The organism is Actinokineospora sp. NBRC 105648 (assembly GCF_030269645.1).
In the GTDB taxonomy this organism is placed as follows: domain Bacteria; phylum Actinomycetota; class Actinomycetes; order Mycobacteriales; family Pseudonocardiaceae; genus Actinokineospora.
This window is the reverse complement of record NZ_BSTR01000001.1, coordinates 1-53,640: the sequence shown is the minus strand read 5'-3', so window position 1 is coordinate 53,640 and position 53,640 is coordinate 1. Positions and strand designations below refer to the sequence as shown.

49 protein-coding genes and 1 tRNA gene are annotated in these 53,640 nt (G+C 72.2%); 24 read left to right on the top strand and 26 right to left on the bottom strand.

Annotated elements, in window-relative coordinates; translation table 11 throughout:
- Positions 1–460: 460 nt before the first annotated feature.
- Positions 461–1,123, bottom strand: a complete 663-nt coding sequence (locus QSK30_RS00250) for a TetR/AcrR family transcriptional regulator (RefSeq protein WP_285498667.1) — start codon at positions 1,121–1,123, stop codon at positions 461–463.
- Between the two features lie 99 nt (positions 1,124–1,222).
- Between QSK30_RS00250 and QSK30_RS00245 the strand changes: the two genes are divergently transcribed.
- A complete protein-coding gene (locus QSK30_RS00245) occupies positions 1,223–1,417 on the top strand; it encodes an antitoxin (RefSeq protein ID WP_285498666.1) in 195 nt (64 codons plus the stop codon).
- A gap of 330 nt (positions 1,418–1,747) precedes the next feature.
- On the opposite strand, the gene QSK30_RS00240 is transcribed toward QSK30_RS00245, so the two are convergent.
- Genes QSK30_RS00240 through QSK30_RS00230 form a run of 3 tightly spaced genes read right to left on the bottom strand, consistent with a single transcriptional unit; the run spans position 1,748 to position 4,521 of the window.
- On the bottom strand, positions 1,748–3,385 hold the full coding sequence (locus tag QSK30_RS00240) for an ABC-F family ATP-binding cassette domain-containing protein (protein WP_285498665.1): 1,638 nt from the start codon (positions 3,383–3,385) through the stop codon (positions 1,748–1,750).
- Entirely contained in the window at positions 3,382–4,269 is an 888-nt protein-coding gene (locus tag QSK30_RS00235) for an alpha/beta hydrolase (RefSeq protein WP_285498664.1), read from the bottom strand. The genes QSK30_RS00240 and QSK30_RS00235 overlap by 4 nt, the downstream gene beginning before the upstream one ends.
- Positions 4,270–4,290: 21 nt before the next feature.
- Positions 4,291–4,521, bottom strand: a complete 231-nt coding sequence (locus tag QSK30_RS00230; protein ID WP_285498663.1) for a hypothetical protein — start codon at positions 4,519–4,521, stop codon at positions 4,291–4,293.
- Between the two features lie 296 nt (positions 4,522–4,817).
- On the opposite strand from QSK30_RS00230, the gene QSK30_RS00225 reads away from it, so the two are divergent.
- A complete protein-coding gene (locus tag QSK30_RS00225; protein WP_285498662.1) occupies positions 4,818–5,942 on the top strand; it encodes a S1 family peptidase in 1,125 nt (374 codons plus the stop codon).
- 58 nt (positions 5,943–6,000) lie between these two features.
- On the opposite strand, the gene QSK30_RS00220 is transcribed toward QSK30_RS00225, so the two are convergent.
- Positions 6,001–7,206: a cysteine desulfurase-like protein gene (locus tag QSK30_RS00220; RefSeq protein ID WP_285498661.1), complete on the bottom strand. Its 1,206-nt coding sequence runs from the start codon at positions 7,204–7,206 to the stop codon at positions 6,001–6,003.
- A gap of 109 nt (positions 7,207–7,315) precedes the next feature.
- Between QSK30_RS00220 and QSK30_RS00215 the strand changes: the two genes are divergently transcribed.
- The 3 genes from QSK30_RS00215 to QSK30_RS00205 all read left to right on the top strand — a co-directional run bounded on the left by QSK30_RS00215 (position 7,316) and on the right by QSK30_RS00205 (position 8,409).
- Positions 7,316–7,387, top strand: a tRNA-Cys gene (locus tag QSK30_RS00215).
- Between the two features lie 33 nt (positions 7,388–7,420).
- Positions 7,421–7,981 carry a YceI family protein gene (locus QSK30_RS00210; RefSeq protein WP_285498660.1) on the top strand — a complete coding sequence of 187 codons (561 nt, stop codon included), beginning with the start codon at positions 7,421–7,423 and terminating at the stop codon, positions 7,979–7,981.
- Between the two features lie 20 nt (positions 7,982–8,001).
- Positions 8,002–8,409 carry a DUF1707 SHOCT-like domain-containing protein gene (locus tag QSK30_RS00205; protein ID WP_285498659.1) on the top strand — a complete coding sequence of 136 codons (408 nt, stop codon included), beginning with the start codon at positions 8,002–8,004 and terminating at the stop codon, positions 8,407–8,409.
- Positions 8,410–8,438: 29 nt separating this feature from the next.
- On the opposite strand, the gene QSK30_RS00200 is transcribed toward QSK30_RS00205, so the two are convergent.
- Both QSK30_RS00200 and QSK30_RS00195 read right to left on the bottom strand, forming a co-directional pair.
- Positions 8,439–10,775 carry a LuxR C-terminal-related transcriptional regulator gene (locus tag QSK30_RS00200; protein ID WP_285498658.1) on the bottom strand — a complete coding sequence of 779 codons (2,337 nt, stop codon included), beginning with the start codon at positions 10,773–10,775 and terminating at the stop codon, positions 8,439–8,441.
- Positions 10,772–12,424 carry an Hsp70 family protein gene (locus tag QSK30_RS00195; protein ID WP_285498657.1) on the bottom strand — a complete coding sequence of 551 codons (1,653 nt, stop codon included), beginning with the start codon at positions 12,422–12,424 and terminating at the stop codon, positions 10,772–10,774. Before QSK30_RS00195 ends, QSK30_RS00200 begins: the two co-directional genes overlap by 4 nt.
- Before the next feature lie 266 nt (positions 12,425–12,690).
- Here QSK30_RS00195 and QSK30_RS00190 point away from each other — a divergent pair, with 266 nt between their 5' ends.
- The 3 genes from QSK30_RS00190 (at position 12,691) to QSK30_RS00180 (ending at position 17,917) form a co-directional block, all read left to right on the top strand.
- Positions 12,691–14,940 (top strand): IniB N-terminal domain-containing protein, encoded by a 2,250-nt coding sequence (locus QSK30_RS00190; RefSeq protein WP_285498656.1) that lies wholly within the window; start codon positions 12,691–12,693, stop codon positions 14,938–14,940.
- 86 nt (positions 14,941–15,026) lie between these two features.
- Positions 15,027–16,799 (top strand): dynamin family protein, encoded by a 1,773-nt coding sequence (locus QSK30_RS00185; protein WP_285498655.1) that lies wholly within the window; start codon positions 15,027–15,029, stop codon positions 16,797–16,799.
- Between the two features lie 155 nt (positions 16,800–16,954).
- Complete coding sequence (locus QSK30_RS00180; RefSeq protein WP_285498654.1) at positions 16,955–17,917, top strand: hypothetical protein; 963 nt, start codon at positions 16,955–16,957, stop codon at positions 17,915–17,917.
- A 48-nt stretch (positions 17,918–17,965) separates the two neighbouring features.
- On the opposite strand, the gene QSK30_RS00175 is transcribed toward QSK30_RS00180, so the two are convergent.
- Positions 17,966–19,165, bottom strand: coding sequence for an RNA polymerase sigma factor (locus QSK30_RS00175; RefSeq protein WP_285498653.1), 1,200 nt, complete (start codon positions 19,163–19,165; stop codon positions 17,966–17,968).
- The gene (locus tag QSK30_RS00170) at positions 19,162–19,521 is read right to left on the bottom strand and encodes a YciI family protein (protein WP_285498652.1); all 360 of its coding nucleotides are present in this window, start codon (positions 19,519–19,521) and stop codon (positions 19,162–19,164) included. The genes QSK30_RS00175 and QSK30_RS00170 overlap by 4 nt, the downstream gene beginning before the upstream one ends.
- A 550-nt stretch (positions 19,522–20,071) precedes the next feature.
- Between QSK30_RS00170 and QSK30_RS00165 the strand changes: the two genes are divergently transcribed.
- The 3 genes from QSK30_RS00165 to QSK30_RS00155 all read left to right on the top strand — a co-directional run bounded on the left by QSK30_RS00165 (position 20,072) and on the right by QSK30_RS00155 (position 22,203).
- Complete coding sequence (locus QSK30_RS00165; RefSeq protein ID WP_285498651.1) at positions 20,072–20,332, top strand: hypothetical protein; 261 nt, start codon at positions 20,072–20,074, stop codon at positions 20,330–20,332.
- A gap of 129 nt (positions 20,333–20,461) precedes the next feature.
- Positions 20,462–20,812 carry a hypothetical protein gene (locus QSK30_RS00160; RefSeq protein WP_285498650.1) on the top strand — a complete coding sequence of 117 codons (351 nt, stop codon included), beginning with the start codon at positions 20,462–20,464 and terminating at the stop codon, positions 20,810–20,812.
- Positions 20,809–22,203, top strand: coding sequence for a DUF2867 domain-containing protein (locus tag QSK30_RS00155; protein WP_285498649.1), 1,395 nt, complete (start codon positions 20,809–20,811; stop codon positions 22,201–22,203). Before QSK30_RS00160 ends, QSK30_RS00155 begins: the two co-directional genes overlap by 4 nt.
- 24 nt (positions 22,204–22,227) lie before the next feature.
- On the opposite strand, the gene QSK30_RS00150 is transcribed toward QSK30_RS00155, so the two are convergent.
- From QSK30_RS00150 to QSK30_RS00130, 5 genes are all read right to left on the bottom strand, one after another.
- Positions 22,228–22,974: a hypothetical protein gene (locus tag QSK30_RS00150; protein WP_285498648.1), complete on the bottom strand. Its 747-nt coding sequence runs from the start codon at positions 22,972–22,974 to the stop codon at positions 22,228–22,230.
- Positions 22,967–23,539, bottom strand: a complete 573-nt coding sequence (locus tag QSK30_RS00145; RefSeq protein WP_285498647.1) for an RNA polymerase sigma factor — start codon at positions 23,537–23,539, stop codon at positions 22,967–22,969. The genes QSK30_RS00150 and QSK30_RS00145 overlap by 8 nt, the downstream gene beginning before the upstream one ends.
- A gap of 192 nt (positions 23,540–23,731) precedes the next feature.
- Positions 23,732–24,616, bottom strand: coding sequence for a ferredoxin family protein (locus QSK30_RS00140; protein ID WP_285498646.1), 885 nt, complete (start codon positions 24,614–24,616; stop codon positions 23,732–23,734).
- A complete protein-coding gene (locus QSK30_RS00135; protein WP_285498645.1) occupies positions 24,613–25,833 on the bottom strand; it encodes a cupin domain-containing protein in 1,221 nt (406 codons plus the stop codon). The genes QSK30_RS00140 and QSK30_RS00135 overlap by 4 nt, the downstream gene beginning before the upstream one ends.
- A 35-nt stretch (positions 25,834–25,868) precedes the next feature.
- Complete coding sequence (locus QSK30_RS00130; RefSeq protein ID WP_285498644.1) at positions 25,869–26,285, bottom strand: hypothetical protein; 417 nt, start codon at positions 26,283–26,285, stop codon at positions 25,869–25,871.
- A 174-nt stretch (positions 26,286–26,459) separates the two neighbouring features.
- On the opposite strand from QSK30_RS00130, the gene QSK30_RS00125 reads away from it, so the two are divergent.
- From QSK30_RS00125 to treZ, 4 genes are all read left to right on the top strand, one after another.
- The gene (locus QSK30_RS00125) at positions 26,460–27,656 is read left to right on the top strand and encodes a serine/threonine-protein kinase (RefSeq protein ID WP_285498643.1); all 1,197 of its coding nucleotides are present in this window, start codon (positions 26,460–26,462) and stop codon (positions 27,654–27,656) included.
- 141 nt (positions 27,657–27,797) lie between these two features.
- Entirely contained in the window at positions 27,798–29,918 is a 2,121-nt protein-coding gene (gene glgX, locus QSK30_RS00120; protein WP_285498642.1) for a glycogen debranching protein GlgX, read from the top strand.
- Positions 29,918–32,167 carry a malto-oligosyltrehalose synthase gene (treY, locus tag QSK30_RS00115; RefSeq protein WP_285498641.1) on the top strand — a complete coding sequence of 750 codons (2,250 nt, stop codon included), beginning with the start codon at positions 29,918–29,920 and terminating at the stop codon, positions 32,165–32,167. Before glgX ends, treY begins: the two co-directional genes overlap by 1 nt.
- Positions 32,167–33,888 (top strand): malto-oligosyltrehalose trehalohydrolase, encoded by a 1,722-nt coding sequence (gene treZ / locus QSK30_RS00110; RefSeq protein WP_285498640.1) that lies wholly within the window; start codon positions 32,167–32,169, stop codon positions 33,886–33,888. The genes treY and treZ overlap by 1 nt, the downstream gene beginning before the upstream one ends.
- Before the next feature lie 92 nt (positions 33,889–33,980).
- Here treZ and QSK30_RS00105 read toward each other — a convergent pair whose 3' ends face one another.
- The 5 genes from QSK30_RS00105 to QSK30_RS00085 all read right to left on the bottom strand — a co-directional run bounded on the left by QSK30_RS00105 (position 33,981) and on the right by QSK30_RS00085 (position 38,367).
- Entirely contained in the window at positions 33,981–34,448 is a 468-nt protein-coding gene (locus tag QSK30_RS00105) for a ZIP family transporter (protein ID WP_285498639.1), read from the bottom strand.
- 45 nt (positions 34,449–34,493) lie between these two features.
- On the bottom strand, positions 34,494–34,937 hold the full coding sequence (locus QSK30_RS00100) for an SRPBCC family protein (RefSeq protein ID WP_285498638.1): 444 nt from the start codon (positions 34,935–34,937) through the stop codon (positions 34,494–34,496).
- A 140-nt stretch (positions 34,938–35,077) separates the two neighbouring features.
- Positions 35,078–35,764, bottom strand: a complete 687-nt coding sequence (locus tag QSK30_RS00095) for a histidine phosphatase family protein (protein WP_285498637.1) — start codon at positions 35,762–35,764, stop codon at positions 35,078–35,080.
- Positions 35,765–36,625: 861 nt separating this feature from the next.
- Positions 36,626–37,267 carry a response regulator gene (locus QSK30_RS00090; RefSeq protein WP_285498636.1) on the bottom strand — a complete coding sequence of 214 codons (642 nt, stop codon included), beginning with the start codon at positions 37,265–37,267 and terminating at the stop codon, positions 36,626–36,628.
- Positions 37,264–38,367, bottom strand: a complete 1,104-nt coding sequence (locus QSK30_RS00085) for a sensor histidine kinase (RefSeq protein ID WP_285498635.1) — start codon at positions 38,365–38,367, stop codon at positions 37,264–37,266. The genes QSK30_RS00090 and QSK30_RS00085 overlap by 4 nt, the downstream gene beginning before the upstream one ends.
- A gap of 131 nt (positions 38,368–38,498) precedes the next feature.
- On the opposite strand from QSK30_RS00085, the gene QSK30_RS00080 reads away from it, so the two are divergent.
- Complete coding sequence (locus tag QSK30_RS00080) at positions 38,499–39,404, top strand: ATP-binding cassette domain-containing protein (RefSeq protein WP_285498634.1); 906 nt, start codon at positions 38,499–38,501, stop codon at positions 39,402–39,404.
- Positions 39,401–40,168 carry a DUF2705 family protein gene (locus QSK30_RS00075; RefSeq protein WP_285498633.1) on the top strand — a complete coding sequence of 256 codons (768 nt, stop codon included), beginning with the start codon at positions 39,401–39,403 and terminating at the stop codon, positions 40,166–40,168. Before QSK30_RS00080 ends, QSK30_RS00075 begins: the two co-directional genes overlap by 4 nt.
- Before the next feature lie 413 nt (positions 40,169–40,581).
- Here the strand turns inward: QSK30_RS00075 and QSK30_RS00070 are convergent, their stop codons facing one another.
- Both QSK30_RS00070 and QSK30_RS00065 read right to left on the bottom strand, forming a co-directional pair.
- The gene (locus tag QSK30_RS00070; protein ID WP_285498632.1) at positions 40,582–42,075 is read right to left on the bottom strand and encodes a hypothetical protein; all 1,494 of its coding nucleotides are present in this window, start codon (positions 42,073–42,075) and stop codon (positions 40,582–40,584) included.
- 46 nt (positions 42,076–42,121) lie between these two features.
- Positions 42,122–42,643, bottom strand: coding sequence for a GNAT family N-acetyltransferase (locus QSK30_RS00065; protein ID WP_285498631.1), 522 nt, complete (start codon positions 42,641–42,643; stop codon positions 42,122–42,124).
- Positions 42,644–42,687: 44 nt separating this feature from the next.
- Between QSK30_RS00065 and QSK30_RS00060 the strand changes: the two genes are divergently transcribed.
- Positions 42,688–43,707 (top strand): hypothetical protein, encoded by a 1,020-nt coding sequence (locus tag QSK30_RS00060; RefSeq protein ID WP_285498630.1) that lies wholly within the window; start codon positions 42,688–42,690, stop codon positions 43,705–43,707.
- A 99-nt stretch (positions 43,708–43,806) separates the two neighbouring features.
- On the opposite strand, the gene QSK30_RS00055 is transcribed toward QSK30_RS00060, so the two are convergent.
- Both QSK30_RS00055 and QSK30_RS00050 read right to left on the bottom strand, forming a co-directional pair.
- The gene (locus QSK30_RS00055; protein WP_285498629.1) at positions 43,807–44,895 is read right to left on the bottom strand and encodes an MBL fold metallo-hydrolase; all 1,089 of its coding nucleotides are present in this window, start codon (positions 44,893–44,895) and stop codon (positions 43,807–43,809) included.
- Positions 44,896–44,995: 100 nt separating this feature from the next.
- The gene (locus QSK30_RS00050) at positions 44,996–45,451 is read right to left on the bottom strand and encodes a hypothetical protein (protein ID WP_285498628.1); all 456 of its coding nucleotides are present in this window, start codon (positions 45,449–45,451) and stop codon (positions 44,996–44,998) included.
- A 323-nt stretch (positions 45,452–45,774) separates the two neighbouring features.
- Between QSK30_RS00050 and QSK30_RS00045 the strand changes: the two genes are divergently transcribed.
- Positions 45,775–46,407, top strand: coding sequence for an LPXTG cell wall anchor domain-containing protein (locus QSK30_RS00045; RefSeq protein WP_285498627.1), 633 nt, complete (start codon positions 45,775–45,777; stop codon positions 46,405–46,407).
- Between the two features lie 77 nt (positions 46,408–46,484).
- On the opposite strand, the gene QSK30_RS00040 is transcribed toward QSK30_RS00045, so the two are convergent.
- The 3 genes from QSK30_RS00040 to QSK30_RS00030 all read right to left on the bottom strand — a co-directional run bounded on the left by QSK30_RS00040 (position 46,485) and on the right by QSK30_RS00030 (position 48,937).
- A complete protein-coding gene (locus QSK30_RS00040) occupies positions 46,485–46,958 on the bottom strand; it encodes an Lrp/AsnC family transcriptional regulator (RefSeq protein WP_285498626.1) in 474 nt (157 codons plus the stop codon).
- A 47-nt stretch (positions 46,959–47,005) separates the two neighbouring features.
- A complete protein-coding gene (locus tag QSK30_RS00035; RefSeq protein ID WP_285498625.1) occupies positions 47,006–48,154 on the bottom strand; it encodes a trans-sulfuration enzyme family protein in 1,149 nt (382 codons plus the stop codon).
- A gap of 165 nt (positions 48,155–48,319) precedes the next feature.
- On the bottom strand, positions 48,320–48,937 hold the full coding sequence (locus tag QSK30_RS00030; protein ID WP_285498624.1) for a TetR/AcrR family transcriptional regulator: 618 nt from the start codon (positions 48,935–48,937) through the stop codon (positions 48,320–48,322).
- Between the two features lie 67 nt (positions 48,938–49,004).
- Here QSK30_RS00030 and QSK30_RS00025 point away from each other — a divergent pair, with 67 nt between their 5' ends.
- The 5 genes from QSK30_RS00025 (at position 49,005) to QSK30_RS00005 (ending at position 53,094) form a co-directional block, all read left to right on the top strand.
- Positions 49,005–49,412: an HIT family protein gene (locus QSK30_RS00025; RefSeq protein WP_285498623.1), complete on the top strand. Its 408-nt coding sequence runs from the start codon at positions 49,005–49,007 to the stop codon at positions 49,410–49,412.
- A gap of 31 nt (positions 49,413–49,443) precedes the next feature.
- Positions 49,444–50,082, top strand: a complete 639-nt coding sequence (locus QSK30_RS00020; RefSeq protein ID WP_285498622.1) for a hypothetical protein — start codon at positions 49,444–49,446, stop codon at positions 50,080–50,082.
- An 84-nt stretch (positions 50,083–50,166) separates the two neighbouring features.
- Positions 50,167–51,126, top strand: coding sequence for a helix-turn-helix domain-containing protein (locus QSK30_RS00015; RefSeq protein WP_285498621.1), 960 nt, complete (start codon positions 50,167–50,169; stop codon positions 51,124–51,126).
- 157 nt (positions 51,127–51,283) lie between these two features.
- Positions 51,284–52,042: an SMP-30/gluconolactonase/LRE family protein gene (locus tag QSK30_RS00010; protein ID WP_285498620.1), complete on the top strand. Its 759-nt coding sequence runs from the start codon at positions 51,284–51,286 to the stop codon at positions 52,040–52,042.
- 101 nt (positions 52,043–52,143) lie between these two features.
- Complete coding sequence (locus tag QSK30_RS00005; protein WP_285498619.1) at positions 52,144–53,094, top strand: hypothetical protein; 951 nt, start codon at positions 52,144–52,146, stop codon at positions 53,092–53,094.
- Positions 53,095–53,640 lie beyond the last annotated feature (546 nt).

Below are 53,640 nucleotides of genomic sequence, written 5' to 3'. Positions count from 1 at the left end.
GGCGAAGAACACCACACTCCCAGCAGGTCGACAACCCCGCCGCGCTTTCTCGACTGCTCAGTCCCAATCACCGCACCGAGCCACACAGCCGCCCGCTCACCCGCTGGACATTCCCGGCCCCCTACCACCCTTCAGACCCGCCGCCTGAGCACAAGTCACAAGTCACCAAGCACTAAGACACACGGCGGCGCACCGATCCCCCAACCGACATGCTGGATTGGGTGGATTGGCTTTGTTTGGGGAGAAAAGAGGCGCTAGCCTGACCCAGGCGGTAGGTATCCCTTTCCCACCCGCTCTACCCACGGCGCCTCTTTTCTTAGGGGCCCCAAACAAAGCCAATCCACCCAATCCAGCCCTGCCCCGAAACCCGACCACCCCAAGCTCCACCCGCGCCACCAGCGAACCCGCGCCACCCAGCACACCGCGCAAGCCACCCAGCAAAGCCAGCCAGCCAAGAGAATTAAGACTCCAGCCGAGCCGCCACCCCGTCCAACGTCCGAGCCAACCCATACCCGAAAAGATCCACATCCGGATTCTCGTCCAAGAACCGCCCCAGCGCCGCCAACCCCGGCACATCCGGTCGATCCCGCAATGACGCGTGCAGTTCCGCCGCCCGCTCCCGGATCCCCGGCCCGCGGTCGTCCTCGACCGCGATCGATTGCCACGCTTGGTTGAGCAGCAACGTGCAGGCGAGCACACTCTCATCGCCCAATCCCGCGCGGCGCAGCACGCCGACCGCGCAGTCGATCACCGTGTGCATCGCGGGCACCAGGGCCCCGTGCACCGCCAGCCTGCGCGCGACGCCGGGGTAGGTCAGCAGTACCGGTCGCCAGCCGGTGAGCAGGTCCTCGAACCAGTCCCGCCACGGTCGGTCGGACTCGGGCACCGGCAGTTCGGCGACCACCCGCTCCAGCACCGCCGAGACCACGGCCTCCCGGTCGCCGACGTGGTGGTAGATCACCGCCGGGTAGGCCCCGATCCCGGCCGCGAGCTGGCGCAAGGTCCAGTTCTCCAGACCGTGTTCCCGGGTGAGCGCCAGCGCGGCCCGCACCACCCGCTCCGGCGTCACCGCGGGCAACCCCGCCCGGGACCGCCTGCCGCCGACCGATGCATACGTGGCCATACGTGCACAGTAATGGGTTCGTCGGTGTGGACAGGAACCAATCGGGGTACTTGACCCGTTGAACGGATGAGGCCCACCAGCCTCGCGGAAGGAGCAGCCATGCCCATGCTGAAGAAGCTGACCGCCCTGGCCGGTGCCGCCGCGGCGGCGACGAAGTACGCGAAGAAGAACCCGGACAAGGTCAACCGGGCCGCCGCCAAGGCGGGCGCGTTCGTCGACCAGAAGACCAAGGGCAAGTACAGCCGCCAGATCAGTGGCGCGCTGCACAAGGTGCGGACCGCGACCTCGCGGTAGCCAGAGCGGTCACCAGACCACCCGCCGCCCGATCCGCCGGAGTCCCGGCGGGTCGGGCGGTCGGCTGTGTCGACCAGGTAGACCAGCCAGGTCAACCTGCCTGCTCGACAACGCAGGACCGACCCCCAGGCTCAGTCACGCAAGGCCGATCACCCAGGACCGACCACCCAGAGTCGGCCGCGCAGAGTCGATCAATCGGGCCGATCACCCAGGCTCGGCCGCGCAAGGCCGATCACGCAGGACCGATCACCCTGGGGCGGTCGCGCAAGGTCGATCACGCAGGGTCGATCACCCAGGGTCGGTCGCGCGAGACTCCCGCGAGTCCATCGCTCAGGTCGAGGTGACCACGCCCGCCGAGACCTCGAGCCGCCGGTTCACCGAGACCGCGTCGAGCATCCGGCGGTCGTGGGTCACCAGCAGCAACGTCCCCGGGTAGGTGGCCAACGCCGCCTCCAACTGCTCGATGGCGGGCAGGTCGAGGTGGTTGGTCGGCTCGTCGAGCACCAGTAGGTTCACCCCGCGCGCCTGCAGCAGCGCCAGCGCCGACCGCGTCCGCTCACCGGGCGACAGGGTCGCGGCGGGCCGGAGCACGTGGTCGGCGCGCAGCCCGAACTTCGCCAGCAGGGTGCGCACGTCGGCGGTCGGCCAGTCCGGCACCTGCTGGCCGAACGCGTCCAGCAGCGCCTCCCCACCCAGGAACAGCGCCCGCGCCTGGTCGACCTCGCCGACGACCACGCTCGGGCCGAGGTAGGTCTCGCCCGACTCCAGCGGCACCCGGCCGAGCAGCGCGGCGAGCAGCGTCGACTTGCCCGCGCCGTTGGCGCCGGTGATCGCCACCCGGTCGGCCCAGCCGATCTCCAGCGACACCGGGCCGAGCGCGAAGTCGCCGCGGCGCACCACGGCCTCGCGCAGCGCGGCGACGACCGCGCCAGGGCGCGGGGCGGTGGCGATCTCCATCTGGAGCTCCCACTCCTTGCGCGGCTCCTCGACCACCTCCAGCCGCTCGATCATCTTCGCGGTCTGCCTGGCCTTGGCGGCCTGCTTCTCCGAGGACTCCGCCCGCAGCTTGCGGCCGATCTTGTCGTTGTCCGGGGCCTTGCGGCGGGCGTTGCGCACGCCCTGCGCCATCCAGTTGCGCTGCATCTGCGCGCGCGCTTCCAGCCCCGCCTTCGTGTCGGCGTAGTCCTCGAACTGCTCGCGGGCGTGCCTGCGGGCGACCTCGCGCTCCTCCAGGTAAGCGGTGTACCCACCGCCGTATTCGCGGATCTGCTGCTGGGCGAGGTCGAGCTCGAGCACCCCGGTGACGGTGCGGGCGAGGAACTCGCGGTCGTGGCTGACCACCACCGCGCCCGCGCGCAGACCGGTGACGAACGCTTCCAGTCGGGCCAGACCGTCCAGGTCGAGGTCGTTGGTCGGCTCGTCGAGCAGGAACACGTCGTAGCGGCTCAGCAGCAGCGAGGCGATGCCGACCCGGGCGGCCTGGCCGCCGGAGAGCGAGACCATCTCCTGGTCCAGACCAAGGCCGAGACCGAGGTCGGCGACCGTCTCGGCGGCCCGCTCGTCGAGGTCGGCGCCGCCGAGCGCGAGCCAGCGCTCCAGGGCGATCGCGTAGGCGTCGTCGGCGCCCGCGGCACCGGCGCCGAGCCCCTCGGCGGCGGCGTCCATCTCCCGCTGGGCCTGCGCCACGCCGGTCCGGCGCGCCAGGAACCCGTGCACGGTCTCGCCCGGTCGCCGGTCGGGCTCCTGCGGCAGGTAGCCGACGGTGGCCGAGTTCGGGCTCAGCCGCACCTCGCCCTCCTCGGCGGGCAGCAGCCCGGCGAGGGTGCGCAGCAGCGTGGACTTGCCCGCGCCGTTCGCGCCGACCAGACCGATCACGTCGCCCGGGGCGACCACGAAGTCCAGTCCGGCGAACAGCGCGCGGTCACCGTGGCCCGCGGCGAGCGACTTCGCGACCAGGGTGGCGCTCACGCCAACTCCGCTCGGAGCGTGGCAGCGACCTGCGCGACCGCTTGGCGGGCGGCGTCGAACCGGGCCAGCTTGCGGAAGAAGCCGTGGATCTGACCCTGGTAGCGCACCGACACGGTCGGCACGCCCGCCTCGGCGAGCAGGTCCGCGTAGGCCTCACCTTGGCCGCGCAGGACGTCGTACTCAGCGGTGATCACCAGGGTGGGCGGCAGGCCCGCGAGCTCGGCGGTGATCGGCGACAGGTCGGGTTGGGCGCGGTCGGTCCCGGCCGGGGCGAAGGCGTCCCAGCAGAAGGCCAGGCTCGCCGGGTCCAGCCCCGGACTGTCCACATCGGTCAGTTCGGCGGCCGGGTCGGTCACCGGGTAGACCAGCACCTGGGCGGCGAACGGCTTGCCGCGGTCGCGCCAGCGGCGGGCGGTGACCGCGGCGAGGTGGCCGCCCGCGGAGTCGCCGACCACGGCCATCCGGCGCGGGTCGAGGTTGAGGTTGTGCGCGGTGTCGTGCAGGCAGTTCACCGCGCGGTCGATGTCGTCGAACGCGGCCGGGAACGGGTGCTCGGGGGCGAGCCGGTAGTCCACGGCGGCGATGGCCGCGCCGGAGAGCGCGGCGAGGTAGCGGCAGACCGCGTCGTGGGAGTTCAGCGAGCCGTTGACCCAGCCGCCGCCGTGCAGGTAGACCGCGATCGGCGAGACGGCGCTCTCGTTGGGCAGGTAGAGCCGGACGCGCACCCCGTCAGCGTCCACATCGGACACCTGGGCGATCTCGGTGCCCGGCCCGGCGTCGGCGAGCGTGCCCAGCGACAGCGCGGCGCGCGCGGCGGCCAGCGTGTCGGGGGTGAGCACCAGCGAACCCGAGCTCAACGCACGTACCTGCGGGTGCAGCGGCACGGCACACCTCCGAGGGATCGGTCACCGCCCGGGTGGCGGCACCGCCTCAATGATGTCCGACCGGGTCACCCAGTCGGGAACCGGCTCACCGTCCGGGCGCAGCGGGCGGATCGGCAGCCGGAACAGGTCCAGGTGCGGGTGCGGCTCCGGTTCGCCCGCCACCACCCCGATGCCGACGAACCGCGCGCGGCCCCGGGCGAAGTCGAACATGGTGAAGGTCACGACCCAGCCCGGCGGCGGCCAACCGTCCATCGCACACCTCCCAGCGCCGGCACATCGTCACACACCGACGTCCGTGCGTCACTCGTTCGCCGTAACGAATTGCGCCGTCCGGGAGGTCTACCGCGAGTAACCAATCTTCGGCTCATCGGGTGAAGAGTTTTCCCGACCGACTTTCGTAGGGTGTCCGACCTGCCGCTGCGCGTTCTAGCGTCAGCGAACACCACCGACACCCCCGCCCCGATCGGCGGTCACCGATCCGGGGGAACGTCGGTTCGCTCAACCGGGGGTCACCCCGGACCCTGCGAGCAAGGAAGAAGGCCATCCCCATGCGCAGCAGCTCCACCAGGAGAGTCCTCGCCGCCGCCGTCGGCGCCGCGGGCATCGTCGGTCTCGTCGCCGCCGTCGTGCCCTCGACCGCCACCGCGGCCGTCCCCGAGGCACTCATCCCCGCCCTGCAGAGAGACCTCGGGCTGACCGCCGAGCAGGTCCAGCAGCGGCTGACCCAGGAGAGCGACGCCCGCGGCGCGCTCCCGGCGGCCAAGAGCGCGGCAGGCACCGCGTTCGCCGGTTCCTGGCTCGACCAGGGCAGACTGGTCGTCGCGGTCACCGACGGGTCGCGCGCCGACGCGGTGCGCGCGGGCGGTGCGCAGACCACCGTGGTGGCGCACAGCGCCGACTCGCTCGACGCCACCAAGGCGGCCATCGACGAGCGCGCCGAAGCGGGTGCGCCGAGCGGCGTGACCGGCTGGTACGTCGACGTGCGGTCCAACTCGGTCGTGCTCAACGTCCGCCCGGGCGCCACCGATACTCAGTCCTTTGTAGACGCGGCGAAGGCCGCCGGGCCGGTGCGGGTCGTGGAGTCCAGTGAGGCACCGCGGCTGTTCGCGGGCTCGGTCGTGGGCGGGAACGCCTACTACATCAACGGTTCCAGCCGGTGCTCGGTCGGGTTCTCCGTCCAGGGCGGCTTCGTCAGCGCGGGCCACTGCGGCACCACCGGGTCCAGCGTGACCGGCGCCGACCGCAGCGCGATGGGCACCTTCGGCGGCTCGTCCTTCCCCGGCAACGACTACTCCTACGTCGAGACCAACTCGTCGTGGACGCCGACCCCGGCGGTCAACGGGTACGGCAACGGCGACGTCACCGTGGGCGGTTCCAGCGAGGCGGGCGTCGGCGCGAGCGTCTGCCGCTCCGGCTCGACCACCGGCTGGCACTGCGGCACCGTGCAGGCCACCAACTCGTCGGTGAACTACCCGCAGGGCACCGTGTCCGGCCTGACCAGGACCAACGCCTGCGCCGAGCCCGGCGACTCGGGCGGCTCCTGGGTCAGCGGCGACCAGGCCCAGGGCGTGACCTCGGGCGGCTCCGGCGACTGCACCTCCGGCGGGACCACGTACTTCCAGCCGGTCAACGAGATCCTCTCCGTGTACGGGCTGTCGCTCCTGACGGGCTGAACCGGGGACAGGTGGGAGACAGGGCCCGTCCGGGACACCCGGGCGGGCCCTGCCGCGCTCAGCCGGTCACCAGGTCGGCGACCTCGGTGAGCAGTCTGTCTACATCGGATTCGTTGGTGTACGGGGCGATCCCGGCGCGCACCGCGCCCGCGTCGCCGAGGCCGAGCCAGCGGGCGCACTCCAGGGCGTAGAAGTGGCTCGCGGGCGCGTTGACACCGGCCAGCGCCAGCCGCTCGTAGACCGCGCGCGGTGTCAGACCGTCCACAGTGAACAAGACCGTCGGCGTGCGGTGCCGGTCCGGCGCGCCGTGCACCAGCACCCCCGGCAGCGCCCGCAACCCCCCGTCGAGCCGGGCGAGCAGCGCCGCCTCGTGCCCGTCGAGCGCGGCCATCGACCGGGCCAGCCGGGTGCGGCGCGGCCCCTCGCCCGCCACCAGTGAGGCGAGGAAGTCGACCGCGGCGGTGGTCCCGGCCAGCGACTCGTACGGCAGCGTGCCCAACTCGAAGCGCTCGGGCACCGCGTCGGAGGAGGGCAGCAGCTTGTCCGGCCGCAGCGTCTCCAGCAGCGCCGGGGCGGCGGCCACCGCGCCCAGGTGCGGGCCGAGGAACTTGTACGGCGAGCACGCGTAGAAGTCCGCGCCCAGCGCGGCGACGTCGACGAACGCGTGCGGGGTCAGGTGCACGCCGTCGACGTAGGCGAGCGCTCCGACCTCGTGCGCCGCCGCGGTGATCGCCGAGACGTCCGGCCTGCTGCCGAGCAGGTTCGACGCCGCGGTCACCGCGACCAGCCGGGTGCGCGGCGAGAGCACGTCGGTGATCGCCGAGACCGGCAGCTCACCGGTCTCGCGGTCGAAGCCCGCCCAGCGCACGGTGGCGCCGACGGCCTCGGCGGCCTGCACCCACGGGCGGATGTTCGCGTCGTGGTCGAGCCGGGTGACCACCACCTCGTCGCCCGGGCCCCAGTGCTTGGCCAGCGCCCGCGACAGGTCGTAGGTCAGCGCCGTCATGCTGCGGCCGAACACCACGCCCGCCGGGTCGGCGCCGAGCAGGTCGGCCACCGCCTGCCGGGCGCCGGTGACGACCAGGTCGGCCCGCCGCTCGGCGGCGGTCACCTGCCCCCGGTTGGAGACCGCGGCCAGCATCGTGCGGGCCACCGCCTCGGCGACCGCGTCCGGGACCTGGGATCCGCCAGGTCCGTCGAAGTGGGCCGCACCCTCGGCCAGCGCGGGGAACCGCGCCCGGACCGCTGCCACGTCGTAATTCATCCCATGACTCACCGGTGCAGCCTAGAACGAATACCATCCCGCTGGGCGAGACGATCCCCTCCGTCTTTGACGGCGGGCCCACGCGGTGCCAGTGTCGGGTTCGTACCCCGGCGAAGTGACCGAGAGGCCCAGGTAGCGGCCTGCAAAGCCGTTCACGCGGGTTCGAATCCCGCCTTCGCCTCGGATCTCACCCTTCCCCGCTCGAGGAGCAACCGTGACCACCGCAATCCGGATCCCCGGCTACACCACCGGGACCTGGGACATCGACCCCCTTCACTCGGACGTGTCGTTCGTGGTGCGGCACCTGGGCCTGACCCGGTACCGCCGCGGCTTCGAGAGGTTCACCGGCACCCTGGTCACCGCCGAGAACCCGCTTGAGTCGACCGTCACCGCCGAGATCGACGTCACGTCCCTGGACACCGGCCTCGCGGTGTTCAACAAGCACCTGTTCGGCAGCGACTTCTTCGACGTGGAGAACCACCCGACCGCCACCCTGGTCTCCACCGGCCTGCGCCCCGACGGCGAGAACTTCCTGCTCGACGTCGACCTGACGCTGCGCGGGGTCACCCGGGCGGTGACCTTCAAGCTGGAGGCGCTCGGCTTCGGCGTGGGCATCGAGGGCGAGGCCAAGACCGCGTTCTCGGCCGAGACCACGATCAACCGCTCGGACTTCGGCTTCGCCTTCCAGAGCACCCTGGCCAACGGGAACCTCGCGGTGAGCGACGAGGTGCGCATCCTGGTGGAGGTTGAGGCAGTCCTGCGCCAGCAGGCCTAGTCTCGCCCTAAACTGGGGGCATGGGGACCGGCGACATCAGGGTCGGTACGTCCGACCGAGAGCGCGCCATCGGCGCGTTGGCCGACCACCTGGCCGCCGGGCGGCTCGAGGTGGCCGAGTACGAGCAGCGCGTCGGCACCGCGGCGGCCGCCCGGACCAGGGCCGACCTGCTGGCGCTGTTCGACGACCTGCCCGACCCGCACCCGGACTTCGACGGACCACCGCACCAGCGGCCCGCCGTCGTGGTCGCCGAGGAAGAGGACCGCTCCCTCTGGGAGCCGCAGCGCTCCCGCAACACCAAGACGGGGCTCTACGTCTTCCTCGGCGTCGCGACGGCGGGCGTGGTCGCGGTGGTCGCGATCACCGCGACGTGGTGGGCGCTGGCCCCGATCCTGATCGTCGGCCTGCTGCTGCTGGTCACCTCGTAAGTCCACTGTGGATCGATTCGGGACCGGCCTCAGGTCCGCTGCGGGCTGACCAGCGCGCGCAGCTGGGCCAGCAGGTCGGCCCGGCTGGTCGCGCCCAGGCGCGCCCGCATCCGGGCGACGTGGTGCTCCACAGTCTTCGCCGAGATGAACAACCGGTCGCCGACCTGCTTGTAGGTCAGGCCGTCCAGCACCAGTTCGGCCACCTGCAGCTCGCGTTCGCTGAGCCGGGTCATCCCCGAGTGGTCCGCCGCGGTGTCCTCGCGCACGGTCGAACCCCGCAGCGCGCGGGCGCAGTCGAGCAGGGTCACCATCCGCTTGCGGTCGGTGGTGCGGATGGCCGCCTGGCCCGCGAGCCGCGCGCCGTCCCAGCACAGGCCCGCCGCGTGCAGCCCGCGGGCGGCCGCCTCGACCCGGTCGGCGTCGACCTGACCGGTCAGCACCTCGCGCCAGACCGCGGCGGCCTCGGCCATGGTGGCGTGGAACGGGCCCGCGCTCGCGTTGCCCGCCAAGGCATCGGAGTGCGCGGCCGCGGCCTCCGGGTGCTCGGCGATGATCTCCGCGTGCAGGCAGCACCAGTGCAGCATCGTCGTCCAGGTGGGCGGGTTTCCCAGTGCGCGCACCAGGTCCCAGGCCTGCGCCAGGTGTGGTGCGAAGCGCTCGCGGTCGCCCAGTCGGGCGGCGGCCACGGCGAACTCGCCCAGCGGGAGCAGGGTGAACAGGTCCACCTCGTGCCGCACGACTGCCTCGTAGGCGTGTTCCCAGATCTTGCGCAACGCGACCAGGTCGCTGCCGCGGCGGGCGGCACCGACGGCCAAACCCACGGCGAAGAGCCAGTCCCGAGGTGCCTGGCCCGCGGGGTCGAAGACCGGGACCGCGTCGCCGCGCACCATCGCCGCCCACGCGGCGAGCAGCGCGTGCCGGGGCGCGAGCAGGTCGCCACCGGTGCCCGCCGCCTGGGCGCGGGCCAGCATCGGCTCGGCGATCCCGGCGGCGCCGCGGTGCAGGGCCAGGATGGCGCCGAGGGCGGCGGGGGTGTCGGGCAGCAGCACGTCGCGGCCGACCGGTTCCAGCACCTCGGCGGCGCGGACCACTGTGGACAGTGCGCTATCGTCCCCGTCGATGGAATCCAGGACACCCCGCGCGGCCAGCGAGATCGCCGCGGCGAACAGCGTGGGCGGGCCGTCGCCCGCGGGTGCCCGGAGCGCCTCGCGCGCCTCGGCGACCCGACCGGTGCTCGCCAGCCCGATGGCCGCCAGCGGACCCGCGCCCGCCCAGCAGTAGAGCTCGGCGCTGCGCGCGGGCTGACCGCGGTGGGCCAACGCGGCGGCGGCGACGTGTGCGGCTCGGCGGTCGCCCTTGGCCAGCAACGCGTCCGCACGACGGAGGGCGGCGTCGAGGTCACCGGCCCTGGCCTCGGCCTCGGCGCGGGCGACCTGGTCGGTCTCGTGGCCCGCCGCCGCGGCGGCGCGGTGGAGTTCGACCGCGAGCACGGGATCGGCCTCGGCGGTCGCGGCGGCGTAGACCGCGCCCGCGTTCGAGGTGGTGGCCCCAGCGTCCAAAAGGGACTTCGCGAAGTCGCGCAACGGCCCGGTGCGGGCAAGCCGCAGCTCGGCCAGCCGGTCCAGCACGGCGGCGCGGCGCTCATGCGGGACGAGAGCGCGAAGAGCTTGTGCGGCAAGGGGTATCAGCGACCCGTCGGCGGCCAGCAGACCCGTGGCGCGGGCATCCTCGACGGCCTCTGGTCGGTCGAGCAACCCGGGCCCGGCCCCGACCTCGGCGGCGAGCAGGGCGGTCAGCTGGTCGGCGTCGAGGCGGTCGAGGTCGAAGCGGAACTCCTCGATGGCCTGTGGTCCAACGGTTTCCGCGCGCAGGTGGGGCGCGACGCGGTGAACCAGGCCGGGGACACCACCGGTCTGTTGGTGCACAAGGGTGATCAGGTCGTCCGAGACCGGGTTGAGCTGCCGCAGACAGGCAGCGGTACGGGCGCGGTCGAATGGGCGGAGCACGACCTGACCCTTGAGCCTGCCGAGCAACGCGGCCAGTTGGGCGGGGCGCGGACGTGGACGAGCAGCGACTACCACGCCGACGTCGTTGTCCTCGAGGCGTTCACGCAGGTCAGCGAAGTCGTTGTCGCCCAGGAGGTGCGCGTCGTCGACCAAGATGAGCGGAGCGGTGACACCCCGGCGGTAGCGCTGCGCGTGGTCGGTCGTGGCCAAGAGGTCGAGGAGGGCGCTCTTGCCGTAGCCGCCGGGCGCGATGACCGCCAGCCGGACCGGTGCAAGATCACCACCTGTGATCGCCGCGCACAACCGCCGGGTGGGCTCGTCGAGGACCAGCTCACTGGGGTGGGGATGTCCGGGGATCAACGACCGTCCTCATCTTCGTCGGTGCGGTTCCTGCGGGCGAACCGCTTGGGCGGCGGCCGCAACGGCGTGACCGCCACCGGCGGCCGGGCGGGCGGGTCGTCATCGATGTCCACAGTGGACAGAACGGGTTCGACCGGGGCCAGGTGCGGATCACTCTCCGGTTCCCGCACGCCGCGGTGCGGCGGTGGGGGCGGGGCCAACAGCGGGTCACCGACCCGACCACCCAGCACAGGTGGCAACCGCGGATCACTCGCCGAAGCAAGACGCGGGCGCGGATCACTCCCCGTCCCGACCTGCCGCGGTTCAAGAGTCGACGCGGGCTGGAACCCGGGACCGCTCTCCACGGCCGGTCGCGAACGAAGATCACCGTCCTGGTGCACCCCCGCCCCAGCCGCCATCGACCGCCGACCTTCTCGCGAGACGGAGTGGAAGCCTTGGCCGCTCCCCGAACCGGCGCCCAGCGGCCGGGGATCACCGGTCGTCCCGAGCAGCCGCGGATCGTGGATCGACGCGGGGTGGAACCCTGGACTGCTCTGCGACGCGGGGTGCGGGCGGGGATCACCGCGGGTCGCGAAGTCGTTCCGCGCCCGGTGCGGCGGGGCGGCGGCGAGTGCGGCGCCCCGGGCCGGGGCCGTGGCCGGGTCGTCGTCCACCAGGCAGTCGGTGAGGGTGGCCAGCAGCGGGACCCGGGCCGTCCCGCCCGCCAGGACGACTGTCGTGTCGGGCGGGGTGCGGGCGAGCAGGGCGCGGATCGCGGTCGCCGTCGGGCCGAGGACCGGGTGGGCCAGCTCGGCGAACTCGGCGCGGGTCACCGTCACGTCCGTGCGCAGGTGCGGCACCGGGACGCGGACCTCGGCGGCAACCGACAGGCGTTCCTTGGCCGCCGTGCACGCCGTTCGGAAGGTGGCCATCGCGGCGGTGGTCGGGGTGCTCGGGAGCGCGGTCAGGACATCGGGCAGGGTCAGGTCCGGGTCCGGCGGCGGAGCCGCGGCCAGCACGTGGTCGGCCAGCAGGTCGTCCAGGACAGCGCCCGCGTCGACGTCCGGCGCGTGGTGGGTGACCAGGTCGAAGGCGGTCGGGGTGCGGCGCAGCACGGCGTGCTCGACGCGCAGGCCGCCCACCAGGCTGACGACCACGGCCGAACCGGCGCGCACCGGTTCCCGCTCGTGCCGGGCCTCGGCGGCGGCGACCACCGTGGGGATCAGCAGCGCACCGGGCAGGCCCGCGGCGCGCAGGGCCTCGCGCAGCAGTGCACGACGGTATGACCCCCACTCGGGCGGGTGGGTGACGGCGAGGCGGTCGGGTTCGCCGCCCTCGCGCTCGGCCACGAGGTCGACGACCCAGGCGACCACCGCGGCGAACAACGTCTCCGCCGGGTAGAGCTCGCCGCCGAGCAGCACCGCGGTGTCGTCGCCGACCCGGTCGGCCACGGCCCGCGCCACCCGGTCCGGCTGATCGGCCGCGAGCCGCTCGGCGGCCGGTCCCACCAGCACTTCCCCGTCGCCCGCGACGAACAGCACCGCGGGTGTCCACCGCGCGCCGCCGTCGAGCGGGACGACCTCGGGCGCCCCGTACCCGCCCGCCGCGCGCCTGCGCACCGCCGCCGCGCCGCGGCTGCGGCCGACGTCGACGCCGAGCACGTACGACATGTCGAGCACTCCTCGGGGCCGGGGCGAGTACCGCTGTTCGTACCAGGTGCCGGTCCGGGTCCGATAACCCCGAGTGGCAACTTCACCACTCCCTAATCCCCTAATAGGTGAACTGTTGTCACCCTTTCTAGCTAGGGAGTGAGACGGGGAGTCATCCCCGATGGCAGCGGGACCTCCCCGCCCTAGCGTTGCCCACCACCGCCCGGGATCGATGCCCCCGGCCTCGGGCGCCGGATGACCACACCCACTCCAGGAGGAGTCCCGCGTTGTACACCGCCGACCAGACCCTGCACGACTTCGTGCTCAACCTGCTGACCGACGAGGCCGCCCGGTCCGCGTTCGCCGCCGACCCCGCCGCGGCGCTGTCACGGGCGGGCCTGGACGAGGTCACCGCGCAGGACGTGCACGACGTGATCCCGCTGGTGGTCGACTACGCCCCGGTCGAGCTCGGTGACCTCGACCTGAGCCTGCCCGAGGGAACCGACGCGATCACCAGCCTCCGCGCGGTCGCCGACGCCGCCGACGGCCTGACCGGCACCGCGACCGCCGAGTCGACCCTCGGCTCGTTCACCGGTGGCCTCGACGCCGACCACAACGGCTTGGTCGCCGGCCTGGACAGCCACTTCGACCAGTTCGGCCAGTTCGATGACGCGGCGGCCACCTTCGGCGTCGCCGCGAACACCGACGGCGCCTACGGCGGCGCGGAGCTGGACACCGACTCGGTCGACGCCCGGAGCACCTTCGCGACCGACACCGACGGCACGCACGCGGTGGGCACCCTGGCGTCGGAGTACGCCACCGCCGCGGGTGACCTCGACCTCTCCGAGGACGGCGCGTACGGACACCTGAACGCGACCTCCGAGCAGTTCACCACCGCGAGTCTCGTCGAGGCGGGCGAGGACGCGGTGCGCGCGGAAACCATGGGCGCCACCGAGTTCGGCGGCTACGACCTGGGCTTCGCCGCGGCCGACGGCCGCGCGGACGCGGGCGCCGAGTTCGACTCGGACCAGTTCGAGGGCGCGAGCTACCTCAGCGCGACCGAGCACCGAGTGGCCGCCTCCTCGTCGGGCGAGTCGGACTTCGCGTCCTACAGCTCCGGCTTCGCGGCGACCAGCGACGGCGCGGCAGGCGGCGTGGGCATCGACAGCGAGCAGCTGGCGACGGCATCGGGCTTCACCGCGTCGGGTGACGGCGTGACCGGCGGGCTGGAACTCGACAGCGAGCTCCTGTCGGCGTCGGGAGACGTCACGCTGAGCACGGACAACCCCGGTGCCGCCCTCGACATCGGCACCCCACTGGGCGACATCGACTTCGACGGCTACGGGGTGCCGGAGCTGTCCGCACCCCAGCTCGGCACCCTCACCCCCGGCGACCTCCTGGGCGGCTCGCCGGACCTGGGCACGCTGTTCGGCACCGCCACCGGCCTCGGCGCCCTGGCGAACACGGCGGACCTGGGCGGGATCACCCACGACCTCGCCGACACCGACTACCTGGTCGGCACCGCTACCGGCCTGGCCAACGTCGGCGACACTGCGGGCGCGGACAACCTGATCAGCACCGTCACCGGCCTCGCCAACGCGGCAGACCTGGGCGACACCGCCAACGTGGGTGACCTCGCCGACACCGGCGACCTGGTCGGCACCGCCAGCGGCCTCGGCGGCGTGGCGAACGCGGCAGACCTGCTCGACATCACCGACATCACCGACACCGCCGACGTGGGTGACCTGGCCAGCACCGCCACCGGCCTCGCCGCGGTCGGCGAGCTGGGCCAGGTGGCCGGCCCGGGTGGTCTGGCGGAGACCGCAGGTGTGGCCAACGCGAGCAGCCTGGTCGGGTCGGTCGCGGGCCTCGGCGGTGTCGGTGGAGCCGGCGCCCCGGACCTCGGTGGTCTCGACCCCAGCGCACTCGGCACCCCCGAGTTCGGCGGTCTCGCCGACCCCACCGCCCTGCTGGACTTCGTCACCCCGCTCGGCGGCGGACTCGGCGATCCGGCCGGGTCGCTCGATTCCGAGCTGCTGCGCGGCGGCGACCTCAGCGCGGGCACCGTCGCCGACTACGTGCACTCCGGTGGCGACCTGCTCGGCGTCCAGAGCGCTGTCGCCGGGTTGGGCGGTTTCCTGACCAGTGTCCCCGCCGCCGCGCCGATCGACGCCGTGGACCACCTGCCCGAGCTGCCCGAGCTCCCCGCCGTCCCGGCACTGCCCGCGCTCCCGGCGGCGCACCTGCCGACCCTCCCGACCGACCTGGGCCACCTCCCCGCCGAGCTGCCCGCGCAGCTGCCGGGGCTGGGGCACCTGCCGGTCGACCTGCCCGAGGTCCCGCACCTGCCGCACCTGCCCGTGGACCTGCCCGAGCTGCCGCACCTGCCGGAGCTGCCCGACCTCCCGGTCGCGAACCCGCTGCCGACCCTGCACGACACCGTGGGCGACCTGGTCGACCACACCCCGCTCGCGGGGGTCGACCACAGCCTGCCCGACGTGGGCGGCCTGGTCGGCGACCTGGACCTGGGTCACTGAGCCAGCCGAGCCCGGAGGCGGGGTCTGTCACACCGACGGGCCCCGCCTTCTTCACCTCACCGAGTGAACACGGCACACTCGTCCGAGTGACGGCAGCGCCACCATGGCTGGAGATCCTGGACGACACCATCCGCGCGTGCGCGACCCTGCGCCGCGGTGACCTGGTGGACCGGCTGCTCGACCGCCGCGCCCTCCTTCTCGAGCCCGGACGGCGCTTAGTGGTCACCGGTTATCCCGGGCAAGGTAAGAGCCAGTTGGTGAATGCTCTTATCGGCACCGATGTCTGCGCGGTCGGAGACGACCTCACCACGGTCGTTCCCACCGTTCTAAGACACGCCGACCGACCTACCGCCGCGCTCATCACTGGTGACACAACCGAAGCACCCGCCGTTGAGTCGGTCGCGACGCACGCCAACAAACTCGCCCTTGTCCGCGGTGACGTCGTGCGCGCCGAGGTAGGCCTACCGCGCTCGTTGCTCGGTGCCGGCCTTGTTCTGGTGGACTCCCCCGGTTTCGGCGCGCCGGGCTGTCCGCGAACCGCGCGCGCCATGGCCGCGCTGGCCGAGGCCGACGCGGTGCTGCTGGTCACCGACGCCACCAGCGAGCTGAGCAGCCTGGAGCTGGAGCTGCTGACGCAGGTCGGCAAGCTCTGCCCGACCGTGCTGGTGGCGCTGACCAAGATCGATCTGGTGCCCGGCTGGCGGCGGGTCGCCGAGGCCGACCGGCACCGGCTGGCCCAGGCCGGGGTGGCCGCGCCGCTGGTACCGGTGTCCTCGACGCTGCGCGCGGCGGCCGTGCGGGCCGAGGACCGGGCGCTGAACCAGGAGTCCGGGTTCGTCGAGCTGATCGGCTGCCTGCGCCGCGACGTGCTGACCGACCCGGTGCTGGTGGCCGCCAAGGCGGCCGCGGCGACCAGCGGTCTGGCCGTCGACCAGCTCATCGCCCCGCTGCGCGAGGAGTTCGACGCCGGGCCGCGGGCGGCGGACACCCGCGCGGTGGCCGAGTGGCACGCGGCGGGCAGGCGGGTCGAGCGGCTCCAGCGGGAGAGCGCGCGCTGGCAGACCACGCTGTCCGACGAGGTCGCGGACCTGATGGCCGACCTGGACCACGACCTGCGCGAGCGCACCCGGCGGATCCTGCGAGAGGTAGACGACTACTTCGAGGCCGCCGACCCGGCCAAGGTGTGGCCCGAGTTCAGCGACTGGATGCACGACAACCTGACCGCGGTGGCCGAGACGAACTCCCAGTGGCTGCTGGACCGGTTCGAGTGGATCGCGGGCCGGGTGGCGCGGCAGGTGGTGCCGGACGCGCGCCAGCTGCCCGCCGAGGTGCTGCGCGGGTTGGCCACCGAGCACGTGGTGGGCCTGCGCAAACCCGCCATCGAGCCGTTCAGCCCGGTGCAGAAGGCGTTCGTGGGTCTGCGCGGGTCCTACAGCGGCCTGCTGATGTCCGGCCTGGCGACCACGCTGGCCGGACTCCCACTGATCAACCCGATCTCCCTCGGCGCGGGCGCGGCGTTCGGCGCGCGAAGCGTGTTCGAAGAGCGCGGCGCACGCCTCAAGCGTCGGCAGGCGATGGCCAAGACAACGGCACAGCGACACGTGGACGACTTCTTCCTCTCTTACGGCAAGGAGTCGAAAGACGCGACGCGGTTGATCCACCGCGCACTGCGCGACCGGTTCGCCGAAGTCGCACAAGAGCTACGGGACGCAGCCGCAGAGTCAGCTCGCCTTATCAAGCGCGACCTGGACGCCGAAGCGGCCCGCAGAACCACCCGCGCGGCCGAGGTACGGCGCGAGCTAGAACGACTGTTGGCGCTAAGAGCCAGGATTGAGGCCGTACGGGGGCGGGGCGCGTGAGCTTCGCGGAGTCGACCTGGTCGCTCTTGGAACGCGCCGTCGCCGCATACCGCGGTAGTCCCCGCACGGAGGCGTTCCTACAAGCCCGTATGTCCTCTTTAGATGGACCGCTGCGGTTAGCGGTAACCGGTCCCGCGCGATCCGGGCGCTCAACCATGATGAGCGCCATCCTCGGCGAGGGTGTGTCGGTAGAGCGGGTGGCGGTGGACTGGCCGGGCCCGGTCGAACTCATGGACGGTGAGACCGACGCGGACGCCGTGGTCTACCTGCAACCCCAGCCCGGCACCCTGCCCGACACCGACGCCGTCTCCACGCTGGTGGTCTTCTCCCGCGCGGACGAACTGGGCGGCGGCCGGGTCGACGCACTGGTATCGGCCCGTGGCCTGGCCCGTCGACACGCCCGCACGTCGAACGGGTGCCAGGACGTGCTCGCGGTCTCCGGCCTGGTCGCGCTGGCGGGCGCGACACTGACTCCGGACGAGGCCCGGCTGATCGCCTCCCTGAGCACCTTGCCCCGCACGGAGATAGACCCACTTCTGTTGTCCGCAGACCGTTTCGCCACCTACCCAGACCCCGCGGCGGTAGCACTACCGACACGTCTTGGACTGTTCGGCATCCGCCTATCCATCGCCACCGCCCGCCGCGGCCTACGCTCCCACGACGCCTTAGCCGCAGAGTTGTTGCGCGCCAGCGGCATAAGCGACCTGCGAGAGTCAATTACCCGCAACTTCGTCGACCGCGCACCGGTACTGCAAGCCCTCTCAGCCTTGCGCGCAGTGGACACGGTCCTACGCGAAGACCCCCGCCCACAACTGGCAAACGACCTCGAACGTCTTATGACAAGCGCGCACGAACCCCGCGAACTACTGCTCCTCGCCGCCCTACGTACGGGGCGCGTTTCATTGGGGGAACACACAGAGGAGGCGCTGTACCTACTGGGCGCCCACGGCACCTCACCCGCGACTCGCCTGACATTGACCAACGGCGACTCTTACGCGGCGGCCCTACATTGGCGCACCCTGGCCGAATCCCCTCACCACACCACCCGGGAGCGCCAGGCAGCACACACCATCACCCGCACCTGCGAAGCCCTGATCACAACGGGCGCAGTGCACTGACCGAACCCCACCTTGCCCGACTGGGATGCCTCGACATCCCCTAGGGGGTCATTCGGGCTTGATGGCGTTGGCGCGGTTGGTGAGGTGGCGGCGTTCCGGGAAGCTGGTAGCTCTCCGGGCCGCTTCACGGTAAGAGGTCTGGGCGGCAACAAGGTCCCCACCTAGTTCCAGCAGGTGCGCGCGCGTTGCGTGGAACCGGTGGTGGCTGGTCACCCGCTTGTCCGTAAGAGTCGACAAGAGATCCAGAGCTGCATAAGGACCCTGCACCATGCCAACGGCTACCGCGCGGTTGAGGGTCGTCACGGGGTTAGGGGCAATACGGTCCAAGAGGTCGTACAGGGCCAAGATCTGTGCCCAGTCCGTGGCCTCAGCCGTTGGTGCCTCGGCGTGCACGGCCGCTATTGCTGCCTGCAGTTGGTAGGGCCCGACTGGCCCCTTGGGCAGCGTGGTGGTGATCAGCGCGAGGCCCTCGTCCAGGCGTTCTCGGTTCCAGAGGGTGCGGTCTTGTTCTGCCAGCGGGATCAGGCTTCCGTTGGGGGACACGCGTGCGGGGCGGTGGGCGTCGGTCAAGAGCATCAAGGCCAGGAGGCCTGCTGACTCGCCTTCCGCTGGGAGCATGCGGGTCAACCGGATCGCCTCCTCGGACAGGGCGGGAGCCGTCAGATCTGGACCCGCGGAGGCCGTGTGGCCCTCGTTGAAGATTAGGTAGAGGGTGTGCAGGACCGCGCTCAGGCGGGCTGGGTGGTTGGTGGTGGGGAAGCCCGTGCCGCGGATCGACTGCTTGGCCCGGGTGATCCGCTGGGCCATGGTGGCCTCGGGGACGAGGAAGGCCGCGGCGATCTGCGCGGTCGTCAGGCCGCCCACCGCGCGCAGGGTGAGGGCGACCTGGCTCGGGCCGGACAGCGCCGGGTGGCAGCACAGGAACAGCAGCTCGACGGAGTCGTCCGCGGGCCGGTCGTCGTCCGCGGCCGGGCTGAGCAGCGCGGACCACGGGGTGGCCACCGCGTCCTCGCGTCTGCGTCGGGCCGCCTCGGCGCGGATCTGGTCGAGGAGTCTGCGGGAGGCGACCGTGACGAGCCAGGCCACCGGGCGGTCCGGGACCCCCGCCGCCGGCCACTGCGTCGCCGCGGCCAGCAGGGACTCCTGGACGGCGTCCTCGCACGCGTCGAACTGGGTGGGGTGGCGGCGGACGAGGGCGCCGAGGGCCCGCGGCGCCAGGTCGCGCAGCAGGCCCTCGACCCCGCTCACAGCGCGGGTGCCTCGTGCGGGACCGGCCAGACCTCGATCGGGTCGTTGTCGGCCCACGGCATGTCGGCGGCGATCTCGTGCGCCCGTGCCTCGTCCTCGACGTCGAGCAGGTAGAAGCTGGCGATGTACTCCTTGGTCTCCAGGTACGGCCCGTCGGTGACCGCGGGCACGCCGTCGACGCGGCGGATCAGGCGGGCGTTGACGGCGTCGGCGAGGCCGTAGGCGCCGATCAGCTCGCCGGTCTCTTGGTAGCGCTTGTTGAACGCGTCCTGCTTGGCGACCTCCGCGGGCCACTCCTCGGCCGGGAAGGCGTCCCACTTCTCCTGGTTGCCGTAGACCAGCATCAAGTACTTCACGTCTGTACCTCCTCGTCGGCGCCCTGGTGGCGCGCTCACCCCTGAGTCGGAGCCGACGGCCCGGCGCTCTACATCCGACTGGGGACATCTTTAGGGGTTCGGCCCCGGGCGCAACCGTGCCAGGATTTGACTGAGAATGAGTTCATCTGGTCAATCCTCGTCAGGAGGGCCGATGCGCCGAACTGTCCTCGTCCTCGCCCTAGCCGTCACCGGGGTGCTGCTACCCGCGACCGCTAGCGCTGACACCAGACCTCCCGGGTGCGCGAGCCACTTCCGCACCCCGGACGTACGCGAGCGGACGATCAACCGCGATACCTACCTGCACGAGATGTCCAACCCACCTGTGTGCTCCCCGCACGGGCCGGTCCTGGGGACCATGCGCGCGGGTTCTCACTTCCGCGTCTATCACGCGGATCCGTACGAGCCTCTCTGGTGCTACGGGTATTCCGTTCAGCTAGGCCGGACCGGGTACGTGCTGTGTGAGGCATACGACTAAGAGGGGTGAGACATGCGATTGGCCCTGGTAGCGCTAACTGCGGCGGGGTTCGCGTTGATTCCATCTGGCACGGCCAGCGCGGAACCGTGCAACGGGACCTACACCCACTGCGAGACGAACCACTGCACCGCCGGGCGGTTCTACCTCAACTACAACCCCGGCTCCGATCACTTCAGCGACGAGTACGGCACGCCCCTGACGCAGGATGAGCAGGGCGACATCCGCGACGAGCCGTACCGCCGATACGGCCCGCGCGGGGTGCGGGCCATGCACTCCGGGCGATGGGGTTTCTACAGCACCGCCTGTTTTCCCTGACCGGGTAGCACGTTCGGTGGAACTCCGACCGGCGAACACCCACCCTCAGGCGAACACATCACCCGAGTGGTGAGCCCCATAGCCAGGGGATACGGTCGGCTCATCCGTCCGATCGTGTGAGGGAGTCAGATGGGCGCCACGATCAGCTGGGGCGTGCAGCACGACCGGTTGCTGACGTTCGTCTACCGCACCTTCGACTGCTGCGTGCGCGACCCGCGGGAGGCCAGCGACCTCACCGTCGAGCTGTTCGGCGAGTACCACCGGTTGATCGACAACCCGGACCTCGACGACGAGCAGACCCGGGCCGTGCTGGTGCCGCTGATGGCCGCCGCGCTGCGCGAGCGCTCCTCGCAGGCCGCGATCCGCGCCGCCGTGGGGCACGCCGCCTGGGAGGACCGGCGCACCCGCGCGGGGGCCGACCCGCACGCCCTGCTCGACGCCGTCCGGGTCTTCACCAGGCACCTGCGCGTCCCGGCATGACCGCGCCGGTCGCTGTCATCGGCGCCAGCGGGTACGTCGGACGCGGGCTGGTCCGGGCGCTCGACGCCGACGGCCAACCGGTGTTGGCGCTGGGCAGGAACGCCTCGACGTTGCCCAAGGGCGAACACGTGCGCGCGGAATCGGTGGACGTCGCCGACACCGCCGCGCTCACCGAGGTGCTCCGCGGCGTCAACACCGCCTACTACCTCGCGCACGCGATGGCGGGCGGCGGCGACTTCGCCGACCGCGACCGCCGGATGGCCCGCTCGTTCGCCGAGGCCGCGGCCGCCGCGGGCGTGCGGCGGATCGTCTACCTGGGCGGCTTGGGCGCCGGGAAGCTGTCCAAGCACCTGGAGAGCAGGCAGGAGGTCGGCCGACTGCTCGCCGAGACCGGTGTCGAGGTGGTCGAGCTGCGCGCCGCGGTGATCATCGGCGCGGGCAGCATCTCGTTCGAGATGCTGCGCTACCTCACCGAGCGGCTGCCCGCGATGGTGTGCCCGCGCTGGGTGGGCACCCGGGTGCAGCCGATCGCCGAGGCCGACCTGATGGCGTACCTGCGCGCGGCGGCCGAGGAGTCGGTGCCCGCCGGGGTGCACGAGATCGGCGGCCCGGACGTGCTGACCTACGAGGAGCTGATGCAGCTCTACGCCTCCGTGCGCGGCCTGCCGCGGCGCCGGATCGTGCGGGTGCCGCTGCTCAGCCCCGGGCTCTCGGCGCACTGGGTCGGCGTGGTCACCCCGGTCGACCGGACGGTGAGCCGGTCGCTGATCGACAGCCTGACCACCGATGTCGTGGTGACCGAGCCGACGACCGCCTTCGACATCGACCCGGTCCCGGTGGCCGCGGCCATCCAGTCCACTATGGACAACCAGCGGGAGCGGATCGCCGAGCGCGTCTTCGACTTCGAGAACGGCCTGCTCGACGGCGTGTTCGCGCTGAGCACCAAGGTCCCGGTCGAGCCCGGCGACGCCTCGGGCGCGCGGCTGGACCTGCGCAAGTGCGGCGGCAGCCTGCGCTGGTACGGCTGGGCGTGGGCGTGGTGGCTGCGCATCGTGCTGGGCAGGCTGTTCGGGGAGCGGTTGTCGCTGCACCGGCCCGCGAAGGTCGAGCGCGGGGCGCGGGTGGACTGGTGGACGGTGGCCGAGTTCAGCGACCACCACATCGTGCTGATGACGGACAAGTGGTTCTGCGGGGAAGCCTGGCTGGGGTACCGGATCGGGGCATCCGGGCTGGAGCAGGTGGGAGCCCTGCGGAGTCGCGGGCTGCTGGGCTGGGTCTACTGGCGGGCGGTCTACCCGATCCACCTGGTCGTTTTCCGGGTGATGGCGCGCAAGCAGGTCACGCGGGCGCACGCGCTGGCCCGGGAAGCCGCGGCGCGGCAATCCGGCTGAGCGCGGCCGGGTCCCAGCGGGACCTCACCCCGCGATCTGCCGGGCCAGGTCCAGCAGGGTCGCGGACGGGGCCTGACCGGAGACGGCGAAGGTGGTGCCGTCCTCGGTGGTCCAGGTCAACCGGGAACCCACGCAGGCCACGGTGCCCGTGACGGGGTCGCCCTCGCGATCGAGGGCATCGGCGCGGTAGCGGAGGTCGTAGCTGGCCGGGCCGATGGCGTACGGGTGGTCCCAGGCCGCCGGGAAGCGGCCCACTCGGACGCCCTCGGTCCGGTCAGCGCGTTCCACCGTGACCGTCGTGGCGCGGGGATAGCGCTCCACGGTGATCTGCTGGTTGTCGACGTCGTAGTAGGCCACGGCCAGGACGGCGGTGCCGGTGGTGATCTGGCTGTACCGCACGAAGACGTCGCGCAGCACGCCGGTGGCGGGCGGTGGCGGGGTCCAGCCGGTGATCACGCCGACCTGGGCCGTGGGCACCAGGACCATCCCGGTCCAGCCCGCGCAGTGGCCCGCGACAGGCGAGCGGGTCGGTGTCAGGTCGTGGCCCGGCGGCGCGGTGACCGGGGCCGTGAGGAGCACGCCGCAGATGACGATCGCGGCTCCGGCGGCAGCGGCGACCAGGACGTGGCGCCACGGTCGCGGTCCGAGGTCCCCGGCGGTCGGGGCGAGCCCGGGAACGCGGTCGATGATCTCGGCGACCTGAGCCCGACTGGGCTCCCGGTCCAAGGTGTCACCGAACTCCCGCAGGGCGTGTTCAAGTTCGTCAGGCATGGTCGCGCACCTCTCCCACCACCGGTGCGATCCGCTCGCGCAGCCGGGCCAGCGCACGGGTGGACCGCGACTTCACCGACCCGCGCGGCCAGCCGAGCACGGCGGCGGTCTCCGCCTCGGACATGTCCAGCAGGTAGCGGCACCCCAGCACCTGGCGGTCCTTGTCCGCCAGTCCGGACAGCGCCGCCCACAGCACCCGGTGCCGCTCGGCGAGCAGCATGGCCGCCGGTGGTTCGGCCGCGCTCGCGATCTCCTCCCAGGACTCGCGCAGCGCCGCGACCCGGCCGAGGACCCCGGCCAGGCGCAGCCGCGACCGGTGCAGGTTCCTGGTCTGGTTGACCACGATCCGCAGCAGCCACGGCCGGAACGCCGCACCAGGCCGGAAACTGCCGAGTGCGCCGAACGCGCGCACGAACGACTCCTGCACGACGTCCTCAGCGTCCGCACCCGCCCCGGAGACCCAGGCCATCCGGCACGCCGCCGAGTGGTGTGCGCGCACCAGAGCCTCGTACGCGGCCCGTTCCCCGGCCCGCGCCCGCGCCACCAGTTCCCCGTCGTCGTCCACGTCCCGCCCCGTGTCTCGGCGTCTCCCGGCGGCTCCACCGGCCCGGTCGCCCCCCTCGAGCGACCGGACCGGCGGTCAGCGGCCTTGCAAGTACCGGTACCGAGTTGACCCGGGGGTGAACTCGTTCCGACAGCGGGATTACACCGCTCACCGGTGATCGGTTCCACCGCTCGCGCCGGGCGCGCGGACCGGTCAGCCGGGTGCCCGGTCCGGCCAGCGCACCAGCTCGAAGTGGCGGATCGCGGCCGGAGTGGTGGCTGTGCAGGTCAGCGGGGTGTCGCTGCGCTGGAAGACCGCGCGGACCTCGACGCGCAGGGGACCCGTGGGGGTGCCCAGTTCCACCTCCCACTGCTCGTGGCCCACGCGTCGGGCCGACAGTGGCGGGAAGGCGTCCAGGCGAGCTTCGCCTACGCGTTCGCGGGCGAACTGCTGGGCCGCCTGCGCCGGGGCCGAGTAAGTCGACCGGCCGCGGAGGTGGGCCACGTCCACCAAGCCCGCCTCGTACCGTTCGGCGATCACCGGGCCGTGGGCGGCGGCGACCTGCCCGTAGTACAGCCCGTGTGGCAGGACCACCACGTTGGCCGCGAAGCGATCACCACCGACGTGGCTGCACTCCCAGGTCTGGTCGGGCCGCGCCTTGGCCAGCGCCGCCGCGACCGGACGACCGCGGATGGCGCAGCAGGTGTCGTGCTTGCCGTGCGCGCACACCAGGTAGATCGGGTCCGTCGACGGTTCGCCCTCGGTGAGCCGCAGGTCGAGCAGTTCGTCGGGGTCGGTGAACGTGGTCCACCAGGCCCGCTCGTGCCCCGGCCGCGAGTCGACGTAGGCCCAGCGGCGCACGCCCGGCACGGAGCGTCCCGGGCGGCGGATCAGCAGCACCCGTGCGTGCGCCGCGGCGGCTTGGGCCGCGATCGCGGCGACCACGTGCAGGGGCAGTGCCGACTCGCGCCAGGGGTCCTGACCCCAGGGACCCGGCTGTTCGACCAGGAGCCAGTGGTTGACCGGGGGCGCGCTAGCGCCCGCCGGGTCACCTCGGCGGACGCAGCCGTCCGCGCAGCGTTCTCGGTCCTGCGTCAAGCCCTCTCACCCATGGGGACGAGGATTCCCTCCCGCAGGAGTCTGCGTACCAGGACTGTCTGCTCCGCCACATCCAACGCGGGAAGATCACCCACGACGTGCGGTTCGCCGTCGAGCAGCGCGGCCAGCGCGGGCTCGGTCGCGGCGGGCAGCGTGATCCGGTCGCCCGGGACCTCCAGTACCGCTCGATCGCCCTGCACCGCCAGGCGGAAGCGTTGTCCCCCGCGCAGCCGGACCCAGGTGCCCTGCTCGACCGACTGCGCGGCCGCGGCCTGGGCCAACGGCGACAGCGGCGCGGGCCGCGTACCGGACCAGACGTGCCCCCGGACGATGCGGGCGACGTCCTCCGGAGGCGTCTCGCGCAGTGTGCGAGCCAGTGCCTCGACCGTTTCGGTCAGGTGCGGGACCAGCTGCTCGGGGTCCGCGGCGTCGATGCCGAGCGGCAACGTCGCGCGCAGGTCGGGATCACGGGCAGCGAGCCTCAGCAGCGCGTCGACCAGGGTGTACCTGGTCAGCACGTGGATGCCGACGGTCAAGTGCGCGGACACCTCGCCCAGCGCCTTCGCCGAGTGGAGGTAGCCGCGCGGCAAATAGAGGGCGTCTCCCGGCGATAGGACCTCGTCGATAAGAGGTTCCTCTTGCGCGCGAGCCGCTACCGCGTCCGCGTGCTGGTCCCAGGGCTGGCTGCGCAACGGGTCGGTGTGCACCGGCTCGTGCACGAGCCACCGCTTCTGGCCAGCGACCTGCAGGACGAACACGTCGTGCACGTCGTAGTGCGCCGAGAAGCCCTGCGAGGACGGCGGCGTGATGTAGGCGTTGACCTGCACCGGGTGCCCGAGGTCCACCCCGAGCTGGGAGGCGAAGTCGATCAGCGGCGGCCAGAGCCGGTGCAACCCCTGCAGCACCAGCGTGCTGCCCTGGTCGAACAGCCGGGCCACCTGGTCGTCGCCGACCTGGTCGGCCACCTCGGCGCCGGTACCGCCGCTCCGGGTGAACTGGTTCGACGACAGGACCGCGCCGTTCTTCGCCACCCGCAGGAACGGGGTGCGCAGGCCGCGGCGGGACAGCAGCTCATCGATGTCGCGCAGGGTCAGCAGGTCGTCGAAGGCCTTCGGGAGGTCGGCCGCCGGGCTGAGCAGCGCCGAGCGGCCCCAGTGCCGCGCCGCGAAGTCCTCGGGCGCGACACCCACGCAGCGCCGAACGGCTGGACGGTCCACTCCGGACCGTCCAGCCGAGGTCGAGGCGGGGTGCACTAGCGCGCGCCGCCGTCGGCACCGCCGTCCGCACCACCATCGGCACCCGCGCCACCGTCGGCCGGGCCGTGGCCCGCACCCGAACCGGTGTCGGCGCCGCCGTCCGCGCCACCGTCGTGGCCACCGCGCACACCATCAGTGGCACCGTGGTCGGCCACGCCGTGGGCGCCACCGTCAGCACCACCGTCGTGACCGCCGCGCACACCGTCGGCGCCGTGGTCGGCCACGCCGTGGCCGGCCCCGCCGTCGGCACCGCCGTCAGCGCCACCATCGGCACCCGCGCCACCGTCGGCGGCACCGTGGTCGGAACCGGCGCCGCTGTCCGCGCCGCCGTCAGCCCCACCGTCGTGGCCCGCGCCCGCGCCGCCGTCCGCCGCGCCGTGCCCGCTGCGGATGTCGTCGTCTTCGAGAGACATAGCTTCTCCTCGTGGTGGTGGTCAGGGCAGGGGGAACACCCGCTCCACCGCCTTGGTACCCCCGATCGGGTTGCGCCATGCGCGCGAACCGGCAAGTTCCACCCGATCCGGGAGCACGTTTGCCGCTATCCGGGCTCGGGTATCTCCCCTCGGGGCGTGCGCGAGGGAGGTGGCATGGGGTCTCCGACGATGCTCGACGGCCGGTACCGGCTGGGCGAGCTGATCGGTTCCGGGGGGATGGCGGACGTCTACAGCGCCGTCGACTCCCGGCTCGGCCGCGAGGTCGCGATCAAGCTGTTCCACCCGAAGGCCGACGGCGCGACCGTCGCCCGGCTGGAGTCCGAGGCCCGGCTGCTGGGCGGGCTGTCCCACCACGGCCTGGTCCGCGTGTTCGACGTCGCGGTCGACAACGACCGCCCCTACCTGGTCATGCAGCTCATCGACGGCGGCAACCTGCGCGCCAAGCTCGACGGCGGGGTGCTCGGCGCGGGCGAGGTGGCGCGGATCGGTGTGCGACTGGCCGACATCCTGGCCTACGTGCACTCGCGCGGCATCGTGCACCGCGACGTCAAGCCCTCGAACATCCTGCTCGACCTCGACGACGCCTGCTACCTGGCCGACTTCGGCATCGCCCGGGCGCTGGGCGGGGCCCGGCTGACCTCCACCGGGCACTGCGTCGGCACCGCCGCCTACCTCGCGCCCGAGCAGGTGCGCGGCGAGCTGACCGGCCCGGCCGGTGACGTCTACTCCCTCGGGCTGGTGCTGCTCGAGTGCCTCACCGGCACCCCCGAGTACGAGGGGTCCGATGTGGAGGCGGCGCTGGCCAGGCTCACCCGTGACCCGGAGATCCCCGACTGGCTGCCCGCGATCTGGGCGGACACGCTCGGCGCGATGACGACCCGGGTACCGGAGGAGCGGCCCAGTGCCACCGAGTGCGGGCAGCGGCTGGCCGCGGCCGCGCTGGTCGGCCCGATCGTCGTGCCGGGGCCGAATGCCACCGGCAGGCACGCCCGGCAGGACACCACGGCCAAGATCGAGGTCCGGCGCACGTCGCGCGCGGTGCACGCGAGCCTGGTGGCGGGCGCGCTGATGGTCGGCGGGGTGGCCGCGATGCTCTCCACCGGCGCCTCCAGCGCCGAGCCCAACCCGGTCCAGACCGCGCCGGTGTCGAACGTGAGCACCTCCGTGCTGCCCACCCAGGCCGCGCCGCTGCCGGTGAAGATGGCGACCGGGGTGATCGAGGTCCCAGCGGTCTCGACCAAGGTCGTCACCATCACCAGGCAGGCAACGCAGACGCGCGAGCCGACCAGCGGCGACAGCCGCCGGGGCAAGCACTGGCGCTGGCCAAGGGGAAACCGCTTCGAGGGCTGAAAAACCGTCCCCGAGTCGGTGACACGCCGCACAGCGCGGCGCGCCCCCGGGCACTCCCCATAGGCTGTTCGACAGAGCAGTGGTGATCACCAGCAGCCCTCGCGGCCGTATCCGCGGCCGGGCGTGAACGAGGAGAGATTCGTGCGGCCCTGGCCCGGAACGCCCTACCCGCTCGGCGCGACCTACGACGGCGCGGGCACCAACTTCGCGGTGTTCTCCGAGGCCGCCAGCCGGGTGGACCTGTGCCTGTTCGACCCCGACGGCACCGAGCACCGGGTGCGGATGCCCGAGGTGGACGGTTTCGTCTGGCACTGCTACCTGCCCGGCGTGCTCCCCGGCCAGCACTACGGCTACCGGATCACCGGCCCGCACGACCCGTCGCGCGGGCAGCGCTGCAACCCGAACAAGCTGCTGCTCGACCCCTACGCCAAGGCGGTGCACGGCCGGGTCGACTGGGACCAGTCGGTCTTCGGCTACGAGTTCGGCGACCCGGACAAGCGCAACGACGACGACTCCGCGGCGCACACGGTCAAAGGCGTGGTGGTCAACCCGTTCTTCGACTGGGCCAACGACCGGCCGCCGAACATCCCGTACAACGAGAGCGTCATCTACGAGGCGCACGTGCGCGGCCTCACCATGCGCCACCCCGGTGTGCCCGAGGAGCTGCGCGGGACCTACGCGGGCCTGGCGCACCCGGCGGTGATCGACCACCTCAAGCGGCTCGGGGTCACCGCGATCGAGCTGATGCCGGTGCACCAGTTCCTGCACGACCACGGGCTCGAGCAGCAGGGCCTGCGCAACTACTGGGGCTACAACACGATCGCGTTCTTCGCCCCGCACGCCGAGTACGCCAGCCAGACCGCGCAGGGCGCGCAGGTGGCCGAGTTCAAGGCGATGGTGCGCACGCTGCACGAGGCCGACATCGAGGTGATCCTCGACGTGGTCTACAACCACACCGCCGAGGGCAACCACCTCGGGCCGACGCTGTCCATGCGCGGCATCGACAACGAGGCGTACTACCGGCTGGTCGAGGACGACCCGCGCTACTACATGGACTACACCGGCACCGGCAACTCGATGAACGTCCGCAACCCGCACACCCTGCAGCTGATCATGGACTCACTGCGCTACTGGGTCACCGAGATGCGGGTGGACGGCTTCCGGTTCGACCTCGCGGCCACCCTGGCCCGGGAGTTCTACGACGTGGACCGGCTCTCGGCGTTCTTCGACATCGTCCAGCAGGACCCGGTGATCAGCCAGGTCAAGCTGATCGCCGAGCCGTGGGACGTCGGCCCCGGCGGCTACCAGGTCGGCAACTTCCCGCCGCTGTGGACCGAGTGGAACGGCAAGTACCGCGACACCGTGCGCGACTTCTGGCGCGGCGAGCCCGCCACGCTGGGCGAGTTCGCCTCGCGCATCACCGGCTCGTCCGACCTCTACCAGGAGGACGGGCGCAAGCCGTTCGCCTCGATCAACTTCGTCACCGCGCACGACGGGTTCACCCTCAACGACCTGGTCTCCTACAACGACAAGCACAACGAGGCCAACGGCGAGGGGAACCGCGACGGCGCCGACGACAACCGCTCGTGGAACTGCGGTGTCGAGGGGCCGACCGACGACCCCGACGTCAACGCGCTGCGCGACCGGCAGCGGCGCAACCTGATCGCCACCACGATGCTCTCCCAGGGCGTGCCGATGCTGCTGCACGGCGACGAGATGGCGCGCACCCAGGACGGCAACAACAACGGCTACTGCCAGGACACCGAACTGTCCTGGGTGGACTGGTCGCTGGCCGAGACCAACGCCGACCTGGTCGAGTTCACCGCCGGGGTCATCGCGCTGCGCGCCGCGCACCCGGTGTTCCGGCGCAGGCGGTTCTTCGCGGGCAGGCCGATCCGGCGCGGCGACGAGCTGCGCGACATCGCCTGGTTCACCCCCTCCGGGCAGGAGATGTCCCACGAGGACTGGGAGTCGGGTTTCGGCCGGTGCATCGTGACCTTCCTCAACGGCGAGGGCATCCCGGACCTGGACCAGCGCGGCGAGCGGGTGACCGACGACTCGTTCCTGCTGTGCTTCAACGCCCACCACGAGGACATCGAGGTCACCGTCCCGGACGGCGACTACGGCGCCGAGTGGGAGGTCGTGCTCGACACCGCCACCGGGCAGGCCCCGCCCACCGAGCCCGACACCTACTCCGGGAAGGGCATCCTGGTGCTCCCCTCGCGTTCGCTGATCGTGCTGCGCCGCACCGGTACCGAGTGATGCGCTCCACCTACCGCGTGCAGCTGCGGCCGGGGTTCGGCTTCGCCGACACCGCCGAGATCGCCGACTACCTGGCGGAGCTGGGTGTCGGGGCGCTGTACACCTCGCCGATCCTCACGCCCACACCCGGTTCCACGCACGGCTACGACGTCGTCGACCCGACCAGGGCCAACCCCGAGCTGGGCGGCGAGGAAGGCCGCACCGCGCTGGTCAAGCGCTTGCGCGCGGTCGGGCTGGACCTGGTGGTGGACATCGTGCCCAACCACATGGCCGTCGAGGTCCCCGCGGCGAACGCGTGGTGGTGGGACGTGCTCACGCACGGACCGGAGTCCCGGTACGCCAAGTACTTCGACATCGAGTCCTTCCCGGTGCTGCTGCCGGTTCTCGGGTCCGATGAGGACACTGCCGAACTGCGGGTCGACGGCGACCGGTTGCGCTACTACGACCACGAGTTCCCGATCGCGCCCGGAACGGGGTCGGGTGACCCGGTCGAGGTGCACGAGCGGCAGCACTACCGGCTGATCGACTGGCGGCGCGCGGGCCAAGAGCTGAACTACCGGCGGTTCTTCGACGTCACCACGTTGGCCGGGGTGCGGGTCGAGGACCCCGAGGTCTTCGACGCCACCCACGACGAGGTGCTGCGGTGGGTCGCCGAGGGCGACGTGCAGGGGCTGCGGGTCGACCACCCGGACGGGCTCGCCGACCCCGGTGGTTACGCCGTGCGGTTGGCCGAGCGGGCCGGGTGCTGGATCGTGGTGGAGAAGATCCTGGAGCCGGGCGAGGCGCTGCCCGAGTCCTGGCCGGTGGCCGGGACGACGGGCTACGACGCGCTGCGCGAGGTGTGCGGGGTGTTCGTCGACTCGGTGGCCGAGGGCCCGATCACCGAACTGGCCGCCGCCCTGGGGGTGCCGACGGACTTCGACGCGGTGCGCGAGGAGTGCAGGCGGCTGATCACCAGCGGGTCGCTGGCCGCCGAGGTGCGCCGGATCGCGGCGCTGGTGTCCGGCGTGGACACCGAGGACGCCCGGCGCGTGGTGGCCGAGCTGATGATCGCCTTCCCGGTGTACCGGTCGTACCTGCCCGAGGGCGAGGACCACTGGGTCGCCGCCGTCGAGGAGGTCCGGCGCCGGGCACCCGACCTCGATGCCGCCATCGACGCGGTCGACCAGCAGGTGCGCGCGGGCGGCGAGCTGGCCACCCGGTTGCAGCAGACCTCCGGCATGGTCGTGGCCAAGGGCACCGAGGACACCACCTTCTACCGCTACACCCGGTTCGTGGCGTTGAACGAGGTCGGCGGCGACCCGAGCCGGTTCGGCGTCGGGGTCGAGGAGTTCCACGCCGCGCAGGCCGCTCGCGAGCGGCACCACCCCCAGGCGATGACCACACTGTCCACACACGACACCAAGCGGTCGGAGGACGTGCGGGCCCGACTGGCGGTGCTGGCCGAACTCCCCGACGAGTTCGCCGACGCGGTGCGGCGGTGGACCGAGCGGCGCGGGCTGCCCGAGCCGACGCTGAACCTGTTGGCCTGGCAGACAGTGCTGGGTGCCTGGCCGATCAGTCCGGACCGGTTAGCCGACTACCTGGACAAGGCCGCCAAGGAGGCCAAGGTCCGCACGTCGTGGACCGAGCACGACGAGGACTTCGAGGCCGCCGTGCGCGCCTGGCCGCGCGAGCTGTTCGACGACGCGGAGCTCTTCGCCGAGGTCGGCGCGTTCGCCGCGAAGATCACCGCGCCGGGCTGGTCGAACTCGTTGGGGCAGAAGCTGTTGCAGCTCGCCGGGCCGGGTGTGCCGGACGTCTACCAGGGCACCGAGTTGTGGGATCTGTCCCTTGTGGACCCGGACAACCGCCGCCCGGTCGACTTCGCGGAGCGGCGCGGCCTGCTGGCGAAGCTGGCGGAGGGCTGGCCGCCGCCGGTCGACGAGACCGGCGCCGCCAAGCTGCACGTCGTGCGCACCGTGTTGCGGCTGCGCCAGGAGCGTCCCGAGCTTTTCACCGGCTACCAACCGGTCTACGCCCAGGGGCCCGCCGCCGAGCACGTGGTCGCCTTCGCGCGCACCGGCCTGGTCGCGGTCGCCACCCGCCTGCCCGCGGGCCTCCCCGGCTGGACCGACACCCGGCTCGACCTGCCAGAGGGCACCTGGGTGGACGCCCTCACCGGTCGCCCGAGCGACGGCGACCTGGCCGACCTGCTGGCCGACTACCCCGTGGCGCTGCTGATCCGAGGCGAACTCCGAGGAGACTGATGAACGCCGACGAACGCTTTTCGGTCTGGGCACCCGGGAAGTCCAGGGTGCGGCTGGTGATCGGCGGCGCGCACCACGAGATGGCGGTCGACGAGCGCGGCTGGTGGCACGCCGAGGTCCCCGGCACCGGCGCGGGCACCGACTACGCCTTCCTGCTCGACGACGACGAGACCCCGCTGCCCGACCCGCGCTCGCCGTGGCAGCCCGAGGGTGTGCACGGGCCGTCCCGGCGCTACGAGCACCGGGCTTTCGAGTGGACGGACGCGGGCTGGACCGGAAAAGCGTTGCCCGGCAGCGTCCTCTACGAGCTGCACATCGGCACGTTCACCGAGGAAGGCACCTTCAACGCCGCCATCGACCGGCTGGACCACCTGGTGGAGCTGGGTGTCGACCTGGTGAAGGTGTTGCCGGTCAACGCTTTCGACGGCACGGCGGGCTGGGGCTACGACGGTGTGCTGTGGGGCGCGGTGCACCAGCCCTACGGCGGCCCGACGGCGTTCAAGCAGTTCGTCGACGCCTGCCACGCGCGCGGGTTGGGCGTGGTGCTCGACGTGGTCTACAACCACCTCGGGCCCTCGGGGGCGTACCTCGACCGGTTCGGGCCGTACTTCGCGGGCAAGAACATCTGGGGTCCCACGCTGAACCTCGACGGGCCAGGCTCGGACGAGGTGCGCCGATACGTGCTGGACAACGCGCTGGGCTGGTTCCGCGACTACCACGTCGACGGGCTGCGGCTCGACGCCGTGCACGCGTTGGTGGACACCCGGGCGCTGCCGCTGCTGGAGGAACTGGCCGTCGAGGTCGACGCGCTGGCCACCGGGCTGGGCAGGCCGCTGGCCCTGATCGCGGAGTCCGACCTCAACGACCCCAGGCACGTGACGCCGCGTGCGGCGGGTGGCTTCGGGCTCGACGCGCAGTGGTGCGACGACATCCACCACGCGTTGCACGTCGCGCTCACCGGTGAGACTTCCGGTTACTACAAGGACTTCGAGGGCGGGCTCGCGCACACGCTGCGGTCGGCGTTCTTCCACGCGGGCACTTGGTCGTCGTTCCGGCAGCGCTCACACGGGCGACCGGTCGACAAGCGAACCACGTCAGGGCACCGGTTCCTGGCCTACCTGCAGAACCACGACCAGATCGGCAACCGGGCCACCGGCGACCGGCTGACCGCCACCGTGCCGGTCGCGCGGGTGCTGTGCGGGGCGGCGCTGGTGTTCTGCTCGCCGTACACGCCGATGGTGTTCATGGGTGAGGAGTGGGCGGCAGGCACGCCGTGGCAGTTCTTCGCCTCGTTCCCCGATCCCGCGCTGGCCGAGGCGGTGCGCACCGGCAGGCGGCGCGAGTTCGCTGAGCACGGCTGGGGCGAGGCCGAGGTGCCCGACCCGATGGACCCGGCGACCGCGCTGGCCTCGACGCTGAACTGGGGCGAGCTGGCGGACCCGGCCCACCGCGCGGTGTTCGACACCTATCGCGCGCTGATCGCCCTACGGCGCGCGCACCCGGAGCTGAGCGACCCGCGGCTGGACAAGTTCTTGGTCGAAGAGGGTGACGGCTGGTTGCTGCTGCACCGCGGCGCTTTCCGCGTGGCCGTCAACCTGGGTAGCAGGGAGGCCGTGATCCCGGTGCTGGCGCAGTCGATCCTGCTTGCCGCGGAGGGTGTTTCCGCGACCTCGGAAGACCTGCGGCTGCCGCCGGACACTTTCGCGGTCGTGCGGCTGTAGAAAGTGGTTGTGCGGCTGTAGATCGGGGTAGTCCGGGAACAGCTCTTGGCCGTGTCGTGCGGGACACGGCCAAGAGCTGCCACAGCGGAGAGCTACTCCACCGTGCGGCGGTAGCGGACCTCCCGGCGGGGGCCGGGCGTCGCGAACTTGCGGATGAGGTAGGTGACCGCGGCACCGATGATCAGCCAGACGATGGCCGCGAAGCCGTAGTTGAAGAGCACGGCGGCCTTGGCCGAGTCGGGGGTGAACAGGCCGTCGAAGCCCAGGGAGACCCCCGAGGAGAAACCGCCCACGAACGACGCGAACCCGTTGCGGGGGTTGGCGTCGGCGAGGACCAGGATGATCTGCAAGACCAGCACGACCGCGAACAGGCCGCAGATGAACGTGATGGCCGTGTTCACCATGCGGATCGTCCGCTGACGGCTGGCGTAGCTGTCCTCCACGCGCTCGCGGACGACTTCCTCCTGCGCCGGACGGACGTACTGGTCGTCCTGGTACGCCGGATCCTGCTGGGAGAACGCCCTCGTCCGCTGCGGGTCGGGCTGCTCCGGATACGTCATGCGTCCATCGTCGCACCGCTGCCATACGCCCGCTTGACGAGCATTTCAAGCCCGAGCCGGGAACATCTCCTCGAGCCGGTCGAGGGTGGCCCGGATGCCCTTGAGGTTCTTGGCCGGGAACTTGACCAGCTCAAGCAGGAACCCGATGCGCGCGGTGGACCAGTCGAAGGTCTCGGTGACCTCGGTGCGCCCGTCGCCGAGGTCGCGCAGCTGCCAGCGCCAGCGGTGGCCGTAGAAGTGCCGCCAGGCGATCAGCCGGTCCTCCTCGTACTCCACCACGGTGTTGAGGATCTTGTACGGCGCGCCCATCTTCATGTCCATGCCGAACCTCGCCCCCAGCTCCAGCTTGCGCGGACCGGTGCTCCGCGCGGCCAGGACAGTGCCGGAACCGTCGATCAGCGGGTGCTTCGCGGGGTCGCTGAGCAGCGCGAAGATGGTCGCGGGCGACGCGGCGACGACGCGGGCGTCGGAGACCTGGCGAGCGGGCATGCCGCGATGCTACTCGCGAGTCACTTAGCTCGGCAGCGCGCGTGTGGCGCAACGCACCTGGTCGAGGTGCGGTCGAGGTACTACCGGCGATCCGCCTGGGATCGAGTCCGGGCGGCGGCGAACTGGTCGCCACCGACCGCTCACGTCGGCAGGGCACCCGCCGTGGAGAGCGCCTGGTCGAGGTGGGCGGTGTCGTTGAAGCGGCGCACGTGCCAGGCGGCACCGTCGACGACGACGTGCGAGAGCGAGCCGTTGTCGGCCCCGAGGAACGCGAACGGCGTCGAGCCGCTGGCGTGCGCGATGACCTGGGCGATGACGCCACCGTGGGTGAACACCGCCAGCCGCTCGCCCGGGTGCGCCCCGGCCAGCCGCTCGACACCCGCGCGCACGCGCCGGGCGAACGCCTCGGCGGTCTCGGCACCGGGGATGACGTCCCAGCGCTGCTCGGCCCGCATCCGGAGGGCCAAGGGGTCACCCTCGGCCACCTTGCGCCGGAAGATGCCGCCCTCCCACTCACCCAGGTGCACCTCACGCAGGTCGGGCTCGGTCTTGGGCGTCAACCCCAGCGCCCTGGCCAACGGCGCGGCCGTCTCGGCCGTGCGGCGCAGACTGGTGACGTAGATGGCGTCGATGCGCTCGCCCGCCAACCGCTCACCGATGCGATCGGCCTGCACGCGGCCATCGGGGGCCAGTTCGGGATCACCCTGGCCGTCGACGAGCGGGAACGGGGCCTCCGGCCGAGCGGGCGCGGATTCACCGTGGCGGATGAGGAGCAGCTCGGTGGCACCGGGGGGCGGGGCGTAGCGGGGCTGGCGGTACTCGGGCACGACGAACAGTCGACCGTCTTGAGTGGGCTGTCGTCAACCGCTGGGTCGAAATGCCGCGCATGTGGACGGTCCGGGGTGGATGCTGGGGTTGCGGTTGTCCGGATGTTCGTCCAGATGTCAGAGCGATGTGCTAGTGGGCTGCTGGTTTGCTCGGGGTTTCCGGGGTTGCTGTCGGGGTTGCCGTCTTCGTTGCGCGGGTCGTGATCGTGGGCTCGGCCTAGTGGGTTTTGCTGCTTTTCGTTGCCCGGCTTACAAGCGTGGGCTCGATCTAGGAGGTGCGTCGTGAAGTTGCCGTCTTCGTTGCCCAAGTTACAAGCGTGGGCTCGATCTAGTGAACTCACTTCGCGCGGGGCCCCTAGAGCACCGCGGTGGTGAAAAAAGGGCGGGTGAAGGGCATTCCCCACCACCGGCAAGTTTAGCGGTACTCCTCCCCCACACGAAGCAAGTCCACTAGATCGAGCATACGTAGCGGGACTTGCGTACCAGCGGGGTCGGCCCCACGCTGCGGTTTGGTGGGTGTTAGGCAGGTGGGTTGAACTTCTTGAATCGCTTTTTCTTGGCTCCCACTGACGTGCTGGATTGGGTGGAGTGGCTTTGTTTGGGAAGAAAAGAGGCGCTAGCCTGGCTCCGGCGTGGGTGATCCCTTCCCCACCCGCTTCACCCCGGCGCCTCTTTTCTTAGGGGCCCCAAACAAAGCCACTCCACCCAATCCAGCCCTGCGCCGGAACCGCCCACCCCACCGGGTACCTAGGCCCGCTCCCAGCCAGAACCCAACCACGCCACCAGCGCTGGTCCGCTTCCGCCGGAACCCGCCCGGCCCACCGGGCAGCCAATCCGGCCCTGCGCTGGAGGCGCCAACAGCTACCGAGGACGCACCAGACCAGACTCATAGGCAGTGATCACCAGCTGCGCCCGGTCACGCGCCTGCAGCTTGGCCAACAGCCGACCGATGTGCGTCTTCACCGTCGCCGGGCTCAGTGTGAGTCGGTCCGCGATCTCGGCATTGGACAGTCCTCTCGCGATCAGCGTCAGCACCTCCCGCTCCCGCTCAGTCACCCCTGTCAGCACCGCGGGCGCCGCCGGGTCCGGCAGCCGGGCGAACTGGGTGATCAGTCTGCGGGTGACCGACGGCGCCAGCAGTGCCTCCCCTGCGGCCACCAATCGCACTGCGGTGAGGAGTTCGGTTGGGCGGGTGTCCTTGAGGAGGAAGCCGCTGGCCCCCGCGCGCAGTGCCGCGTAGACGTATTCGTCCAGGTCGAAGGTGGTGAGGACGAGGACCCGGGTGCCGGAGCCCGTCAGTCTGCGGGTGGCCTCGATGCCGTCGAGTACCGGCATTCGGATGTCCATCAGGACGACGTCCGGTCTGGTGCGCTCGACCAGGGCTACCGCCTCGACACCGGTGCCTGCCTCGCCGACGACCTCCAGGTCCGGTTCGGCCTCCAGCAGGAGTCGGAAGCTGGCGCGCAGCAGTGCTTGGTCGTCGGCTACCGCCACCCGGATCATGCGTCGACCCGGTCGTAGGGGAGGCGGGCGCGGACGGTGAAGCCGCCGTCCGGGGCGGGGCCCGCGGTGAAGTCGCCGTCGTAGTGGGCGACTCGTTCGCGCATGCCGATGAGGCCGTGGCCGGGTGCGCCGTCGTGGCCCCGGGTGCCGTCGTCGGTGACCTCGATGTCGACCGCCGTGCCGTCCGCGCGCACCTCGACCCGGCACTGGGCCGGGGCCGCGTGTTTGACCACGTTCGTCAACGCCTCCTGCACTATCCGGTACACCGACTGGCCGACCCCCTCGGGCAGGTCCTCGATCCCGTCGGTCACCAAAGCGACCTGGACGCCCGCCGACTCGGTCTGTCGGACCAGGGCCGCCAGCTCGTCGGGAGTGGGTGCCGGGGCGAGCGGCACGTCGTCCGGACCGGATCGCAGCATGCCCAGGACGCGGCGCAGGTCGGCGAGTGCGGTGCGGCTGGTCCGCTCGATGGCGTCGAGCGCCGCCCGGCCCTCCTCGGGCCTGCGTTCGGCGACGTGGTTGGCGACCGAGGCCGTCACCGCGATCAGCGTGAGGCTGTGCGCGACGATGTCGTGCAGCTCCCGCGCGATCCGCAGCCGCTCGGCCGACACCGCCTCGGCGGAGCGCTGGCGCTGGACCAGTGCGGCGGTCTCTCGGCGGTCCTTGGTGAGCAGGCCGAGCGTCCACGTCGTGCCGAGGGCCAGCCAGCACGCCAACACCTGGAAGTCGCCGGTGACGACCGCGAGGCTGATCACCAGCGCCGGCGCCAACGCCACCGCGCTCGTGCGCCACGGGGTCGTGGTCGCCACCAGGTAGAGCGTCAGCAGGACGGCCGCCAGACCCTCCCACCCGGCGCCGATCGCGGTGAGGCCCAGCCAGCTGACCAGTGCGGCGGCGTGCACCGGCACCGGCCAGAACCTGCGCAGCGCGATGGGCACCAACCCGGTGAACACGACGACCAGACCGACCCACCGCGGGATCGCCGCGGACATCGTCCACGCGCCCGCGCCGAGGTTGCCGTAGACGATGAAGGCCACGACGGCGGCGAGCGCGACGTCGGCGCCGACCAGCTGCCGCGGCGTCAGCCTGCCCTTGTCCATGCCCCGACGGTAGCGGCGAGCGCGCGCGGTGTCGTCGGACCAGGGATCTCATACCGTGGTCTGACCGGGCGCGCGGAGATCCGGACCGTGCTCCGATCCGGATCGAGCGCCCCGGCGGCACCGTTGTCGCCATGATCCAAGTGCTCGAACTGACCAAGCGCTACGGCCGCACCACGGCCGTTGACGCGCTGACCTTCACCGTGCGCCCCGGCCAGGTCACCGGGTTCCTCGGCGCCAACGGTTCCGGCAAGTCGACCACCATGCGCGCGGTGCTCGGCCTGGACGCCCCCACCTCGGGCCGCGCGCTCGTCGACGGGCGGTTGTACCGCTCGTTCCCCCGGCCCCTGCACCACGTCGGCGCGCTGCTCGACGCCGGGGCCGTGCACGGCGGTCGCTCGGCGCGGATGCACCTGCGCTGCCTGGCCCGCACCAACGGGATCGGGCCGCGACGGGTGAGCGAGGTGCTCGACCTGGTCGGCCTCGCGGCCGTCGCCGACCGGCGCGTCGGCGGGTTCTCGCTGGGCATGCGCCAGCGGTTGGGCATCGCGGCGGCGCTGCTCGGCGACCCGGGCGTCCTGCTGTTCGACGAACCGGTCAACGGCCTGGACCCCGAGGGCATCCGCTGGATCCGCGAGCTGATGCGCGAGCTGGCGGGCGAGGGCCGCACGGTGCTGGTGTCCTCGCACCTGATGAGCGAGATGGCGCTGACCGCCGACCACCTGGTGGTGATCGGGCGCGGGAGGCTGATCACCGAGGCGTCCATGGCCGAGCTGGCCGAGCGGTTCCGCCGCGACGTGCTCGTGTCCACTCCGGACAGTGTGGGCCTGGGGGCCGCACTGCGCGCGGTGGGGGCGACCGTCTCGTCCGAAGTGGACGGACTGGCGGTGGTCGGCCTCTCGCCCACTGAGATCGGGGACCTGGCGCACCGGGCCGGGTTCGCGGTGCACGGGCTGGTCCAGCGCACCGCGACACTGGAGGACGCCTACCTCGACCTGACCGACGACAGCACCGAGTACCGAGCCGGGAGCAGGCGATGATGGGCGACAGCGTGGCGGCGGAACTGTTGAAGCTGCGGTCCCTGCGGTCGAGTTGGGTGGTGCTGGCGGCCTCGGTGCTGGCCATCGCGGCAGGCGGGGTGCTGGCGGTGCTGATCACCGCGGACTTCGACGGCAGCTCCCTGGAGCGGAGGGCGACCTTCGACAGCGCGGACATGTCGGTGGTGATCATACCGCTGCTGGCACTGGTCACGGCCTCGGTCGCGGCGGCGGTGTTCACCGGGGAGTACGGCTCCGGGCTGATCCGGACGACGCTGACCGGGGTTCCTTCGCGGCGGAAGTTGTTCGCCGCCAAGACTTTGGTGGTGGGCCTCGTGGCGTTCGCCTTGGGGCAGGTGGTGTCGTTCGCGTTGTTCGGACTGACGCTGGCCGCGGTGGGGGACCGACCGGCGCCGATCGCACCGTGGACCTCGGCCGCGGCCGGGGTGCCCTCGGCGGTGGCCTCCGGGTCGATCATCGCGGTGGTGTGCCTGCTGGCGTTGGGGTTGGGGGCGGTCGTCCGGTCCACAGCGGGGACCCTGGTGACGGTGGCAGTGCTGCTGTACGTGGTGCCGGGGTTGGCGGCGTTCTTGCCCGCGGCTGTGTCGGACTGGGTGTTCGCGTTGTGGTTGTTGAACTTGGCGCCGCAGATGGTGGGGGGTGATGGGTCGCTGCTGTCGCCGGTGGGGGCGGTGGCTGTTGCTGTGGGGTATGCGGTGGTGCCGCTTGGTTGTGGGTGGTTCTTGTTCTCTCGTCGGGACGCTTGACTCTTGTTGCTTGCTTGCCGGCTTGCTCGCTGGGTCGGGGGCCCGGGTTGGTCGGGGGCCCGGGTTGGTCGGGGGCCCGGGTTGGTCGGGGGCCCGGGTTGGTCGGGGGTCGGGTTGGTCGGGGGTCGGGTTGGTCGGGGGACTCGCGTTAGCGGGGCGGCGACTGAGGTCGGGGGCGGTGGCGCGTTCAGGGGGTAGCGCGGGTGGGGGCTGGCTGCTGGGTTCTGCCTTGGCGGGGCTGGGTGTTGGGTGCCGGGTGCCGCCTGGCAGGGGCGGGGCCCTGTGCTGCCTGGCAGGGGCGGGTGCTGGATGCTGGGTTCTGCCTGGCGGGTGGCGGTGGGAGGTGACGGGTGGAGGTAGCGGGTGGCGGGTGAGTGGATGGTCAGCGGCGATCAACTCGCTGGTGCGAAGGGTCAGGTGAGCAGTTGGCTCATGCTCTCCTGCAGTGCCGGGTCCGGTTCCTCTTGCACCGCTTGCCTCAGCGCCGTCTGGACTTCCGGGTGCCAGGACTCCGGGCCCCAGCCGGTCAGGGTGCGCACCGCCATGACGCGGTTGCGGACTACCGGGCAGCGCAGTGAGGCCAGGACGAACTCCGTTCCCTGGCCGGGGAACTCGCGCAGCGCGGTGACTACCGCGTCCAGGGCTGTGTGAGTGGACCAGCGTTTGCCGTAGCCCGCGATCAGGGCGGGGCCGGTTGCCAGGTCCGCCAAGGGGAGTAGCTCGGTGGCCAGGTCCAGGATGGCGGGTAGGCGTTCGGCGGTGGCCAGGGTCATCAGGCTCAGCCAGTCGTCGTTGGTGGTGCGGGTTCTGCGGAGGGTGGCGGGGAACGGGTCGACCTCGAGGATCCTGGCGGCGTACCTGGCGCGGTGGAAGTCGCGGCTGTCGGGGGTTTCCAGGCCGGCGATGGTCAGGTCGCGCCAGTGCGGTTCGGCCATCAGGTCGCGGCAGCGGCGGACCATGAGCTCGTGCCGGGCCAGGTCCCAGCCCTGCTCGTAGCGGCGGTTCCAGTCCGGGCCGGACAGGAACTCCTCGATCCACGCTGTGCAGACGAAGTGGCGGAGGTCGCGGCCCGCGCGTTCGAGGTGCCCTAGCAGCAGCCAGACCGCGCGGGGGGCGTCCGGGTAGTCATCGATGTCCTCGGCTGGGCCGCCGTCGATCAGTGCGCACACGATGTCGCACGCGCAGTCGAGCAGCTCTTGGTCGATCTCCGGCGCGCTCAGCGCGGCCACCAGGCCGCCGACGGTGGCGGCTTGGTGGGCCAGGTACTCGTTCATCACCGTGTTGCGGAAACCGCCGCGCAGCAGCCAGGTTCGGGCTTCGGGGGTGGTGGTCGGGGTGAAGTGGCGGACGACGCCGATGCGGCCCCAGCCGCGCACCCCCTTGGCCAGGCGGAGCAGCACCGGCTCGGGGTCGGGGTGGGTGCTCAGCACCGCCACGGCCGCGTACCGGGTGAACTCGTCGTGCCTGCCGATGCGGAGCAGCAGGTCGACGTCGGCCGGTTCCGGGTCCAGGCCCAGCAGGGCGATGCCGAACTTGACCGGCTCGCGGTGGGCCGCCGTGGTGACCAGTCGGGTGCCCAGGTCGCGCAGGCCCGCCGCCGGGAGGTCGAGGGCTCGGATTCCGGTCAGCGCGCGGTCGACGTCGTCGAGGATCTGGCGCAGGGACAGGGCCGCGTACAGCAGCTCGTACCCCGCGACGTCGGTCAGGGCCGTCGCTACCAGGGCGGGGAGGTCGTCGTCGGCGCCCGGCTCGGCGGCGCAGTCGCCCTGGACGCCGTCGCGGGCGCCGGAGGCCCAGCGGACCTGGCTGTCGTCGCGCACCTCGTCGGGCAGGTCGTCGCCACCCGGGAGCAGGCCGCAGCCGCTCGGGTCCAGGTGGGCGGCTATGTGGTCGTGGATGGCGCGCACCGGGTCATTGTCGCGCGCGCATCCGACACTGTGTCGCCCGCGGCGCTCAGACCAGCGGTTTGGTCAGCAGCTCGAAGGCGAGGTCCGCGCGCAGCGGGAGCCCGAAGCGCTCGTCGCCGTAGGGGAAGGGGGTGAGTTCGCCGGTGCGGCGGTAGCCCCGGCGGACGTACCAGTCGATCAGCTCGGTGCGCGCGGTGATCACCTTCATCCGCATCTCCGGCAGGCCCCACTCCTCGTGGGCGAACCGCTCGGCCTCGGCCAGGGCCAGCCTGCCGACCCCGGTGCCCTGCTCGGCCGGTGCGACCGCGAACATGCCGAAGTACCCGGCGCCGTGCTCGTCGGCGACGTGGCAGCAGGCGACCGGCACGCCGTCGCGCTCGGCCACCAGCAGCACGCTCCCCGGTGCGGTGATCACCTCGGCGACGCCCTCGGGGTCGGTGCGCTGCCCCTCGAGCAGGTCGGCCTCGGTGGTCCAGCCGACCCGGCTCACCTCGCCGCGGTAGGCCGACTCCACCAGCGGGACCAGCACGGGGACGTCGGCCAGGGTCGCACGGCGAAAAGTGAGCACGCACCGAGCCTAACCGGACGGTGCGAGTGGATAGTCTGGCCGTCATGGGACTGTTCGGCCGCAGGAAGGCCAGGGCCGAGGCCGCCGCGCTCACCTCGGCGCTGGTGCTCGACCGCTGCTGGGACGACATCGCCCTCGACTTCGGCGTGGACGCGGTGCGCGAGGGCCACCGCAAGGCCGCCCTCGCCCTGCTGCGCGAGTGCCGCGACGACCATGAGCTGCGCACCCAGCGGGTCCGCGCGCTCGCCGAGGCCGCGTCGGGCCAGACCGCCGAGATCAAGGAGCTGGTCACCGAGGACAGCGGCCCGGCCGAGGCCGCCGACGTGCTGCTCTGGCTCGGCAGCACGCTGATCGCCGAGGCCTGGCAGATCCGCGGCGGCGGCTGGGCGCGCACGGTCGGCGACGACCGGTTCACCCTGTTCCGGTCCCGCCTGCGCGAGGCCCGCGACCCGCTGATGGCCGCGGCCCGGCTCGCCCCCGCCGACGCGACGCCGTGGGTGGAGCTGCAGCGCTACGCCCGCGGCATGCGCCTGGACCGGGCCCAGCGCGACATGGTGTGGGTGGAGGCCATGCAGCGCTGCCCCACCTCGTACCCGGCGCACGCGGGCCGGTTGCAGACCCTGGCCGCGAAGTGGGGTGGCAGCCACGACGACATGTTCGGCTTCGCCCGCGACACCGTGGCCAAGTCCCCGCCGGGCAGCCCGCTGGTGGCGATGCTGCCCACCGCGCACGCGGAGTACCTGCTCAAGGAGGGCGACCGGTTCGTCGCCGAGGGCAGCGCGTGGTCCTACGTAAGGCTCAACGCCCGCTACTTCGGCCCGACCGTGCGCGGCGAGCTGATCGAGGCCGACGACAAGAGCCGCGGCACCCGGGCGGGCAGCTACGCGATGGAGATCCACAACCTGTTCGGCTGGGCGATGCTGGAGTCCGGCGAGGACACCCGGGCCCGCTGGCACCTGGCCCAGGTGGGCAACCGCCCGTCCACGCTGCCCTGGGCCTACAACGGCGAACACGCCTTCGCCCGGGCCTTGGTCCGCCTTGGCCTCACCGGTGAGCAGGGCTGAGGGCGGGCGCCGCCCAGCCGACAATCCCGGGCAGGGCCGCTCCCCGCGCCCGACACGCGGTAGCAACAGCGCCGCAGGTCAAGCGCGGGGACCCGTCGGCTACCCCAGGTTCTGCCACCACGGGTCGACCGGCGGCGGGCCGCTCACGTCCACCCGCTCCCCCGGCCGCGGCACCGCAAGGGCCACGCCGCGGGCCTTCGCCTCGGCCCACACCCGGTCCACCGGGTCGGTCCAGCTGTGCACCGACAGCGTGAAGGTCGCCCAGTGCACCGGGATCATCAGCCCGCCCCGCACGTCCACGTGCGCGGCGACGCCCTCCTCCGGGGTCATGTGGATGTCCGGCCAGCCCGCCCCGTAGGCACCGACCTGGATCAGGGCGGCGTCGAACGGCCCGTGCTCGGCGCCGATCTCGGCGTAGCCGGGGAAGTAGCCGGAGTCGCCGGTGTAGAACACCCGGTGGTCCGGGCCCGCGATCACCCAGGACGCCCAGAGCGTGCCGTCGCGGCGGAAGGCGCGGCCAGAGAAGTGCTGCGCGGCGGTCGCGGTCAACCGCAGGCCCGCAAGCTCGACCGACTCCGACCAGTCCAGCTCGATGATCCGCTCGGCGGGCACCCGCCAGCGGCGCAGGTGCGCGCCGATGCCCAGCGGCACCACGAACGGCGCGGTCTGGGTGCGGACCAGCGCGCGCACGGCCGCCAGGTCGAGGTGGTCGTAGTGGTCGTGGGAGATCAGGATCGCGTCCAGCTTCGGCAGCGCGTCGACCGGCTGCGGCGGCTCGTGCAGCCTGCGCGGGCCGACCAGCCGCGACGGCGACACACGCTCGCCCCACACCGGGTCGATGAGCACGCGAGCGCGGTCGATCTCGACGAGCGCGGTGGCGTGCCCGTGCCAGGTGATGTGCAGGCCGTCCGTGGCGGGGGCGCCCGGGCTGACCAACGGGACCGGACCCGCGGGCTTGCGCTTGACGTCCTTGCGCAGCATCTCGCGCGCGGACGCGCGCATGGAGCCCGGCGGTGCCAGTCGGGGCGGGGCGCTGTTGCGGAACGCGCCGTCGCGGAACTGCGGTGATCGTCCGATCCGCTCAGCGGCGGCGCCCTTAGCCTTGGCCCCTAGTGCTACCGGGACGTCACGGACGACCCAGCCGATGGCTGCGGCGGCCAACCCGAGTGCGGCCAGTGCTGTTCTCATGCCCCCATGGTCCTCGGGTTCGGCTGTGACCGCTCTCAGGACCTTCGAGGTAGTGCGTCAAGAAACCGCGCGCGAGCAGGCGGTCAGGTCTGGACCAGCGCTAGCCGACCGCCAGCCGCAGCCGCATCGCGCGGCGGGCCACCAGGCCGGGTCGCGGGGAGCGGACCGAGACGTTCGCCAGGTGAGCCGGGTCGACGCGCAGCGCCGTGGGCGCCGGGTAGTCCTCGGCCGGGGCGTCGGGGTGCTCGGGGGGCAGCAGGTCGAGGATCGCGCGCAGCGCCCAGCGGGCGTGGCCCTGGTAGGACCAGACGACCGACGCCGGGGCGAAGACGTCCCAGTCGCGGCTCTGCCGGGAGCGGGCCGCGGTCACGTCGTGCGCGTCCTTGATCACCACGTAGTCCACGTGGTCCTCCCAGGCGTAGGTGGCCACGATGGCCTCCGGCCGGTCGGCGCCACCGCACAGGTACACGGTGAAGCCGTCCGCGACGACCGCGCGGAGCAGGTCGTCCACCTCGCTGAGTTCGGACGGTTGTGACTGTTCGCAGGGCTGGCTCATCGTGATCACCCGATTGGCAGGTGTCATTGTCGGGGCAACTAGCCACGTGATGACACGGTGTGCACGTACTCACTGTGTACATCACCCGAATGCCCCATGGGGCCTGATTGATGTCAATGACACAAACAGGACGCATATCGATACATTCACTCGTGTGAGTTATGGCCAGGACCTATCGACCGGGTGGACTACACACCAAGAGTGGCTACCCCGGTGAAAGTCCACCCAAGTGGGTGACTACCCTCCCGGCTCATCAACGTCGGTGGCTCACCGGGTCGGGGGCTGCGGGCGCCCTGCTGTTGGATGGAGTCCCCGCCTTGGCTATGTCCCGTTCCCGCGACTGGCTGCGCTCAGCCGGTCGCGCCGCCGCCGTCACCTCCCTCGCCGCCGCCGCGCTGGCCATGTTCGCGGGCACCGCGAGCGCGCACACGCCCAAGGCCGTGGCCTCCTGCGAGGGCGAGAAGACCGTCCTCAAGGTCGACCTCACCGCCTACAACGGCGACGTGAAGAACACCGTCGTGATCACCGCCGACGACAAGGTCGTCGCCGAGAACGACAACTTCGGCCGCGAGTACCACAGCACCACCAAGTACGACGGCACCGTCGCGCACACCTTCCACGTGAAGGTCGTCGCGGGCGACGGCAAGCAGTACGGCTACGAGGACACCCTCACCGCGCGCAAGTGCGTCACCGAGACGACCTCCACCAAGCCCACCGAGTCGACCAACCCGACCAAGCCGCCGGTCACCACGACGACCACGGCGAAGCCGACCGTGTCGACCTCGACCAGCAAGCCCGCGCCGACCACGGTCGCGCCGACGAACTCCCCCGCGCCGAACCCGAACGACCTGCCGGACACCGGCTCCAACGTCGGGATCCCGTTGGCCATCGGCGGCGTACTGGTGCTCGGCGGCGGTGGAGCTCTGGTCGCCGCGCGTCGCGCGAAGAAGAACTAGCGCTAAGAGGAACCGGTGAGGGCCGGTCAGCTCCCCCGCGGAGCTGACCGGCCCTCACCGTCTTATCCGGTACGCCCTTACCGGATCGGCGCCTGCACCGGACGTCCCACAGCCTCGAACACCAAGAGGGTGTTGACCGAGACCACTTCAGACCGGTTGAGCAGGCGCGTGATCAGCAGCTGTTGCAGGTGGGTGGTGTCCGGTACCGCTACCTGCACCAGGTAGTCGTCCGGCCCCGCGACGTGCAGCAGCGACACCGTCTCCGGCTGGTCGAGCACGAACGCCTTGAACTCCTCGACGACGCGCTGCCGGTGCGGCCGCACGCGCACGGACAGCAGCGCGCTTATCGGCCTGCCGAGCGCGGCCAGGTCGACGGTGGCGTGGAAGCCGGTGAGCACGCCGCGGCGGCGCAGCGACCGGACCCGCTCCAGCGCCGTGGACGGCGCGACCCCGACGATCGCCGCCAGCTCCTTGTTCTGCAGGCGGGCGTCGCGTTGCAGCTCGCGCAGGATGGCGACGTCGGTCGGGTCGAGTTCGGCTGGCTGGCCCATGGGTGTGTGTTCTCTCTGCGGACGGACGCGAACCAGCCGAACCTATGTCAGCGGTGCGCGTCCTTGAGCGCGTACTCCAGGTCGGCACGCAGGTCGTCGGCGTGCTCCAACCCGACCGACATTCGCAGCACGGCCGCGTCCGGTTTGGCCTCGGCCGCCACCGGCCGGTGGGTCAGCGACGCCGGGTGCTGGACCAGGGTGTCCACCCCGCCCAGCGACACCGCGTGGGTGATCAGCCGGACCGCCTCGACGGTGCGCGCGGCGGCGGCGTGGTCGCCGACCTCGAAGGAGACCATCGCGCCCGGACCGGACATCTGGGTGCCGACGAGCGGACCGCTGGGGAAGTGCACCCGCCGGACGAACTCGTTCCCGCGCAGCCACTCGGCGAGCTCGATGGCCGTGGCCTGCTGGGCGTGGACGCGGACCGGGAGCGTTTGCAGGCCGCGGTGCAGCAGGTACCCGGCCAGCGGGTGCATGAGGCCGCCGGTCACCGCGCGGACCCGGCGCAGGCGGGCGGCCCAGTCGGCGGTGGTGGCCACGACGCCACCGATGACATCGCCGTGGCCACCGAGGTACTTGGTGGCGGAGTGCAGGACGAGCGCGGCGCCGTGCTCGACCGGGCGCTGCAGGACCGGCGTGGCGAAGGTGTTGTCGACGACCACCGGCACCGCGCCCGCCGCCGCGCTGACCGCGGCGAGGTCGAGCAGGTCGAGGGTCGGGTTGGCCGGGGTCTCGACGATGACGAGCCCGGTGTCGGGGCGCACGGCGGCGGCGACGCCGTCCGGGGCCACCCAGGTGACTGTCGTGCCGAGCAGCCCGGTGGCCAGCAGGTGGTCCGAACCACCGTAGAGCGGCCGCACCGCGACGACGTGCGGCTTGCCCTCGCCGACGGTCGCGATCAGGCACGCGGTGAGCGCGGCCATGCCCGAGCCGAACGCGACGGCCTCGTCGGTGCCCTCCAGCTGGGCCAGTGCGTCCTCGAACCGCGCCACGGTGGGGTTCCAGAGGCGCTGGTAGACCAGACCGCCGTCGGCGGGCGGGCGGCCACCGGTGGCGAGGGCCTCGTAGGCGGCGCCACCGCTGTCGACGCCGGGGACCGGGTTGGTCGTGGACAGGTCGATCGGCGGCACGTGCACCCCGAGGCCCGCGAGATCGTCGCGGCCCGCGTGCACGGCGAGCGTGGCCAGGCTGGTCATTCGGCGTCTCCCTCACCTCGGCTGGTGCGCCCAGGATGCGGCCGAGTCCGCCCGCGACGACCGGTCGGGAAACCGCCTGCCCCGAATGGTCCGCGGCACCGATGTGGATTCGGCCGCGGTGCCCCGCCCCGGGGCGGGGCCGAATCCGGTTCGGTCACGCCGGGGTCAGCTCGGGGCGTGCTCGGCCACCAGGCCGACGATGACCCGGTGGGCCTGCGCCAGGGTGGGCTGGTGGCCGAACGGGTCGAGCCGGAAGGCCAGCCGGACCAGCACGTCGCCGAGGGTGACGCAGTGCAGCAGGGTCACCCGCAGCTCCGCGGTGTCGCTGAACCGGAACCGGCGCACCAGCAGGTCGGCGAAGGCCTCGGCCAGCGGGTCGTCGACCTCCGCGGGCCCGTCCAGCTCGCCCGCGGCCAGCCCTGCCCCGCTGACCGCGCGGAACCCGGCGTCGGTGCGGCACATGTCGACGTAGGCGGTGTAGGCGCGGTCGACCGCGGTGCGCCAGTCCGCCGCGGGCGCGCCCGCGAGGGTCACCCGCTGCTGGAACAGCCGGGTGTTGCGCTCCACCACGGCCTTCATGACCGCGATCTTGTCCGGGAAGTACCGGTAGACCGACCCGATGGACACCGCCGCGGCCTTGGCGATGTCGGCGGTGGTGGTCGCGGCGAGGCCCTTCTCCGCCACGACTCGCGCGGCCGCGTCCAGGATGCGTTCGATCTGCCTGCTGGCCCGATACTGGGTGGGCGTCCGCCGAACCTGGTAGGGCGTCTCCGGAACGGTCACGGACCCATTGTGCCCAGGTTGATTCGGCCGTTTGGGCCAGGTAGGGGAATCCTTGTCGGAAACATGCGTGTTCTGCCGAATCGTCGCGGGCGAACTGCCCGCCGAGGTGGTGCACGAGGACGCGGCCACGCTCGCGTTCCTCGACCACCGGCCGCTCTTCCGCGGCCACGTGCTGCTGGTGCCCAAGGCGCACCTGACGGTGCTCAGCGACCTGCCAGCGGACCGGGTCGGCCCCTACTTCACGCTGGCCCAGCGCCTGCAGCGGGCGGTGGAGGACGGCCTGGGCGCGGACGGGTCGATGATCCTGATCAACAACATCATCAGCCAGTCGGTGCCGCACCTGCACCTGCACGTCATCCCCCGGCACAAGAAGGACGGGCTGCGCTTCTGGCTCGGGCCGCGGCACCCCTACGACGCCGAGCACACCCCCCAGTCCTACGCCGACCGCATCCGGCGGGCCCTCACGGACGGGTGATCATCGGGTACAAAGGGTGAAGGGAGGGCGGATGGACTCGGAGAACCTGGCGGCGCTGCTATCCCCGTTGTCCGTGGCCCACGTGACCGAGGTGCTGGCCCGTTGGCTGCGCGACGCCCACGCCGCTGCCCTCGACCTGCAGGAACAGCGCCGTCTCGACGAGCGCGGCGGCTGGGACAACGCGGTCAGCCACGGCACGGACCGCTACCAGTTCCTCGTCCGCACGGCGGCGTCGCTGAGCGCCGAGGTCGACGGCCTCGAACCCGACCGCGGTTTCCAGTCGCTGCTGCTGAAGCTCCCGAGGGTGGCGCTGTACCCGTTCAACGTCCCGGACGGCCCGTACGGGCCGGTCAGCACGGTCAGCGAGCTGCGCAGGGAACTGCTCACCGAGGCGCGGAGCACGGAGCTGGCGCTGCTCACCCGCCGGGAGCTGTGGGTCGAGGACCGCGCGCTGGTGCTGCTGCCGTGGAGCGGGACCGAGGGCGCGGGCCTGACCGGGCTGTGGGCGGGCCAGGGCACCCTGAGCGGCTCGACCGTCGACTGGGAGTGGGTCCACGGGCTGTCCCTGGACGACGCCCCGGGCCAGACCGGGCTGTTCGACACCGGCCCGGTGCGCCCGCCCGCACCAGAGGTGCGCCGCCGGACGCGGACGCGGCCGCAGTCCTCCTGACGCGCGGGACCCCGGGCAGCGTCGCGGTGGGGCATGGGCGACGATGTCCCGGTCCGTGGCCGCGCGCGAACTGGGGGACCGGCTGTGCCGTCCGAGTCGTCCGACGCCCTCGCCGCCGGGTGGGGGTTCGACCCGCCCCGGTTGTCGATGGCGCGGCGGCTGGCCGGGCTGGACGTGGACGGGTTGGCCGAGGTCGTCGGGCACCCGGTCGAGGACTACGAGCTGGGGCGCGACCGACCGACCGCCGACGTGCTGCGCACCTGGGCCCGCACCCTCGGCGTCGCGCCGGACTTCTTCGTCGCGGGCAGGCCGCGCCTGCACCTCGACCTGACCCGCACCTCGCTGACCCGGCGGGCGAACCGGGCCGACAGCGCGCGGGCGGGGGCGTTCCTCGAGCTGCTGTGGGAAGTCCTGTGCGCGGTGGACGACCACGTGGAGCTCCCCCCGTCCAACCTCGCCTGCCGCGCGCCCACCCCTGCCGCGTTGGCGCGCGGGGTCCGGCTCGACTGGCGGGCGCCGCGGGGTCCGCTGCCGCACCTGACCGCGCACCTGGAAGCGCGGGGGATCATGGTGGTCCCGTTCCCCGGCCCGGCGTTCAGCGCCCTGCTGCCGGGCCGCGCCGTGATCGCGCTCGACCCGCGACTGCCCGGCCCGGAACGCCGGTGGGCGGCCGCGGTGGAGTTCGGCGGGCTGCTGCTCGGCGTCGGGACCAGCCCGGACGCGGGCGCCGCCGCCTTCGCCGCCGAACTGCTGCTCCCCGCCGCCGAGCTCACCCCGCGCACCGACCTGACCGGTCTGGCCACCCGCTACGGGGTGCCGCTGCCGCGCCTGCTCGACCGCTGCCGGGCCCTCGGCCTGCCCCGGCGCCCCGCCGACCCGGCCGAGGACCTCGGCGACGAGACGCCCCGCCTGCTCGCCGACGCGGTCGCCCTGGCCTTCGACGACCCGGTCCGGGCCCTCGCCGAACGCCTCCGCACCGGCCCCAAGCTGCTGCGCGGCCTGCTCACCGGCACACCCGAGCAGCACCTCACCGTGGTGCGCTGACCCCGCGCCGGGTCCGAAAACCGCTCAAGCGTCCACAGTGGACCGTCCGGGGCTACCGCCCAGTAATGGTCTGGACCAAAAACTGGTGACGTCAGGTACTTGCGCTCGGCCGCCAACCCCGACACATTGGTTTGGACCACTTGGGCGGGAGGACGGCATGGCCAGGATCAGGCCGCGGGAACTGGCCGCGGGCGCGTGCGCCGGGCTCATCGGCAGGCGGGTCGACGGCCTGCGCTGGACCGGCACCGAACTGTCCTGGGTGGACGGTCCAGGCGCGCGGATCCAGTTGGGGCGCATGACACCCCTGGGACCGCGGCACACCGCCACCCTCTGCCTGGACGGTCGGGTCACCAGCGCCGTGCCCGCCCGCGACGGCTGGGCGGTGACCGGCGACCCGGTGCTGCTGCGCCGCGACGGCCGGGCCCGCCCGCTCGCCCTGCCCGCCGCCGACGGCGCCTGGTGCGACCCGGCCGGGCGGCTGTGGCTGGCGGGCCGGGACACCCTGCACCGGGTCGACCTGAGCGGCACCGTGCACCCGGTGCTCGGCGGCCCCACGCACGCGCTGGCGTGGAGCCCGGACACGGCCACTGTCTACCGGGTCGGCGCGGACGGCCTGACCGCGCACGCCTTCGACCTGGCCAACGGAACGGTCGGCGCGGGCCGGGTGCTGACCTCGACCGCGCGCGGGGTGGCCGTCGACGTCGACGGGTTCGCCTGGGTGGCGGGCGGTTCCGGCGTCCGGCGGATCGACGGCGCGGGCGCGGCGCACAGCATCGTCCGGCTCCCGGACGCGGTGGCGTGCTGCTTCGCGGGCGAGACCATGCTGATCACCACCGCCGACGGCACGGTGCACGCCTGCGACCCCGGCGTCCGGGGGCTGCCCGCTGTCCGCTGGGCGGGCGTTCCGACCCCCTGACGCCGATATCGGCTACGGACCGCACAGGGCGGTTCGTATGTTCGAGCGAATCCGCTTGATCGGTCTACTACTTCGCCCGCGCAACAGGTACCCACCTAGGTGTGGAAACCGCTGCGCGTTGGCGCGCGCCCGCGGTCGTCATGGTTGCCGCAGCGGCGGTTCCCCTGGCGGCGGGCCTCGCACTCGGCTGGAAGAACTGGGTGACCGTCCCCGTGCTGCTCGTGGCACTGGGACTCGGCGCACTGGTGGTGAAGCAGCTGCTGTTCCACCGCGAGCAGAGCGCGCTGCGCGCCGAAGTGGCCCGGGAACGGGCCGAGGCCAAGCCCGCCGAGCAGGCGGCGCACGCCGAACACCACGTGCCCGCCATCCCGGTGGACAGCGCGGAGCCCTACTACCGGTTCATCCTGTCCTGCACGGTGTGCTGGTCGGCGAACGCGGGCGTCCCACAGCACGGCAACCTGCGCGGGCTGGCGGTGCACTCGATCCTGGAGCGGGCCCGGCAGGTGACGGTCACCGGCTCCCCGACCGACGCGCCGATGGTCCTGACCCGATTGGCGGCGGAACTGGGCGCGATGGCCCCGGACCGGTCCGGCCAGATCGTGACGTGGGCGGAGAACGTGGGCCTGACGGTGCCGGAGGAGGACGCCCGGCGGCTGGAGCGCCTGGCCGAACTGCGCAAGGAGAAGCAGGTCCGGCACCAAGAGCAGGAGTTGGAACAGCGCACCCGGGCCTACCTGGCCGACGAGATCCTGACCGACCCGGGCACGGCGGTGGTGTGGTGGCTCGCCCGGCACCCGGAGCAGGTGCGCGAGGCGGCTGACCTGATCCCGACCTTCGCGCGGTTGACGGCGGCGGTGACCAAGACGGAGATCGAGCCGCAGTACGCCGAAAGACTCGACGACCGGCCGACGTTGAGCGCTGTCGGGTGGCCCCGGATTGGACAGTCCGAAGAGGACAGACGAGCGCTGGCGGGACCGGAGGGGAGCGAACAACCGTTGTGGCCTCGGGGGAATCGCGACCACGGCGACTTCGATGAGCCCACGGCGCAGTGAGCTTGATTGGCGCTCTGGCTGCGCCTAAGGGAAGTGGCGTCGTTTGGTTGCTTTTGTAGCTGGGTCCTCGAAGGTGCGGCCGGATGCCAACTGCTCGATTGGGTGGGGTGGCTTTGTTCGGGGACCCCAAGAAAGAAGGCGCTAGCCTGGCTTTGGTGTGGGTGATCCCTCTCCCACCCGCTGCGCCCCGGCACCTCTTTGCTCGTGCGAGGGTTGCCGTCTTCGTTGCCCGAGTTACAAGCGGGGCTCGATCTAGTGAACTCGCTTCGTGTGGGGCCCCTAGAGCACCGCGGTGGTGAAAAAACGGCGGGTGAAGGGCATTCCCCACCACCGGTCAAGTTTAGCGGTACTCCTCCCCCACACGAAGCGAGTCCACTAGATCGAGCATCCGTAGCGGGGCCGGCGGTACCAGCGGGGGCGGCCTCACCGCTGCGGTTGGGTGCTGGGTGGGTGGGTGGGTGGGGCAGCCATTAGATCGAGCATTCGTAGCGGGACTTGCGTACCAGCGGGGGTGGCCTCACCGCTGGGGGTGGGGGGTTGGGGGGG

What these genes read in the sequence shown, in the direction of transcription:
- QSK30_RS00130 (WP_285498644.1), bottom strand. Translation starts at nt 26,285, where the DNA reads ATGTCTCTCGAAGACGACGACATCCGCAGCGGGCACGGCGCGGCGGAC.
- treY (WP_285498641.1), top strand. Translation starts at nt 29,918, where the DNA reads ATGCGCTCCACCTACCGCGTGCAGCTGCGGCCGGGGTTCGGCTTCGCC.
- QSK30_RS00205 (WP_285498659.1), top strand. Translation starts at nt 8,002, where the DNA reads ATGGGGACCGGCGACATCAGGGTCGGTACGTCCGACCGAGAGCGCGCC.
- QSK30_RS00220 (WP_285498661.1), bottom strand. Translation starts at nt 7,206, where the DNA reads ATGAATTACGACGTGGCAGCGGTCCGGGCGCGGTTCCCCGCGCTGGCC.
- QSK30_RS00230 (WP_285498663.1), bottom strand. Translation starts at nt 4,521, where the DNA reads ATGGACGGTTGGCCGCCGCCGGGCTGGGTCGTGACCTTCACCATGTTC.
- QSK30_RS00160 (WP_285498650.1), top strand. Translation starts at nt 20,462, where the DNA reads ATGGGCGCCACGATCAGCTGGGGCGTGCAGCACGACCGGTTGCTGACG.
- QSK30_RS00245 (WP_285498666.1), top strand. Translation starts at nt 1,223, where the DNA reads ATGCCCATGCTGAAGAAGCTGACCGCCCTGGCCGGTGCCGCCGCGGCG.
- QSK30_RS00100 (WP_285498638.1), bottom strand. Translation starts at nt 34,937, where the DNA reads ATGCCCGCTCGCCAGGTCTCCGACGCCCGCGTCGTCGCCGCGTCGCCC.
- QSK30_RS00125 (WP_285498643.1), top strand. Translation starts at nt 26,460, where the DNA reads ATGGGGTCTCCGACGATGCTCGACGGCCGGTACCGGCTGGGCGAGCTG.
- QSK30_RS00195 (WP_285498657.1), bottom strand. Translation starts at nt 12,424, where the DNA reads ATGTCGTACGTGCTCGGCGTCGACGTCGGCCGCAGCCGCGGCGCGGCG.
- QSK30_RS00045 (WP_285498627.1), top strand. Translation starts at nt 45,775, where the DNA reads ATGTCCCGTTCCCGCGACTGGCTGCGCTCAGCCGGTCGCGCCGCCGCC.
- QSK30_RS00010 (WP_285498620.1), top strand. Translation starts at nt 51,284, where the DNA reads ATGGCCAGGATCAGGCCGCGGGAACTGGCCGCGGGCGCGTGCGCCGGG.
- QSK30_RS00250 (WP_285498667.1), bottom strand. Translation starts at nt 1,123, where the DNA reads ATGGCCACGTATGCATCGGTCGGCGGCAGGCGGTCCCGGGCGGGGTTG.
- QSK30_RS00080 (WP_285498634.1), top strand. Translation starts at nt 38,499, where the DNA reads ATGATCCAAGTGCTCGAACTGACCAAGCGCTACGGCCGCACCACGGCC.
- QSK30_RS00040 (WP_285498626.1), bottom strand. Translation starts at nt 46,958, where the DNA reads ATGGGCCAGCCAGCCGAACTCGACCCGACCGACGTCGCCATCCTGCGC.
- QSK30_RS00180 (WP_285498654.1), top strand. Translation starts at nt 16,955, where the DNA reads ATGATGAGCGCCATCCTCGGCGAGGGTGTGTCGGTAGAGCGGGTGGCG.
- QSK30_RS00150 (WP_285498648.1), bottom strand. Translation starts at nt 22,974, where the DNA reads ATGCCTGACGAACTTGAACACGCCCTGCGGGAGTTCGGTGACACCTTG.
- QSK30_RS00085 (WP_285498635.1), bottom strand. Translation starts at nt 38,367, where the DNA reads ATGGACAAGGGCAGGCTGACGCCGCGGCAGCTGGTCGGCGCCGACGTC.
- QSK30_RS00060 (WP_285498630.1), top strand. Translation starts at nt 42,688, where the DNA reads ATGGGACTGTTCGGCCGCAGGAAGGCCAGGGCCGAGGCCGCCGCGCTC.
- treZ (WP_285498640.1), top strand. Translation starts at nt 32,167, where the DNA reads ATGAACGCCGACGAACGCTTTTCGGTCTGGGCACCCGGGAAGTCCAGG.
- QSK30_RS00090 (WP_285498636.1), bottom strand. Translation starts at nt 37,267, where the DNA reads ATGATCCGGGTGGCGGTAGCCGACGACCAAGCACTGCTGCGCGCCAGC.
- QSK30_RS00155 (WP_285498649.1), top strand. Translation starts at nt 20,809, where the DNA reads ATGACCGCGCCGGTCGCTGTCATCGGCGCCAGCGGGTACGTCGGACGC.
- QSK30_RS00055 (WP_285498629.1), bottom strand. Translation starts at nt 44,895, where the DNA reads ATGAGAACAGCACTGGCCGCACTCGGGTTGGCCGCCGCAGCCATCGGC.
- QSK30_RS00035 (WP_285498625.1), bottom strand. Translation starts at nt 48,154, where the DNA reads ATGACCAGCCTGGCCACGCTCGCCGTGCACGCGGGCCGCGACGATCTC.
- QSK30_RS00105 (WP_285498639.1), bottom strand. Translation starts at nt 34,448, where the DNA reads ATGACGTATCCGGAGCAGCCCGACCCGCAGCGGACGAGGGCGTTCTCC.
- QSK30_RS00050 (WP_285498628.1), bottom strand. Translation starts at nt 45,451, where the DNA reads ATGAGCCAGCCCTGCGAACAGTCACAACCGTCCGAACTCAGCGAGGTG.
- QSK30_RS00075 (WP_285498633.1), top strand. Translation starts at nt 39,401, where the DNA reads ATGATGGGCGACAGCGTGGCGGCGGAACTGTTGAAGCTGCGGTCCCTG.
- QSK30_RS00020 (WP_285498622.1), top strand. Translation starts at nt 49,444, where the DNA reads ATGGACTCGGAGAACCTGGCGGCGCTGCTATCCCCGTTGTCCGTGGCC.
- QSK30_RS00225 (WP_285498662.1), top strand. Translation starts at nt 4,818, where the DNA reads ATGCGCAGCAGCTCCACCAGGAGAGTCCTCGCCGCCGCCGTCGGCGCC.